This window comes from Acinetobacter sp. C26M (assembly GCF_023702675.1).
Classification (GTDB): domain Bacteria; phylum Pseudomonadota; class Gammaproteobacteria; order Pseudomonadales; family Moraxellaceae; genus Acinetobacter.
Window position 1 is genome coordinate 3,861,832 of sequence record NZ_CP098478.1, and the last position, 57,671, is coordinate 3,919,502.

Here is a 57,671-nt window from a genome sequence, read left to right on the forward strand (position 1 = left end):
AGCCTTTAAAAACGAGGAAAAAATAAAGAAGCTATCTTATGTATTAAGCTCGCCCTATGCATACACGAATGGACGAAAGATCAAAAACACTTGCATTTAGCAATGGACGAAGACTAAAAAGTTTCTGTTTTTTTTGCTAGACTCTGTTGTACGGTTTTAAGGGATCTTATTCATGTCGATTAGAGATGAACGAAAACAACAGAGTCGGCAGGCTCTACTGGATGCAGCACTTCATCTCAGCACTGCTGGGCGCTCATTTAGTAGTATTAGTTTGCGTGAAGTTGCTCGCGAGGTGGGTTTAGTCCCAACAGCGTTTTATCGTCATTTCCAAGATATGGATACACTGGGCCAAGAATTGGTTGATCAAGTCTCTTTACATTTAAAAAGCCTGATCCATCAATTAGGACAAAGTTATTTGAAACATAGTGGCAGTGCCAAAACCCGTACCAGTATTGAGTTGTTTGTGCAGGCCGTGAATCATAGCCCACAACAGTGGCAATTTATGATTGCAGAACGTTGGGGTGGATCAGAAACAGTACGCATTGCAATTGCACGTGAAATTGAGTTTCTGATTGAAGATCTCGCCATTGATCTATGCAAGCTCGAAACCTTCAAACACATTAAAGAAGCCAAAGACTTGCAAGTCTTGTCTACAATTTTGATTAATATGTCGTTTACATGGGCAATGACGTGGATCAATTTACCCAAACAATTCACAATTGATCATCTACTCGAACAACAAAACTTATTTATCGACAATGCAGCGACTCAAGTCCGTTTACTCTTCAGTGGCATTTCTAACTGGGAACCACAAAACGCTTGACCTGATCCAAACCAAAGTTTGATATATAAAAGCATTGCTTAGCGTTATGATGCATTAGACACTAATGCAAACGCAGTCTAGAACACTATGAGGAGCTTATAAGCATCATGAATCCTGATCGTCATACTCAGTTCTTAATTCGTAAAGAAAAAATTTTGCAGGTTGCGGAAAAGCTATTATTAGAAAACAACCAAGAAATGACCCTAGATGAACTGGTTGCTGAACTGGATATTGCCAAGGGCACCTTATATAAACATTTCCGTAGCAAGAATGAACTGTTGCTGGAACTGATTATTCAAAATGAAAAAGAAATTTTAAAAATTTCAGACAAATACAACACCGATGTCAAAGAATACGCACCGCGTTATATGCTTTATCATCTAACCTCACCTAGTCGTACCATTCTGCTGCATCAGCTAGAAGAGCATCTGACCATGACTGAGTCGAAGTTAAAACATTTGTTTGATGAGCTTTATGCGATTCGTCAGCAGCGTATTGTTTCTTTGAAAGATATGACTGAAAAATATTTAAAATCACAGAATTACGATATGTCGATTCGTGATTACCTGTCTTATATCTGGTCTTTGACCTATGGTGCAGCATTATTATTAAACTCAAGCTATTACCAGCGCTCGATTGGTTCGCGTGAGAAGTTGATTAATCTTTATGTGAACCAAGCTTTGTCTCTACCGACACAGAAAGTGCAGATCGATTTAAAAGATCTTCAGATTGACCAAAGCTAAATGAAAAAAAGGACTGTCACTACAGTCCTTTTTTATTGCAGGTCGACGTAAATTATTTGGCTTTACGCTCTTTTTCCAATAGGTAATCAACTACTTGGGTTACTTTACCATCTTCACCCTGTACCACATATTTACCATTCACAACTACAGCAGGGACACCCGTCAACTGATACTGCTGCGCCAATTTATTCGACTCGGCAATTTTTGCGGTAATTGGGAATGAGTTAAACATGCTGTTAAATTTCTGCTCAGGTACACCATAACGCGCAAAGAATTTTGCTTGAGAGGCTTGGTCAAAGATTTGCTGACCGCCTTCATGAATCGCATGGAACAATGGAATATGGGTTTTCTTGCGTACACCCAGTGCTTCTGAAACGTAATAACCACGTGCACCTTGTTCCCAGACTTTATTCATCGCCGCAGGGGTACGTAAGAAATAAACATCTTTTGGAATTTGCTTTAACCATGTTTGCATATGTGGTTCAAGCTTGAAGCAGTGCGGGCAGCCATACCAGAAGAATTCACGTACTTCGAGTTGTCCAGCAGGTGCTGAAGTTTTGCCTGGGTTGGCAATCACGGTATAGTCTTTACCGGCCACAAAATCTGCTGCCATCGCATTCATTGAGAATGCCAACGCAACTGCACTTAAACCACCTAATACTAACTTTTTCATTGGCTTTGCTTTTCCTCTAAGCATTTTTCGTAAGTTTATATGCTAAATATAAAACAAACACGAGCAATTCGTTTTGCTTCTGTGAAGTTTTTTATTGGATTTATCGCTTTTTTTGCCAGAATCGCTACACTACCAACAGATTAAACCGAAATAATCATCCTAATATAGAGGTGACACCATGTCGCAATTGAATGTTGACCCACAAGAAATCGCAAAATTTGAAGCATTGGCTGCCAAATGGTGGGATCAACATTCAGAATTCCGCCCGCTGCATCAAATCAATCCCTTACGTCTAAATTGGGTCGATGAACGTGTCGGTGGCTTGGCTGGCAAAAAAGTACTGGATGTCGGCTGTGGTGGTGGCATCTTGGCTGAAAGCATGGCACGTCGCGGAGCAGATGTCCTTGGCATCGATATGGGCGAAGCACCCCTTGCTGTAGGGCGTTTGCACGCAGAACAAGACAATGTACAAAACATTGAATATCGTCAAATTCCCGTTGAACAATTGGCACTAGAACAAGCAGGTCAATACGATGTAGTGACCTGTATGGAAATGATGGAACACGTGCCTGATCCAGCCTCAATCGTGAAAGCCTGCCAAACCTTAGTGAAGCCAGGCGGTCATGTGTTCTTCTCGACCATTAACCGTAATCCTAAATCGTATTTATTTGCGATTATTGGCGCGGAATACATCCTGCGTTTATTGCCTAAAGGCACGCATGATTATCATAAATTCATCCGCCCTTCAGAAATGGCGCATGATATCCGCAATGCGGGTTTAACGCTGAAAGAAATGATTGGCCTACATTATAATCCAATCACCAAACACTATTGGTTAGCACCCAATGTTGAAGTGAATTACATGGTGCATACCACCAATACAGGTGCCTAATGAAAGCGGTTTTATTTGATCTCGATGGCACATTAATTGACACTGCCGCAGACTTCATTCGTATCATTCAACAAATGTGTCGCGATGAACAACGACCTGTAGTCGATGCGGATACCATTCGTACTCAAGTATCGGAAGGTGCTCGTGCCATGGTGAAGCTGGTTTATCCAGAATTAGACGTCACAGACCCCGTGTTTTTGGCACATCGCCAACGTTTTTTAGATGTATATGGTGAGAATATTGTGGTCGATACCGACCTGTTTGTCGGCATGTACCCATTACTTGAAGAACTGGAAGCACATCAAATTCCATGGGGCATTGTCACCAACAAACCTCGTGGTTTAAGTGAGTCTCTATTGGCAAAACTGGATCTGACTGAGCGTTGTGCAGTCTTAGTTTGTCCAGAAGATGTCAGCAAAACTAAACCTGATCCAGAACCGATGTATTTGGCTGCAAAGCAACTCGAGCTTGATGCGAAAGAGATTATCTATGTCGGTGATCATCCACGCGATATTGACGCAGGTCGTCATGCCGATATGTATACCATTTTGGCTGCTTACGGTTATTTGCCTGTCGAATCGCGCGATGATCTTGCAGCTTGGCAAGCCGATGCCATTATTCAAACCATTCCTGAACTGCATCAGCTGATCAAACAGAAAATCACTGTATTGTCAGAAAATCAGGGTATGATGAATTAAACTTTTAAGATAAGAATAGGAGGCATAACAATGAAATACTCAGAATATCAACCTCGTCCAGATTTATTGAAAGATCGTATTATCCTGATCACAGGCGCTGGTGATGGGATTGGTCGTGCTGCTGCGATGAGTTATGCCCTGCATGGTGCAACCGTAGTATTACATGGTCGCACCTTAAATAAACTTGAAGTCATTTATGATGAAATTGAAGGCTTAGGCGCACCACAACCTGCAATTTTGCCGCTACAACTGTCAACAGCATCAACACATGATTATGAGTTGCTCGTCAGTACGCTAGAGCAACAATTTGGTCGTTTGGATGGTATCTTGCATAACGCAGGCATGCTCGGTGATCGAGTGGAACTGGCACATTATCCTGTCGATGTTTGGGATGATGTACTCGCAGTGAATTTGCGTGCACCGTTTGCCCTCACTCAAGCCCTGTTGCCTTTACTGGAAAAATCTGAACATGCCTCAGTGGTGTTTACCAGTTCAAGCGTAGGTCGTGAAGCACGTGCACTTTGGGGTGCTTATTCAGTGTCTAAAGTGGCAACCGAAGCCATGAGCAAAATTTTTGCGGCAGAAAACACCTATCCAAACATTCGTTTTAACTGCATTAATCCAGGTGGTACGCGTACAGCCATGCGTGCGAAAGCCTATCCAGAGGAAGATCCAAAAGTCTTACCGACACCTGACAGCATTATGCCTGCCTATCTTTATCTGATGGGTGATGATAGTTTAGATATGAATGGCCAAAGTATTGATGCTCAAGCTTAATTCAACCCTTACAATAATTCTAAATAACATTGAACACTGACCTTAAAGCTGATTTTTTGAGAGAAATGTGTGGTGTATCTTCATTTTTTTAATGGAAGAATGAATCGATCTTCACAGTTTCTCTGCATTTTTAAGGTACAGTTTTCACATGAGAGACATCCGAAGTCAATAAGGTGCATCATGAAAAATTTTTTCATTATCTTGGTTTTAGGTTCGACAGTCCTGTTTAGTAGTATGGGGAGTTTTGCGGGCCCGCATGATCGTGACGATGATTCGCGCGGTGGCGGCTGGCAAGGTGGTCGTAACTTTGATCGCCCAGATGGTGAGAATCGTCAACGTGAACGCCGTATGCGCGAAGAACGTGGTGTAGAACGCCTTAAACAACATCGTTGGCAGGAAGGCTACGTCATGCCACAACACTATCGTGGTAACGGCTATAAAGTCGATTATAAAGACAGCAACCTGCCTCGCCCAGGTCGTAACGAACAGTGGTACAAGATCAATAATGACTATATTTTAGTCAACTCCGATGACAACAGTATTATCCGAATCATGGGCTTCTAAGTCCTTTTTGCTGGTTTGTCAGAATTAAAGTTGAATCGTTGCTTTAGGAATTGATTTATCTTTTGATTTTTTTCGTTAGAATCAGAGCAAGTGCTGCATATCTGAGATCAACATGGCGAAGCAAATGACTGAAAATTCACATAGTACAACAAAAGATTATGTGCATTGGTTTCGCCACTCCGCACCCTATATCAATGCACACCGTGATAAAACCTTTGTTTTGATGTTCTCTGGTGAAGCAGTCCAACACGAAAATTTCCAACACATCATCCATGATATTGCCCTATTACATTCTTTAGGGATTCGTTTAATTTTAGTTTACGGCGCACGTCCGCAAATTAATCAAAATCTGCTTGAACGCAATATCGAAACGCCCTTCCATCAAAGTCGTCGCATTACCACACGCGAATCCTTACGCGGTGTCATGAATGCAGTAGGTTCTATTCGTCTAGAAATTGAAGCTCTCCTCTCCATGGGTTTGGCAAATTCACCGATGTATGGTGCTCGCATTGATGTCGTCTCTGGCAATTTTGTCACAGCAAAACCCTATGGGATTCGCGATGGGATCGACTTCCAACTGACAGGTGAAGTCCGTTCCATTGATACCGATGCCATTCAACGTCATTTAGACAATCACAATATTGTTTTACTTGGACCAACAGGTTATTCAACCACAGGCGAAGTATTTAATTTACTGGCTGAAGACGTCGCCACTAAAACAGCGACTGCCTTAAAAGCAGATAAACTGATCTTCTTGGGTGAAAAACAAGGTTTGATGAATGAACAACAACAGTTATTACGCGAGTTAAGTCCGCACCAGCTAGAACCGTATATTCAGCAAAACCAACAACAATATCCAGAATTTGCCTTACACCTCAAACAAGCGCAACAGGCCTCTTTATCTGGCGTACATCGTGTACATTTGATTTCATATGCTTATGACGGCGCACTGATTGAAGAACTATTCACTCGCGATGGTATTGGTACCTTGATCACAGATGCTCACTATGAAGAAGTTCGAATTGCCAATATTCACGATGTTGGTGGTTTGATTAGTCTTCTGCGTCCGCTGGAACAGGAAGGAATTCTGGTTTATCGCTCTCGCGAACGCCTTGAAAGTGAAATTGAGCATTTTGCAGTGATTGAACGCGACGGTATGATTTTAGCGTGTGCAGCACTGTACCCAATTCCCGCAGGATCAGATGAAATTCGCTCTGCTGAAATTGCCTGCGTCGCAGTGGACTCAAGTTATCGAAAATCCAATCGTGGTAGCCAAATTTTGCAATTTTTGGAAAGTAGAGCCAAACAGCAAGGGATTCAGCGACTGTTTGTGCTGACCACTAGAACTGCTCACTGGTTTTTAGAGCAAGGCTTTAGCCCTGCCAGCGTAGATGATTTACCCAATGCCCGCCAAGCACTGTATAACTATCAACGTAATTCTCTCGTTTTTAAAAAAGCATTGTAGTCATCACAACGCATACTGAAGGAGATATTTTTATTTTTGATAAAGATATCTCTACTTCATCATTATCTCTGCTTAAGTGAATATGAAGAATAAATACACCAATCGACAAAATAAAAAATAATCTAATTAAAAACAATATTTTATTCAAAAGAAGCTATTCAACACTTATTCAATCTATCGATAAGATTATGCAATTTTCTACTTTGCACTTTTCAGCATAAGCAAAGCCCGATTACTTATTTTTTATGCAATAAAAAAAGTTTTAGTTTAGTTGCTCATCTTATTTAAATCTTTTGATTTGTCGGGGAGCACAACCAACATGGCCATTTCAATCAATCGTTCATGGGCAACATATAGCATCATCGCAGCAAGTCTTGCTAGCCTGATGGGTGTTGCAGGTTGTGCAAAAAAACCAGAGCAGCAAGAGACAAAAAAACAAGAAACCACAACATTAAATATCGGCTTTCAAAAGTATGGCATCTTGCCGATTCTCAAAGCAAAGGGTGAATTAGAAAAAAATCTTGCTGCTCAAGGCGTAAATGTTAAGTGGGTTGAATTTCCTGCAGGTCCACAGCTGTTAGAAGGCTTAAATGTCGGCAGTGTGGTTTTTGGTGAGGCAGGTGAAGCACCGCCGATCTTTGCACAAGCAGCTAACCCCAATTTAGTTTATGTCGCCAACCAACCTGCGGCACCAAATGCGGAAGCTTTAATTGTACAAAAAGATTCACCAATCCAATCAATCCAAGATCTGAAAGGTAAACGTGTCGCGCTGAATAAAGGCTCGAATGTTCATTACCTGTTGCTCAAACTATTAGAAGCGAACAATCTCAGCTTGAAAGATATTCAACCTGTTTATCTACCGCCTGCGGACGCACGCGCAGCTTTTGAGAAAGGTGCAGTAGATGCTTGGGTGATTTGGGATCCATTCTTCGCAGCAGCAGAACATCAGATTCATGCGCGCGTAATCGCAACGGGTGAACACTTAGTCAGTAATCACCAATTTTATTTAGCCGATCGCCAATTTGCCGAAAGTCATCCTGAAGCACTAAAAACGCTGGTCAGTACACTCAATCAAACAACGGATTGGGTCAAAACACATCCGGACGATGCAGCCAAATTACTCGAAAAACCAACTGCACTTGAGTTTGATGTCCTAAAAAGTTCAATTTCGCGTATGGGCTTTGGGGTTCAACCAATTTCTGAGAAAGTCGCAAAAGAGCAGCAATACGTAGCCGATGCTTTCTTTGCGCAGAAACTGATTCCGAAGCAGCTTGTGATCCAAGATGCCGTATTAAAGAACGATGTTAAATAATTGAGGATCACCATGAAGTTGTTATCTAAAGTTTCTGTTTTGGGCCTACTGATCTCTACATTTTCACTGAGTGGTTGCCAGAAGCCAGAGCAAACGACGGAGAAAGCGGCTTCAGCAACTGAAAATACGGCTGTCAAAATCCTATCCATTGGCTTCCAGAAGTCCTCCCTCAATTTGTTAGTTGCCAAACAACAAAAGCTATTTGAGCAAGCATTTCCGAATGCCAAAATTGAATGGCGAGAATTTCCAGCAGGTCCACAAATGCTTGAAGCACTTGCAGTGGGTGCTGTAGATTTCGGTTATGTCGGCAATACACCACCGATTTTTGCTCAGGCTGCGGCTAAACCGCTGAGCTATGTGGCATATGAAGTCGTTGCGCCAACAGGACAGGCTGTTTTGGTACATGGCAACGATAAAATAGACAGCCTTCAAGATTTAAAAGGCAAACGTATCGCAGTACAAAAAGGCTCCAGTGCTCATGAACTTTTGGCAAAAACCTTGCAGAAAGCGGGTCTATCTTGGCAAGACATTCAACCAATCTGGTTACCTCCTGCCGATGCACGTGCAGCTTTTGACAAACAGGCCGTTGATGCATGGGCAATTTGGGAACCCTACTTAGGGACAGCAGAACTGCAAGGTCATACCAAAACCTTGGTCGATGGCTCTGCTTTTCCGACCACTTATTCTTTTTATATTGGTAATCCTGATTTTATTAAAAATCATCCCGATTCAGCGCAGAAATTCATTAACAGCGTTAATAACGCAGATCAATGGATTGTACAACACCAAGATCAAGCCTTACAGATTTATGCACAAAGTACAGGTCTCAGTACCCCTGTAGCGAAGCAAGTACTTAACAAACGTCCTAAACCTTCACCTGTATATGCACTCAACAGTGAAGTGATTAAAAGCCAGCAACAAATTGCCGACTTATTTAAACAAGAGCAGCTCATTCCTGCGCAAATCGATATTCAGCACAGTGTCTGGTCTGCCCAATAAACATTGATTTCATTTTCATAAGGAACATCGACATGAATATTTTCTGGTTTATCCCCACTCATGGTGACAGTCGTTATTTAGGCACCAGCAAGGGTGCTCGTCAGGTCGATCATGCTTATATGAAACAGATTGCAGTTGCCGTGGATAATTTGGGTTATGCAGGCGTACTCATTCCAACAGGACGCTCTTGTGAAGATCCTTGGATTACAGCAGCCAGTTTAATTGATGCAACGACCCAGCTTAAGTTCTTAGTCGCACTTCGTCCAGGGCTTACCACACCAGCACTTGCTGCACGTATGGCAGCAACTTTTGATCGTCTTTCTAATGGCCGTATCCTGCTCAACCTTGTCACTGGTGGCGATGAACAGGAATTAAAAGGTGATGGACTATATGAAGATCACAGTACCCGTTATCAAACGGCCTCTGAATATGTCAAAATTTGGCGCGAAATTCTCACTCGCTCACATACGGGTGAATCGTTTAGCTTTCACGGCGAACGTCTCAGTGTGGATGATGCCAAACTGCTCTATCCACCCGTACAAAAACCTTATCCACCGCTTTGGTTCGGTGGCTCATCAGAAGCTGCAACCGAGCTTGCTGCTGAGCAGGTCGATACCTATTTGACTTGGGGTGAACCTCCTGCTGCCGTGAAAGAAAAGATTGAATATTTACGTGCCAAAGCCGCAGCCAAAGGCCGTACCCTAAATTATGGCATTCGCTTACATGTGATTGTGCGCGAGACCAATGAACAGGCTTGGGCCGCTGCAGATGAGCTAATTCAATACCTAGATGATGCAACCATTGCCGCAGCACAGAAGAAATTTGCACAAATGGATTCAGTGGGTCAGCAACGTATGGCTGCTTTACATGGCGGTCGTAAAGATCAACTTGAAGTATCACCGAACCTATGGGCGGGCATCGGCTTAGTCCGCGGTGGTGCAGGGACAGCTCTCGTGGGTGACCCAGAAACTGTTGCTGCACGAATTCAAGAATATGCGGATTTGGGCATTGATACCTTTATTTTCTCAGGTTACCCACATTTGGAAGAGTCAATTCGCTTTGCCGAATTGGTGTTCCCTTTACTGCCACTCAAAACCCGTGAAAAACTGGCGCAACCACATTTAACTGGACCTTTCGGAGAAATTATTGCCAATAACTATGTCCCTGAAACAAAGCAAGCTAAAACCTTGATCAAGGAGGATGCATGAGTGCAAAACCTTTTTTGAATGATGTTTCACGTGGAACAAAAAAAATAGGCAAAGGGCTGCTGCCTTGGCTATTTCCAATTCTGCTGATTCTGATCTGGCAAGCAGCTTCAAGCTCTGGCTTATTGCAAAGCAGAGTATTGCCAGCTCCAACTGCTGTCGTGAGTGCCTTCTGGCACTTACTCATCAGTGGTGAACTTTGGCAGCATGTCAAAGTCAGTGCTGGTCGCGCCTTACTCGGCTTATTGATTGGTGGTGGCTTAGGATTAGTTTTGGGACTATTAAATGGTTCATCCCGTATTGCCTCAACCTTGCTCGATACCACCTTGCAAATGATCCGTAACATCCCTGCACTAGCACTGATTCCACTGGTGATTTTATGGTTTGGGATTGATGAAACTGCCAAGTTATTTTTAGTGGCCGTCGGTGTGTTTTTTCCAATGTATATCAATACCTATCATGGTATCCGCTCGGTCGACCCACAATTGATTGAAATGGGAAAAAGTTACGGACTGAATCGTTGGCAGTTATATAGAGATATTATTTTACCCGGTGCAATGCCCTCAATTTTAGTTGGGCTACGTTTCTCTTTAGGTCTGGTTTGGGTATTGTTGATCGTAGCAGAAACAATCTCTGCACAAGCGGGGATTGGCTATATGACCATGAATGCACGTGAGTTTTTGCAAACAGATATCGTTTTGGTGGGTATTTTACTGTATGCCTTGCTCGGAAAACTAGCAGATGTATTGGCTCAAGTGTTGGAACGTTATCTACTGCGTTGGCATGCAGGTTATCAAAAATAATAAGGACATCAAGATGAGTAACTTAAATTTAAACTTCTACGATAACAACCTGATTCAGCCAGTTGCCGAACCAGAAGCCGTAACCACATCAGACAATGGCGCTCATATTCTGATTGAGCAGCTGTATAAATTTTATGGTGAGGTCAAAGTCCTTGAAGACCTTGATCTGAATATCCAAGCGGGTGAATTTGTGGCGATTGTTGGCCGTAGTGGTTGTGGTAAAAGTACCCTGCTCCGTTTGATTGCCCAACTCGAAAAAGCCAGTTATGGCGAAATCAAATTCCAGTCTGCCCGCAATTTTCGTGAAGGGATTACCAACGATGATATCCGTGTCATGTTTCAAGATCCACGTTTATTGCCTTGGAAAAGTGTTTTACACAATGTTCAGCTTGGTTTGCCTAAAAACCAGCATCTGCTTGCAGAAGCGTTGCTGGAGAAAGTCGGTTTAAAAGACAAGGCGACACAATGGCCTGCTCAGCTTTCTGGCGGTCAACGCCAACGCGCAGCGCTTGCGCGGGCGCTTTCCCATACACCCCGTATTTTGTTGTTAGATGAACCGCTCGGTGCTTTAGATGCATTGACCCGTTTAGAAATGCAGAGCTTGATTGAACGGCTTTGGAAAGAGCAAGGCTTTACCGCGATTCTGGTCACACATGATGTCAGTGAAGCGGTGCAATTGGCTGATCGGATTATTCTTTTAGATCAAGGGCATATCGCCCATAGTTTTCAGGTGAATCTGCCACGTCCACGTAAAAAAAGTATTGCTTTCGCTCAACTTGAGCAACAAGTCCTCGATGCGGTTTTAGCCACCTAAAGCCGCTTGAGCAAGTATTGAAAAAACATAAAACTAAGCAAAAATTACCTGTCTGATTTAATCAATTGAAAATGAATTATTTACAAAATATGTATAAGCTTTTTTAGATTTCAATAATTATCAAATACATCCTCAACACTGGCCCAAAAAGTCTATTTTTTTCGATAAAAAAAATTTGTTATTGTGCACAAATCCGACAATTTATCTTACAATGTCAATGACATTTTTTGAATCAAGCTCGCAGATGGAACAGAAAAAAAGTACACAAAAGCGCAATCAACTGCTGAATGCTGCCCTAGATGTTTTTTCCGTCTATGGGTTTAGTGGTGCCAGTCTGGATGAGATTGCGCAACTGGCAAATATGCATAAATCGAATATTTTCTACTACTATGAAAATAAAGAGTCGCTTTATGTCGAAGTGCTCACCACGGTATTACAAAAGTGGCTTGCACCCTTGCAAACCCTAGAGTCTGAGCTTGAGCCTACTGAAGCCCTGACCCACTATTTAATTCAAAAAATTGAAAGCTCTCGTGATCAACCTAAAGCATCACGTTTATTTGCTCTTGAGATTATTCAAGGTGCGCCGCATATTTTACCAATCTTAAAAGGCCCTTTGAAAAAGCTATTTAAGCGCAAAACCAAGGTGATTCAAACTTGGCAAGAACAAGGTAAATTATCAGCAGAAATTGATCCTGAATTGTTGATTCTCAATATTTGGGCGATCACCCAAAATTACGCTGATTTTTCGACACAAATGGAAATGGTCACAGGCAAAACTTTGCGTAACCGTAGCATGTTTCAACGCACGGTTGAGCATACTGTGCATATGATGTTATACGGCGTATTGCCACGCTAAATTTTCTTCTAAAAGCCTTAATTTTAGCGATTGAAATACACGGAAAAGCGACTTTGTTGGTCGCTTTTTTCTTGCCAAATGGTTAAGGTGATTATTCAACTGAACTAATCAAAAATGTGGAACATTGATTAAGAAACATATGTGAAACGTGAAAAATCGTTGCAGTGCGTAGAACACAGAAACGGTTTTTCAATAAGATATTGATATTAAATACAAAATCCTAATAATTTCGTATAAGGTGTATATATTAATTTTAGAAAATCTATAAAATCATTCAATTATATAAGTAATTAAACTAATTATTTGTTTCTTAGTATTTTTTTTATAAGATAGCTCTATAAATTATATAAGTTGCTTATGTATGAATACACACACAAACGTATTAGCTATAGAAGATATGGACTCAATCGAAAATAACAAGAAATTTGTTACTCATGATTTATGTATCTGCTTTTATGAATTAACTTTTAAATCAAAAAGACTACCAAAAGAGAAATTGGCAGGCCCTCCATCTACAAAGCCTTTAGTCCTTGATATATTCAATGCTATTAAAGAATATTCTGATATAAAAAAAATTAAAGTCTTTACAGCTAAAGAACGTTATTCACATCATCTAGATCACATTCATATTTCTGATGATAAATCTTATATTGAATGTGTTTTTGCTTGTTTAGATAAAGAAGCTGAGGATTTAAGAAAGTATAATGAATTAAAAGATGAAGAATCTGTTATTAACTTCAATCAAAATGAAAGCCATATCAAACGAACTCATGTATTAATTCAATTAACAGAAGATAAGACAAAAGCAAACTTATTCTTTGAAGCAAATCGAGGGACGTCTTTAGGGGCAATTCGAGAATTGTTTAACTTTATTCTTGATACAATCCGTTTAAAAGCAACAAATCCTGAATTATTTGAAGAAATCTATGTAGGTAGTTTAGATGAAATTATGAATTTCAGCATCGTTACATCTATTGATCCAGTAGAAGATAAAGATATCGTTGAAAGGATAAAAAGTGGTGATTTTTTAAGAGTTGAAATTACAAAAACCAATGAGCTTAAATTTTATGAAGAGTTATCAAACTTATATGAATCTAAACAATCATTTGAGTTAAAACCATCTTTCAGCCAAAAAGAATCCTTAGCAAAATTCTCGGAAGGTTTAAAGAAATTTACTGATAAACATGTTTTAGGGAAAAAAACTCAAGAAAAAGTCAAGATCAGTCATAAATTAGTTTTTAGACAAGGAGACCATGAAAGAAAAGTTGAGTTGGATATTCTAAATGAGTCTATTTCTACTATAGCTGTTAAAAAGCATTGGATTGATAACTTTGAGAGACATTCCCTGCCAAAAGATATAAAGTTCGATTCAAATGTATTTGATACATTGAAGCGAATTAGTAAACAGAAAAATAGTTCATAAGGTCAAACTCTGTGGACGAACTCAAGGAATTACCTTTCAAGTATTTAAAAATTAGATGGCATAATGGAGATAATCAACCTTTCTATGGCTTCAAAAAAGACATTGATTGGATTTGGCCTATAAAGTTCGCCACTTACGCTACTCTCATTCATGCTATTTTTTTAATACTCGGTGCTACTCCATTTTTTCTAAACGAAAAATTCAGCATCATCATTAGTAGCTTACAAATTTTGCCAGGATTCTATATAGCCTCACTGGCTGCTTTAGGGGCTCTACAAAAAACAAATTTTTTGGATTGTTCATCAGATACAGCGGGTGATAAAGATAAAGATATCCCTCCAGGGGGGCCCATAGCAAAGATTGCTGGAAATTGGCGTAATATGAGTAGGCGAAGATTTTTAGCAAATGCCTTAACACATATTTCTTTATTATGTTTTCTTGCAATCTTTTTTATATTTTTAATTCAATATCTATATGCAAGTAATATTTTATTAGTTACATCAGTTTTTTACTACATAGGTATATTGATTGTTGGATGGATAATAATTTTTTTAATATCTCAAATGTTAACTATAACATTGATGATTTTATATTATTTAGGAGATAGAGCTTACAGAAAATGAAATTATCAATATTTGTTCAACCTAGTTTTATAAAAAACTAGGTTGTATTTCACTGTTCTTAATTAACTCAATTGATTGAAATATATTAATTTTTTTATCAGCATTCTTCAGGGATAATTCTGACATTTTCTGAGTAATTAGTAAAAACTCATCAACATTATAAACACGTTGGAATTTCTTTTCCTGCTGAAGAAAAACTGTAACCTTTTTCTTTTGTTTAATAAGCTCAATAATATTTTTTAATGTTCCTGTACTCTTTTTATCCCAAAGCATGACACCAATATCAGCGTCATTTGCTAAAGCTAGATCCTTAGCAGTGAAGAAATCCCTTGTACCAAATCTATATTTTGTAACTACTGATTTTGTAGGCCAATTACCTAAATTATTTCTGACTGTAGTGCCACTATGATAAACAGTAACCTTATTATACCCTTGAATATTAAGATATTTTTGTACAGCTTTATCAATTCCATCAGCATCCCCAAGGATAATTTCATATCCTTGGTTCATCATCTTATCAATACGTTTAGTTACGGATTCATCTAGTTTTTTAATACTAATAGAACCCGCAATAAAAATTTTTTCCACTGTTATTTCCAAGTTAATGCTGCTGTATAGATATCTTTAACTTTAGAATATGAGCTTAACACTTTACAAGCAGACTCCATAGTAGCCCCTGTATCAAATAGGTCATCTATAAGAAGAACATTCCAAGGTCCATCATTCCTAATGCCATCATAAAGAGAAAAGCTATTAGCTAATACTGACTCTTTCTCTTCTCTTGTTTGTAAATCTTTAAGAGACGTTCCATTTTTTGTCTTATGTAAAATATTATTAAACACAGGTATATTTAAAGCTTGTCCAAGTCCTTCAGCTAAACCATACACTGGCTGACGATCACGATTATTAGATGCAGGCATAGGAACAATGAATCCTATCTTTTCACTAAAGTTTTGAGTTATTGCTGAAGATAGAGCCTCAACTAAAGTAGGAATTTGGTCCCAATCATTTCTATATTTTAATAAAAATAATGCTTGGCCTATGTCTGATCTTTTAGTGTCGAACATAGGACGACCATACTCATTTTCACCAAGGTATTCACTCTTTAGAACATGTTTATCTAAAACTATTCCTTTTTTCCAAGGACCATTAATTCCCTTAATATTCATATTACGATTAATCTCTAATTAAATTTTGATTGATAATTTTTTAAATAGATTAAAAACAAAAACTTACTGGGAATAATTTAACATAAAATCTCTTATGAGAACTCCAAACACGATAGAATTTTCCACCTATTTTACATAATGATCGTTACACGAATTAAATAAAAATTTAATTTCAATAACTTAATAAATAAAGTTTAGCAGTACACAACACTCTCCTACATTAAATCCTTGCACCTAAAAATGCGCTTGATACAGCGCCAATAATTTTTGTGCGCCAAGCAACAAGTTCTCTTCCCAATCCAGATGCGCCGTATCATTGGCACCATCTGTAATATATTTAACTGAAATCAAACGCACCCCAAGCTTTTGGCACACTTTAGCTAAGGCATAGGCTTCCATATCCACGAGATTACAACTGACCTTTGGAACGCCTGTTTCAAAAGAATCACCTGTGCCACATATCCCTTTAGGTAAAATCTCAAAATGTGGCTGAGTATGGATCTCCGCAGGAATCTCATCATCCATTGGGGTCACGCCTACGGCAAAACCTAAAGGCGATACATCCATATCACGCTGCACAAAAGTAATCACCTCAACCAAACTATGCGCATCAAAGTGCGAACTGCCTGCACTGCCTAAATTTATGAGGGTTTTACAGCCCGTCTTTTGAATCACCTCAAATGCCTTGAATGCCGCATTAATTTTGCCGATGCCACTGTAATGAACGTCAATACCAGCTTGCTCAAATAAACCTTTGGATTCATTCGGCAAAGCCATAATCAGAGCAACATCAGCATTCATAAAAAAGACTCGTTCAAATCAAAATAGAGACACAAAAAAGGTGTGCTTCGGCACACCTCGATATTATTGCATCTTCTGCTGTAAGGCGACCAAACAAGGAGAGAAAAATAATTGACCGCTATACGCCCCTGCCAACGTTTTCTTCATCACCAATGCCCATAGGCCAACCAACAACAGACTTAGAACCACAGCCGCATACTGTAAGAAATCGATATGTAATTGATGCGCTAAATTAAAGATCGCCAAGATAAACACACCGAATGGGAAAGTCAGTCCCCACCAACCTAAGTTAAATGGAATACCAGTACGCATATGGCGCAGTGTGGTCAAGATCGCAATCCCAAACCACCATAAACCAAAACCTAATAGCACCAAACTTGCCACAATACCCAAGGCTGGAAGTAATGTCGCTAAGCCTTCAAAGCCCATCGCCTGCATAATGCGTGGCGCTTGCTCACCCAGTAATAATAACGCTAATGCCCCTGTTCCAATCGGTCCTAAACATAACCAGCTAGAAATCGCGACTTCTTTCTCTGGCAATTGATGCAAGGCCAAACGTAGCATCAAAATGGTTAAGATCGCAAAAGCAGGTAATACAGAAATACCCCACAACACATAGCCTGTGATCAAAATCGTCAATGCATGTTGATCGGCTGCTAAATGCTGTAATAGCAGCCCCGCAGAGCTGGCAGCGACTTCACACGCTACGATCGGGAGTAACCATACCGCAGTCATCCGTTGTAATTGATGATCTTGGCAACTAAACATACAAAATGGCACCACCCACGCAATCACCACCGCAAGAGCAACATCGATATACCAAAGGTAAGTGGCAATCTGAACGGCAATATCGCCATATAAATGAGTACCGAAACTGAGAAAACCATTGGCAATTGTGGCTAAGCCCATTGGAATCGCACCGAGGAATAAGCTCATGTTGGGGTGAGTAAAAATCTGCTTGGCTTCGGTTGGAAATAAAATCCAGCGTAAGATATACAGCACACTAAAAGTACTAAATAACAGAATATTAAATTGCCATAATTTGGTCGCAAGCATAAATAAGACAGATGAGGCAAAAGGCAGCTGTGCTAAAATCATCGCTACGACACCTGTTCCCATGGTTGCAGTAAACCAGTTCGGGGTAAAATGACGAATCACATCGGTGCTCTGCTCTAGCTGGTAAAACGGCTTTTTCATCTCTTTCTCAATATCAAGCGACTATGCAGCTATTTTAGGTCAATCTTTAAATAAGAAAAATTGATTTATTTTTATTTAATGAATCAGTTTAATTGATATAAAGACTTTAAATATTGAAATTTTTCTGTGTAAAAACACAACAACAAGACGAAACGCTGAGAATATGGCAATATATAGCCTTTGCAAAATCACTGTATTTAACGCCCATGAAGTTGCTTCGTCTCAACGCATTATCGCCAGATTTTCAGTTACCCCCAACTGCGGTAACGATTGGCAATTTTGATGGTGTCCATCTCGGCCATCAAGCGATGATTGCTCAACTCAAAACGTTGGCTGAAGCGCAAGACTTAAAAACATTGGTGATGATTTTTGAGCCACAACCACTTGAATTCTTTAAAGGTTATGATGCACCTCCTCGCATCAGCTCGCTCAGAGAAAAAGTAGAATATTTAACTGAGCTCGGTGTGGACTATATTGCAGTTGCGAAATTTGACCAATATTTTAGAAGTTTAAATGCCACTGAATTTGCCGACCTACTCAAATTAAAACTCAATGCGCAAAGCTTGGTGCTGGGTGATGATTTTCATTTTGGTAAAGACCGCCAAGGCAACAGTGAATTCTTACGCGACTACGGTTTTGATGTCATCAATTTAAATACGGTAGCTTTAAATGGTGAACGTGTCAGTTCAACTCGTATTCGTCAGGTCCTTCAACAGGGTGATCTGGCATTAGCGGCCAAACTATTGGGTCGTCCTTATAGCATCACAGGCCGAGTGCAATATGGCGATCAAATTGGTCGCACCCTTGATTTTCCAACCATTAATGTGCGTTTAAACCGTCACAAACCGTGTTTAAACGGGATTTATGCGGTAGATGTGGTCTGTGAAAATGCATCATTGATTGCCAAAGTAAAACATTCAAATCCTGCCCTCAACGGGATTACAGGCTATCAAGCTGACAGTTTGTTTGGTGCAGGTCATGTGGGGACACGCCCAGCCATCAAACAAGACCAGCCAGAATGGCGATTAGAGGTACATTTCCCTGATGTTTCTGCTAATCTGTATGGCTTATTGATGCGGGTAACCTTTCTTCACTATTTGCATGGTGAACTGAATTACCCTTCGCTTGAAGCCCTCAAAGCCGGAATTGATGATGATGTGCAAAAGTTACGAGACTATCGTACTAGCACAGCTGAATTTCCTTTTTAAATTTAAAATGTAAAACATGTCAGTTTACAAACTGATCAAACTGGAAGAAAACTTGCATGAGCGATAAGCAAACTCCTGAAAATGCAGTGGATTATAAAGCCACACTCAATTTGCCAGCGACTGACTTTGCCATGAAGGCAAACTTGGCTGTGCGTGAAGCCAAATGGTTAGAAGAGTGGTATGCCGACAACATTTATCAGCAGATTCGTGAATCGCGTATTGGCAAGAAAAAATATGTACTGCATGACGGCCCTCCATATGCCAATGGTCAAATCCATTTAGGTCATGCCGTCAATAAAGTCTTAAAAGACATCATTATTAAAAGCCGCGTTTTAGATGGCTTCGATGCACCATATGTGCCTGGTTGGGACTGTCACGGTCTACCAATCGAACTGAAAGTCGAAGAAAAAGTTGGTAAAGTGGGCGTTAAAGTCGATGCTTCAACTTTCCGTAAGGCTTGCCGTGAATATGCGTATACGCAAGTCGAATTACAGAAGAAAGACTTTGTGCGTATGGGCGTTTTTGGTGATTGGGATAATCCATACCTCACCATGAACTTCAAGCAAGAAGCAGATATCGTGCGTGCCTTGGGTGCCATTGCCAAAGCAGGTCATATTGAGCCGGGTCTAAAACCAGTGAACTGGTGTATGGACTGTGGTTCATCACTAGCTGAAGCAGAAGTTGAATACGAAGACAAAAAATCAGATGCGATTGATGTTGGCTTCACGGTTGTTGACCTTAAAGATCTCAGCACACGTTTGAATGTTGATGTTCAAGATGCCACGGATATCGTGATCTGGACCACTACACCATGGACTTTGCCTGCTAACCAAGCGGTCGCGCTCCACGCTGATATCGACTATCAATTGGTTCAAGTGACTACCGAGCGTGGTACGCAAAACTTTATTCTGGCCAAAGATTTGGTTGAATCAGCGATCGAACGTTACAAACTGGAAAACCCAGTTGTACTCGCTGATTTCAAAGGTGCTGCAATTGAGAATCTTCTTTTGCAACATCCGCTGTTGGCAGACCGTCAAGTCCCTGTGATTTTAGGCGAGCACGTGATTGCAACCAGCGGTACAGGTGCAGTGCATACCGCACCCGGCCATGGTGTAGACGATTATAAAGTCGGTTTGCTGTACCAATTAAAAGTTGAAAACCCTGTCGGTGGCAATGGTGTTTATTTACCAACATCACCAATTTTTGCAGGGGAACATATTTATAAAGCCAACCCTCAAATCATTGAGGCATTGGGTGCAGTTGGTCGTTTATGGGCACATCAGCCAATTAAACATAGCTATCCGCACTGCTGGCGCCATAAGACCCCGATTATCTTCCGTGCGACACCTCAGTGGTTTATCAGCATGGATGCCAATGGTCTGCGCCAAAATGCATTAAATGCGATTGAAAATGATATCGAATTTGTGCCTGATTGGGGACAAAGCCGTATTCAGTCGATGATTGAAGGTCGTCCAGATTGGTGTATCTCGCGTCAACGTACTTGGGGTGTCCCAATTCCATTTTTCGTGCACAAAGATACCAATGCATTGCACCCACGTACGCCTGAATTGATCGAAGAAGTGGCTAAACTGATCGAACAAGAAGGTATCGATGGTTGGTATAACCGTGAAGCGAGTGAGTTCATCGGTGCCGATGCAGAACAATATAATGCGGTACGCGATACCTTAGACGTTTGGTTTGACTCTGGAACGACACACTACGCTGTGCTTCGTGAACGTGATGATCTACAAGATCCAGCAGACTTATATCTTGAAGGTTCAGATCAGCACCGTGGCTGGTTCCAATCGTCGTTGTTAACCTCGATCGCGATCAATGAACGTGCGCCATATAAAGGCCTACTCACCCACGGTTTCGTGGTTGATGAGAAAGGCCGTAAGATGTCTAAATCATTAGGCAACATCATTACCCCACAAGACATTATCAAAGATATGGGTGCTGATGGCTTACGTTTCTGGATCGCATCTGCTGACTATCGTTACGAGATGACGGCTGGTAAAGAAATCTTTAGCCGCGCATCAGATGGTTATCGTCGTATTCGTAATACCTTACGTTTCTTGTTGGCAAACTTGAATGGCTTCAAACCATCTACAGATGCGTTACCAGTCGACCAATTGATTGCATTGGATCAATACATCTTGCAACGCGCTGCTGAGGTTCAAAAAACCATTCAGCAAGCTTATGAAGAGATGAACTTCCATATCGTCACTAATGCGCTAACCAGCTTCTGTATTAATGACTTGGGTGGTTTCTACCTTGACATCATCAAAGATCGCCAGTACACCACTAAAGCAGATTCACAGGCACGTCATTCTGCGCAAACTGCGCTATATCATATCGTGCAAGCTTTTGTTCGCTGGATGTCACCTATCCTCAGCTTTACCGCACAAGAAGCTTGGCCATTGATTCCAGAACAAACTGGAAAATATGTATTTACCGCTGAATGGTATGATATCCCAACGGCATCAACAGCAAACTTACTGTCTGAAGCAGATTGGCAAACATTGATTAGCGTAAAATCAGCAGTAAATAAACAGATTGAAGCAGCACGTAACGCTAAACTCATTGGTAGTAACCTATCTGCTAAAGTTGAACTTTGGGCAGATGAAGCATTACAAACATTGTTAAACCAATTGGCTGATGAATTACGTTTTGTCTTGATTACCTCTCAAGTCATCGTTCACCCTTATGCTGAACAAGGCGAAAGCACAGACCTCGAAGGTCTGCGTGTGCAAGTTTCGGCGGCAGACGGTGAAAAGTGTGTACGTTGCTGGCATGTATTGCCTGATGTAAATACACACGTTGGTCATGCTGGTTTATGCGCTCGTTGTATTATCAATGTCACTGGCAGTGGCGAAGTGAGAAAATATGCATAATTCTGTGCAAACAAGCCCAACAAAAAAAGGCTTATTCCAATTTTACCCGCACAACTTAATGTGGCTTGGACTTTCAGCCCTTGCCATTGTGCTGGACCAATGGACCAAATGGATTGCCAGTTCACATTTAAATTATGCAGATCCTGTTCCTGTACTGCCCTTTTTAAATTGGACGCTGTTGCATAACTATGGTGCAGCATTCAGCTTTTTGTCTGATGCAGGTGGCTGGCAACGCTACTTCTTTACCTCATTAGCAGGCTTTGTTTCGGTGATTTTTGTTTTCTGGCTAATGCGTATGCCTAAGAAAATGATTGTATTACCAATGGCAATTGCGTTGATTCTTGGCGGAGCAATTGGCAATCTGATTGACCGTGTTAGCTTAGGCTATGTGGTCGACTTTATTCATGTTTATTATCAAAACAGCCATTTTCCAGCCTTCAATCTTGCTGATAGCGCCATTACCTTAGGGACTATTTTGCTGCTGATCGATACTTTCTTCCTTGAGAAGAAACGTAACCAAAACGCGGATGCATAACATGACTGAAATTATTCAACCAAACGAAGAAATTCGTATTCAGGATGGCTCAAAAGTCGAATTGCACTTTTCTGTCTCTATTGAAAATGGTGTTGAAATTGATAACACCCGTGGTCGTGAAGAACCCGTTAGCCTTGTGATTGGCGATGGTAACTTACTACCACATTTTGAGAAGGCATTATTTGGTTTACGTGCAGGCGATCGTCGCACCGTACATTTACCACCTGAAGATGCTTTTGGTCCGTGGAATCCTGAAAATATTCAGACCTTCGACACCGTCAAATTTGAACAACGCCCAATTGTTGGTCATATGATTGAATTTGAAGATAAGGCCAAAGCAACTTTGTTCGGCATCGTAAAATCGGTCAATGATGACATTACCGAGATTGATTTTAATCATCCTCTGGCAGGCAAAAATATCACCTTTGAAGTGGAAATCTTCAAAGTCACCCCAGCTGGTCAGCAAGGCATCAAATTGATGTAACAAAAAAGCTCTCAAATGAGAGCTTTTTTTATATCCGAAAAAAAGTATAAGATCATTTAAAAGCATTCATTTTTAAAATCAAAGCAATAACACACAGGAATTTAAATATGCTGATTTATATTATTGTTGGTAGTGTTCGGGAAGGTCGCACAGCGATCAAAGTCGCTAATTGGGTACAGCAAGCGACAACTGAACTCGCATTAAAAGATATTCAAACCGAAGTTGTTGATCTTAAGGAATGGGACTTACCGCTATTTGCAGGTTCTCATCCACCTGCGACAGGCATTTATGATCAGCCGAAACAACAACAATGGGCAGATAAAATTGCACAGGCACAAGCCTTTATCTTCATTAGCCCTGAATATAACCATGGCTATAGTCCAGCGCTGAAGAATGCCTTGGATTATGTCGGGAAAGAATGGCAAGGCAAACCAGCAGCTTTTATCGGTTATGGCTCTACCAATGGCTCCCGTTCAATCAGTCAAATCCGCCAAGTAACTTCAAGTTTAGGGCTGGTTGATCCCAATGCCGTAATTGAAATTCGCGACATCTTTAAACGTAATAAAGACGAGAACTTTGAAGCCAATGAGTTTGAAGTGAAAGGATTAGCGGCTCTCGTTGCTAAATTACAGAAATATCATATCGCTTAGTTGTACGCCTAAGCGTACATTGATCAGGTCGATTTACGTCTGTTCCATTTCTGGCTTGATCGCTAATATATGAAGCATAGAGAGACAGGAAGTCTCATTGAGAATAAGAACAGACACAGGATGTGGTCGTTAATAGGATATCAACGACATAAACTGAATATGAAGAAGCCCCGTCAGGATGATGGGGCTTCTTTTTGTCTATTCTTTCTCTAACAACTGCTCGATTCGCTTTTGATAATTATTTAAAAAATCCTTTGTTACCCGAAAATGCTCTGTTTCTTCATAAGATATTTCTTTAATCCCTGAATCGGAAAACTGATAAATTTTGGCATTTGGATAAGCCAATAAAATAGGAGAATGGGTGGCAATAATAAATTGAGATTGCTCCTGACATAAACGATCCACAACCGACAAAGTTGTCATCAACATTGTTGGAGACAAAGCTGCTTCTGGTTCATCTAAAAGATATAAACCTTTACCTTTTAATTTCATTGTTAATAATTTTAAGAAAGCCTCTCCATGCGAGCGTAAGTGTATATCTCCCCCATACTCCACCAAATAGTCCACTTGCTTCATATAGGTTGCAACGTTATAGAAGCTCTCTGCACGCAAAAAGTAATAATCTTGAGGCTTCTTATAACTTTTTATCGTTCGAATCGCCTGATGCAAATCAGAAGCCGTTGTTGCAGTATTTAATTGTACATTCCGCGTTCCGCCTTCTTCTGAAAAACCCAAAGCAAGTGCTAAAGCTTCAAGAATGGTCGACTTTCCTGAACCATTTTCTCCAACAAAGAAGGTTACCTCTGGATGGAACTCAATACTTTCTAGATCATTAACCGCAGGAACGACATAAGGATAACTTGCCCAATCCAAGGACTCAGGTGCTTTAAACTTCACAGCTCGAATATAGGGTCTTTCTTGCATAAAATATTGGCAAAACGATTTGTTATAGCATGCTAGATTTTGTCTTTGAAAAATACCTTAATTCATTGATAAACGTCTTAGGCTGTCGTATTTTAAATCTATCAGAACTATCCTAAATTTTGCTGCTTTAGGCATTCGATCATTTCATCCAATACTTTCTGCCCCATCGTTGTTCGCACAAGTTCATTTAAATCACCTGCTAAAAAGCCAGACCAAGTCGTACTCGTTGAACCAGAAGAATGCGCATAACGTCCACAAGCAGACCACACCTTTTGGTCTGATGTAATAGAAGCTAAATACAGCTCCCCTTCAGGATCATCCAATATCCATTCGCGAATAACTCTAGGTGCTTGATATTGTTGCTTAGGTTTTTCCAACCACTTCCATACTAAAAAACCTAAATAGACAATTCCAATAGCTGATAAAAGTGTATGGAAAATCATGTCAGTCCTAATATCATTTCTTATTTACATTTAATCAGGATAAAAATAGCACGACTCTTTCAATATTGACTCGTATTTTAATTCCACGCAATAAAAAACACCCCAACCTCTCTCGAGATTGGGGTGTTTAGATTTAAAAGCTGGCGATGACTTACTCTCACATGGCAAGTGCCACACTACCATCAGCGCTAAGAGGTTTCACTTCTGAGTTCGGGAAGGGATCAGGTGGTTCACTCTTGCTATTGTCGCCAGCAAACTGTTTTGGTTTTGGGTGGTCTTACGTTTTTTGCCACTTAGTACCGAAAGAGTTATTAACGGATTAGTTAATTGAGTCGGTATTGTAACTAGATTTCACACTAAATCAAGTTATGTATTGAATTTATCTTGAATACAACAACTGTTTGGGTGTTGTATAGTCAAGCCTCACGAGCAATTAGTATTGGTCAGCTTCACACGTCACCGTGCTTCCACACCCAACCTATCAACGTCCTAGTCTCGAACGGCTCTTTAGAGGAATAAATTCCTAGGGAAATCTTATCTTGAGGTAGGCTTCCCGCTTAGATGCTTTCAGCGGTTATCCCTTCCGAACATAGCTACCCGGCGATGCGACTGGCGTCACAACCGGTACACCAGAGGTTCGTCCACTCTGGTCCTCTCGTACTAGGAGCAGATCCTCTCAAATTTCCAGCGCCCACGGTAGATAGGGACCGAACTGTCTCACGACGTTCTAAACCCAGCTCGCGTACCTCTTTAAATGGCGAACAGCCATACCCTTGGGACCTGCTTCAGCCCCAGGATGAGATGAGCCGACATCGAGGTGCCAAACACCGCCGTCGATATGAACTCTTGGGCGGTATCAGCCTGTTATCCCCAGAGTACCTTTTATCCGTTGAGCGATGGCCCTTCCATACAGAACCACCGGATCACTAAGACCTACTTTCGTACCTGCTCGACTTGTGGGTCTCGCAGTTAAGCGCGCTTTTGCCTTTATACTCTACGCGTGATTTCCGACCACGCTGAGCGCACCTTCGTACTCCTCCGTTACTCTTTAGGAGGAGACCGCCCCAGTCAAACTACCCACCAGACATGGTCCTCGCCCCGGATTACGGGGCAGAGTTAGAACCTCAACATTACCAGGGTGGTATTTCAAGGACGGCTCCATTGGAACTAGCGTTCCAACTTCAAAGCCTCCCACCTATCCTACACAAGTAAGGTCAAAGTTCAATGTCAAGCTGCAGTAAAGGTTCACGGGGTCTTTCCGTCTAGCCGCGGGTACACTGCATCTTCACAGCGATTTCGATTTCACTGAGCCTCTGCTGGAGACAGCGCCGCCATCATTATGCCATTCGTGCAGGTCGGAACTTACCCGACAAGGAATTTCGCTACCTTAGGACCGTTATAGTTACGGCCGCCGTTTACTGGGGCTTCGATCAAGAGCTTCGCTTACGCTAACCCCATCAATTAACCTTCCAGCACCGGGCAGGCATCACACCCTATACGTCCACTTTCGTGTTTGCAGAGTGCTATGTTTTTAATAAACAGTTGCAGCGGCCTGGTTTCTGTGGCTGCCAATAGCTCAGGGAGCAAGTCCCATCACCGTCAGCAGCGTACCTTCTCCCGAAGTTACGGTACCATTTTGCCTAGTTCCTTCAGCAGAGTTCTCTCAAGCGCTTTGGTCTACTCGACCTGACCACCTGTGTCGGTTTCGGGTACGATTCCTGTGTAACTGAAGCTTAGAGACTTTTCCTGGAAGCATGGTATCAGCCACTTCACTGTACAAGTACAGCTTGCTATCAGTTCTCAGCATAGAGTACCCCGGATTTGCCTAAGATACATGCCTACAACCTTCCACCTGGACAACCAACGCCAGGCTGACTTAACCTTCTCCGTCCTCTCATCGCATTACACAGAAGTATTGGAATATTAACCAATTTCCCATCGACTACGCCTCTCGGCCTCGCCTTAGGGGTCGACTCACCCAGCCCCGATTAACGTTGGACTGGAACCCTTGGTCTTTCAGCGAACGGGTTTTTCACCCGTTTTGTCGTTACTCACGTCAGCATTCGCACTTCTGATACCTCCAGCATACTTCTCAATACACCTTCATCGGCTTACAGAACGCTCCCCTACCACTTGACTAATGTCAAATCCGCAGCTTCGGCACATAGTTTTAGCCCCGTTACATCTTCCGCGCAGGCCGACTCGACTAGTGAGCTATTACGCTTTCTTTAAAGGGTGGCTGCTTCTAAGCCAACCTCCTAGCTGTCTATGCCTTCCCACATCGTTTCCCACTTAACTATGATTTTGGGGCCTTAGCTGGCGGTCTGGATTGTTTTCCTCTTGACTACGGACGTTAGCACCCGCAGTCTGTCTCCCGGATAGTACTCATTGGTATTCGGAGTTTGCATCGGTTTGGTAAGTCGGGATGACCCCCTAGCCGAAACAGTGCTCTACCCCCAATGGTATTCGTCCGAGGCGCTACCTAAATAGCTTTCGGGGAGAACCAGCTATCACCAGGCTTGATTAGCCTTTCACCCCTATCCACAAGTCATCCCCTGGCTTTTCAACGACAGTGGGTTCGGTCCTCCAGTTAGTGTTACCCAACCTTCAACCTGCTCATGGATAGATCGCCTGGTTTCGGGTCTATACCCAGCAACTAAACGCCCTATTAAGACTCGATTTCTCTACGGCTCCCCTATGCGGTTAACCTTGCTACTGAATATAAGTCGCTGACCCATTATACAAAAGGTACGCAGTCACCGAACAAGTCGGCTCCCACTGCTTGTATGCATGCGGTTTCAGGATCTATTTCACTCCCCTCACAGGGGTTCTTTTCGCCTTTCCCTCACGGTACTGGTTCACTATCGGTCAGTCAGGAGTATTTAGCCTTGGAGGATGGTCCCCCCATATTCAGACAAGGTTTCACGTGCCTCGCCCTACTCGTCATCATTGTGTGTGCCCTTTCGTGTACGGGAATATCACCCTCTACGTTCGCACTTCCCAGAGCGTTCCACTAGAACACACACAACTTAATGGGCTGCTCCCCGTTCGCTCGCCGCTACTAAGGGAATCTCAATTGATTTCTTTTCCTAAGGGTACTGAGATGTTTCACTTCCCCTCGTTCGCTTCATAAGCCTATGTATTCAGCTTATGATACCCGCCTTATAGCGGGTGGGTTCCCCCATTCAGAAATCTCCGGATCAAAGGATATTTGCCGCCTCCCCGGAGCTTTTCGCAGGCTATCACGTCTTTCATCGCCTCTGACTGCCAAGGCATCCACCACATGCACTTAATTACTTGACTATACAACCCCAAACAGTCGTTAACACATACAAGTGAGTGTTATCGTTGCAAACTTAATTGCTACTGGTTTGTTGTCTGTGAACTTAATCACCATACAGCTTCAATCTAAATTCATATACCAAAACGCTTGATTCAGTGTTTTTGCTAGTTCTCAATTTCATTCTTTCGAATGAATTGAGTGAACAATTTATTTCAGACTCAATTTTCTAATCTGTTAATGATTAACTACCACCTCGTCGGTGAGTAGTAAACTGTGATAAATCACAGAAGTTAATAAACTAAGATCTTTCGATCTTCTTATTTATTAATTTCTATAAGCTATCTTGGAATTTAACTTTCGTTTTCTACATTACTTCGTAATGTATGGTGGAGACTAGGAGAGTCGAACTCCTGACCTCCTGCGTGCAAAGCAGGCGCTCTACCAACTAAGCTAAGTCCCCAGCTTATCATTTAATGAACGACATATCTTTCAATCTAAGCTACTGCAATCAGATTTGGTGGGTCTGACAAGACTTGAACTTGTGACCCCACGCTTATCAAGCGTGTGCTCTAACCAACTGAGCTACAGACCCTCAGATACATCTTCGAAGAACAACTTGTTGTGGATTCTTACCGATCGTCAATCTTTCGTTAAGGAGGTGATCCAGCCGCAGGTTCCCCTACGGCTACCTTGTTACGACTTCACCCCAGTCATCGGCCACACCGTGGTAAGCGTCCTCCTTGCGGTTAGACTACCTACTTCTGGTGCAACAAACTCCCATGGTGTGACGGGCGGTGTGTACAAGGCCCGGGAACGTATTCACCGCGGCATTCTGATCCGCGATTACTAGCGATTCCGACTTCATGGAGTCGAGTTGCAGACTCCAATCCGGACTACGATCGGCTTTTTGAGATTAGCATCCTATCGCTAGGTAGCAACCCTTTGTACCGACCATTGTAGCACGTGTGTAGCCCTGGTCGTAAGGGCCATGATGACTTGACGTCGTCCCCGCCTTCCTCCAGTTTGTCACTGGCAGTATCCTTAAAGTTCCCGGCTTAACCCGCTGGCAAATAAGGAAAAGGGTTGCGCTCGTTGCGGGACTTAACCCAACATCTCACGACACGAGCTGACGACAGCCATGCAGCACCTGTATGTAAGTTCCCGAAGGCACCAATCCATCTCTGGAAAGTTCTTACTATGTCAAGACCAGGTAAGGTTCTTCGCGTTGCATCGAATTAAACCACATGCTCCACCGCTTGTGCGGGCCCCCGTCAATTCATTTGAGTTTTAGTCTTGCGACCGTACTCCCCAGGCGGTCTACTTATCGCGTTAGCTGCGCCACTAAAGCCTCAAAGGCCCCAACGGCTAGTAGACATCGTTTACGGCATGGACTACCAGGGTATCTAATCCTGTTTGCTCCCCATGCTTTCGTACCTCAGCGTCAGTATTAGGCCAGATGGCTGCCTTCGCCATCGGTATTCCTCCAGATCTCTACGCATTTCACCGCTACACCTGGAATTCTACCATCCTCTCCCATACTCTAGCTTCCCAGTATCGAATGCAATTCCCAAGTTAAGCTCGGGGATTTCACATCCGACTTAAAAAGCCGCCTACGCACGCTTTACGCCCAGTAAATCCGATTAACGCTCGCACCCTCTGTATTACCGCGGCTGCTGGCACAGAGTTAGCCGGTGCTTATTCTGCGAGTAACGTCCACTCATCCTAGGTATTAACTAGAAGAGCCTCCTCCTCGCTTAAAGTGCTTTACAACCAAAAGGCCTTCTTCACACACGCGGCATGGCTGGATCAGGCTTCCGCCCATTGTCCAATATTCCCCACTGCTGCCTCCCGTAGGAGTCTGGGCCGTGTCTCAGTCCCAGTGTGGCGGATCATCCTCTCAGACCCGCTACAGATCGTCGCCTTGGTAGGCCTTTACCCCACCAACTAGCTAATCCGACTTAGGCTCATCATTTAGCGCAAGGTCCGAAGATCCCCTGCTTTCTCCCGTAGGACGTATGCGGTATTAGCATTCCTTTCGGAATGTTGTCCCCCACTAAATGGCAGATTCCTAAGCATTACTCACCCGTCCGCCGCTAGGTTAGGTAGCAAGCTACCCTTCCCCGCTCGACTTGCATGTGTTAAGCCTGCCGCCAGCGTTCAATCTGAGCCATGATCAAACTCTTCAGTTTAAAATCATTAGTAGCTTATGGCTACAAATCTTGGCTCATCAATTTTCTGACTAAAAATTCGCTCAAATAAACTTCGAGAAATTTCTACCATTCAATCAATGAAATATTTTCGATCGATCAATCAGTAAAAATCCACACAAGTTGTTCTTCTATTCTCTTAATGATCATTTCACCACCTCGTCAGTGGCAAATCAACGCAATAAATTTTAACAACTTAACCAGTAAAGCTAAGTTATTTTTGCTTCATCGCGTCGGGATGTGTGCATTATAGGAGATTTTTTTTGGTACGCAAGTCTTTTTAAACCCTTGTTTTATTGAATGTTCTTTTTTTACACACCAACCTGTTTAACAAAGCAGCGTAATTGTCGTAAGCATATAAAATTAAAGCAGAAATATTTTAAACATATTTCTGCTTTGTTTTTTACTTACTGTTCTTTATCTGTACACTGATAATTTTAATCGGCTGTTTCGGTACATTTTGATGCATTCCGTAGTTTGCCGTTGGTACATTTACGATCTTATCGACAATATCCATACCTTTAGTCACTTTACCAAATACAGCGTAACCCGCATCCATTGGTGACTTATTTAAAAAGTTATTGTCAGCAACATTAATAAAGAATTGACTACTTGCAGAGTTTGGGTTTTGCGTACGTGCCATCGCCAAAGTACCGCGAGTATTTTTCAAGCCGTTGCTTGCTTCATTTACAATTGGAGCTTTAGTTGTCTTCTCAATCATATTTGCATCTAGACCACCACCCTGCACCATAAAACCTGGAATAACACGATGGAAAATTGTGCCTGTATAAAAGTTGCTTTTTACATAGCTTTCAAAGTTCTTTGCAGATACAGGTGCTTTATCATCAAAAAGTTCAATTTCAATGTTCCCCATACTGGTTTTCATATCAACCATGGTATTTGCAAATAAATGGCTGCTTGCCAGAATTAAACCTGTTGTCATGAACAACTTTTTCATCATTGCTTTTCTCGGCTTGAACATAGATTTGTTGTGAATGCTCATCTTAGTTTTGCTCATTCTTTTTTGCTATTTCTATTTGTTATCGTTAAAACAAAAAACCGATGTTTCACGTGAAACATCGGCTCAGACATAATTAACTATGTTTATCCCAGAACTTTCTAAAGTTTTTGGCAACTTCAATGGTATTGCGTTTTGCCTTACTTGAGACGGGTGTGAGGTTGATAAAGCCATGTGTCTGATCTGGGTAATCAACATATTGGACTTTGACACCATTTTGTCTAAGTTTATGACTATAGATCGCCCCCTCATCATGCAGTAAGTCATGTCCAGCAGTAATCACATAAGCAGGTGCCAACTTTCTGAGACTTCCATAGGTTGGTGAGATTAAAGGGTCATCTAATGCGACATCATGCCGTGTCGCATAATAGTCAGTCACATAATCCACATCTTTACTGGTCAACACCAAGCCCTCACCATAAGCATAAAACGATGGATGGCGGCTTTTGAAATCAACGACTGGATAAATCAATAGCTGTGCTTGTGGTGCATAGGCTTTGCCTACAGAATGCTGTGCAACCACGGTACTAATATTACCACCAGCACTATCCCCTGCAACAGCGATACGATTTTTATAGATTTTTAACTGACGGCGATTTTGATAAACCCATGCCAATGCATCTTCACATGATTTGATCAACAGTTGTGGTGATGCTTCTGGTGCTAGTGGATAATCAATACTGAGTACTTGTACTTTTGCGTACTTGGCAATTATACGACAAGCTTCGTCATGGGTATCCAAACCGCCCACCACAAAACCACCACCATGATAAAACACGATGATCGGCAATTTCTTATTGGGCGCAGGATGATAATGTCTAGCAAAGACTGTCCCGCTTTGCAAAGGAAGACGAATATCTTCAACCGATTCAATCGATGTCGGCTTATTAATAATTGCCAACATTTGTGCATCAAACTGACGACGAGACTCTATCGGATCATCACCAATAAAACCAATGCGACCTTGTTTAATTTGAACTGCCATCAGGCATTTGGTAAATGAGTCTAAATCTGGATATTGGTATGGATAAGCCAAAAGCTTAGCGAGAGACTCTTGTACAATTTTGGGGAGCTTATCAAGTGCTCGTGCAGCAGGACCTTGTCCTTTATCTAAAATTGTTTGAATTCTTTGAGGTAATGCTGTCACTTCTGTCCCCTTCTTCGCTCTGTCCATAATTCTTGTTGTCTTCGACTATATGCTTTTCTAAAGTCTTAGATCAAGTTCAAGATTTGAAAAATATGTCGTACGCTAAAGGGCTATTATCAAAAAGTCATTAACCATAGTGCTTATTCATATCCACTTTTTATGTCAATTAAATGATGTTTTAACATTTTTTGTTAAATCAATAAAACTAGAACCAATGAATTCGTTCTAGTTTTATAGCACTTCAAAAGTGTCAGTTTTATGAATTAAGTCAACTTCGCGCAATGTATAGCAGTACATTCGTAAGATTGCATGCGGCATCTAATGTTCAATCTTATACGAAGCCAACTTAAACCTAAAAAATTATTGCGCAGTCGTACCAGCTGAACCGGATGCCGAACCAGAAACATCAGCAGAAACGCCACCAGGTTGAACATCAACTGATGAACCTGCTTGTACACCAACACCACCTTGTACGCCTGTTGGGCTTGCACTGGTTTGAGCAGAGCCTGAAGCATCCAAACCACCTTGAGTCGAGCAACCTACAGCTGTTAATGCAACACCAGATACAACCATAGAGATCAATGCTAACTTTTTCATTGTGTATTTCCTTTCATTTATGACAAAAAGCAAAGTTGTCTTTGCGTTGCCTATAATTCACAATTTTTTTCTTGGACGTGATGCGGATTAGTTGCAGTTTGTTATGTAAGCTGCATTGTTTTGAAACTTTTCTTAAACCAACCATGTTGATGTTTCACATATTTTTTAAATCAAACAAAATGGCTAAGCTGTTCTGGTCTAAGTAATTTCATTTTTATTTTGCCTGTAAAAAAGCGTTTATCTTATTTTTTGATAATTCATAGAAACACTGCATAAGCTTCTCAAAAGATTACAATTGGGTAATTTTAATTAAAAATAAATGTAGCACCCATAAAAAAACCGTGACTGCTCATCACGGTTCTTCATCTTATCTACCCGGCATTAAGGCCATTTCATCTCGCCTTTAACCACTTTAGCACCTAACTCTAAGCTGCTTGATTCACCTAAAGCAGGATACTGTTTTTGCATCATTTGGATTAATTCAGCTGAGTTCTTGGTTACTTTGACTGCTTTCTCATATTGCTTTAAATAGTCAATTGAGAAATTCACCGCATCCAATCCTTCCGCTGCACCCGCTTTCATATGCGCGGGTACCACAACTTGCGGATTGAGTGCTTTGATACTCTCTAAGGTCTGTACCACTTCTGCACGATCTTTGGCTGTTGGGGTATCAGCAGTCCAAAGATGAATACCCGATGACACTGGAATACCACCAACAACAGCTTTGGCACTCGGAATCCATAAATAAGTGAGTTCTTTGTTACCTTTGATTTCGATATTTTCATTTTCTAATTTTAAGGTTTTAGCCGTATACGCTTGGGGAACAATAATCTTGCTCGGTGCATTGGCACCCATTTTTGGTCCCCAATACTGTACTTTCAGCGCTTGTGTATCCTGAATATGCTTCACTGTTTCAGGGGTCGCAATCACCTGCACATTCGGAAAGTATTGCTTAAACACATCTAAACCAAAATAGAAGTCTGGATCGCCATAGCTGACAAAAATCGTTTTTAAGGTTTTACCACTATCTAGAATGTCAGCAGCGATACGCAATGCTTCTGATTTAGAAAATTGGGCATTCACCAATAAGACTTCTTTGTCACCTTCAATTAAGGTTGAGGTCACACCGAAGTGCTCAGGCTGAGCCAAAAAGTTTTGAATTTTTAAGTCTTGTGCAAAAGCCGCAGATGTTGCCGCTAAAGTGGATAAAGCAATGATATAAGGTTTGGTGTTCATCTTATCGTCTCCAATCTGATAAGGAACACTTTAAATTGCAATTATTGCTGAATAAACACTCTAAATTAAGATAAAATGTTGCATATCTTGCAACAATGATAATAAACATGGATACCTTAAAAGCCATTCAAGTCTTCGTATGTATTGCCCATCAGGGCAATCTCAGCAAAGCAGCCGAACATTTAGATTACTCTAAAGCCATGGTGTCTCGCTATTTAGAACACCTTGAACAAACCTTTTCAACTCGTTTGTTTCAACGCAATACCCGTAAAGTTTCACTGACCCCAGCAGGTGAAAAAGCACTGGTCTATTGTGAAAATATTTTACAGCAGCAACACTTGCTCGAAGGATTGGCCGCCCCTGAACAACATAGTGGGACGATTCGCTTTACCTGTGGCTTGTTTCTGTTTCAATTGGGGGTCAATGAATGTATTAAACAGTTTAAGAAACGCTATCCGCAGATTCATTTTGATGTGTATTTAACTGAAAATACCGTCGACTTAATGGATGCGCATGTTGATCTTGCTCTACGCATTACCCAGAAAGTCGCGGATGGGCTGATTGCTCGTCCAGTCTGTCAGATTGAATCTATCTTTTGCGCGCATCCCCACTATTTACAGGATCACACTCCCCTGTTGCATCCTAGTCAACTCATTCAACATGAATGTATTGCTCATCATACCCATAATCAATACTGGACATTGTTTGATACAGATCAGCAACCCCAGAACTATCCTTTAAATGTTACGTTTAAAAGCAATGACGTGATCGCGCTTTATCAAATGTGTCTCAAGGCACAAGGCATTGCCATGTTGCCAACTTTATTGGTACGCAAAGATATTGCTCATCAACGTTTACAACAGGTATTTTCTGATTTTTCCGCACCAGACCTGACCTTGTCTTTAGTCTATGCATCAAGACAGCATTTGCCGAAAATAACTCAAGAATTTATTGCTTTTGTGATCGAAAACTTAAGTTTTTACCTAAATCAACAAAATTAAAAGATTTAAATCGACCTGAACGCTTGAATTTTGTCGCCTTGCCCATACTTCATCCCTATCTATGAATGACCAAGATGTGGCAGTTCGGGTTTAACCCTATGAGCATTCACGCTAAAAGGACTGTACATGTTTAAGAACTTTTTTCAACGGAGATCATCAATGGCTAATGAGCACAATGAGCAAGCTCAAGACATTCAAAATGAGCAACAGGCTGAACAAACTCAAGCTGAAGGTGTAGAGCAAGCAAACGAGCTTAGCGTTGAAGATTTACAAGCGCAAATCACTAAACTCGAAGAAAGCTTGAAACTAGAAAAAGCACGTACAGCCAATGCTGTTTATGAAGCACAAAAAAGCGTTGAACGTATTCAACGTGAATCTGAAAAGCATAAAGAGACTGTGCTGGAAAAATTTGCGAAAGAATTATTGGATTCTGTCGACAACCTAGAACGTGCGATTCAAGCTGCTGGTGAAGAGCAAACCCCTGTGCTTGAAGGGATTAAGCTCACTTTGAAATCACTATTAACGACGCTGGAAAAATTTGGTGTGGTCGAAGCTGATACACAAAATGGCTTCAATGCGGATTTACACCAAGCTGTTGGCATCGATCCAACGGCTCAAGCCAATCAAATTGGTGCTGTTTTACAGAAAGGCTATACCTTAAATGGTCGTCTACTCCGACCAGCAATGGTAATGGTGGGTCAATAATTCAGGCGAGCAACGTATTTATTTGCTCAAAATTGCAAAAATTTGAGAGTTTTTTGATTTTTTTTCATAAAAATGCTTGAAAAAAACCGATTAACTCTCATATCGAATAACAAGAAAATCCTCTTTCAACGTCCCTGTAACAAGGGGGGTAATCTGAGGATTCACAAAATTTTAGAGGAACACAAACAATGGCAAAAATTATTGGTATTGACTTAGGTACTACCAACTCATGTGTTGCTGTACTTGAAGGCGATAAAGTAAAAGTAATTGAAAATGCAGAAGGCGCACGCACAACTCCATCAATCATTGCATACAAAGATGGCGAGATCTTAGTTGGTCAAAGTGCAAAGCGTCAGGCTGTAACTAACCCAAAAAACACATTATTCGCAATCAAGCGTTTAATTGGTCGTCGTTATGAAGATCAAGCGGTACAAAAAGACATCGGTCTTGTACCTTACAAAATCATCAAAGCTGACAATGGCGATGCTTGGGTTGAAGTAAACGATAAAAAATTAGCACCTCAACAAATCTCTGCTGAAATCTTGAAAAAGATGAAAAAAACAGCAGAAGACTATTTAGGTGAAACCGTTACTGAAGCAGTGATTACTGTTCCTGCTTACTTTAACGATGCACAACGTCAAGCAACTAAAGATGCAGGTAAAATTGCAGGTCTTGATGTTAAACGTATCATCAACGAACCAACTGCTGCGGCACTTGCGTTCGGTATGGACAAAAAAGAAGGCGATCGTAAAATCGCGGTTTATGACTTAGGTGGTGGTACATTCGACGTATCAATCATTGAAATCGCTGACCTTGATGGCGACCAACAAATCGAAGTGTTATCAACAAACGGTGATACTTTCCTTGGTGGTGAAGACTTTGATAACGCGTTAATTGAATTCTTGGTTGAAGAATTCAAGAAAGAACAAAGTGTGAACTTGAAAAATGATCCACTTGCGTTACAACGTTTGAAAGAAGCTGCTGAAAAAGCAAAAATCGAGCTTTCTTCGTCAAATGCAACTGAAATCAACCTTCCATACATCACGGCTGATGCGACTGGTCCTAAACACTTAGTGATCAACGTAACACGTGCAAAACTTGAAGGTTTAGTGGCTGACTTAGTTGCTCGTACAATTGAGCCTTGCCGTATTGCACTTAAAGATGCTGGTCTTTCGACTTCTGACATCTCTGACGTGATCTTGGTGGGCGGTCAGTCTCGTATGCCACTTGTACAACAAAAAGTACAAGAATTCTTTGGCAAAGAGCCACGTAAAGACGTGAACCCTGATGAAGCAGTTGCGATTGGTGCAGCGATTCAAGGTGCGGTATTGTCTGGTGACAAAACTGACGTACTTTTATTAGATGTAACACCGTTAACACTTGGTATCGAAACCATGGGTGGCGTATTAACAGCGATCATTGAGAAAAACACCACGATTCCTGCGAAGAAATCTCAAGTGTTCTCGACTGCTGCTGATAACCAGCCTGCTGTAGACATTTCAGTGTTCCAAGGTGAACGTAAAATGGCTCAACAAAACAAATTGTTGGGTAACTTCCAATTAGGCGATATCCCACCTGCTCCACGTGGTGTACCGCAAATTGAAGTATCGTTCGACATCAATGCTGACGGTATCTTAAAAGTATCTGCGAAAGATAAGAGCACTGGTAAAGAGCAATCGATCCAGATCAAAGCAAACTCAGGTTTGTCTGATGCTGAAATCGAAGCAATGATCAAAGATGCTGAAGCGAATGCAGAAGAAGACCGTAAGTTTGAAGAGTTAGCAAAAGCACGCAACGAAGCGGATGCTTTAGTTTCTAGCTCAAACAAAGCAGTAAAAGATCTTGGTGATAAAGTTACTGAAGATGAAAAAACTGCGATCGCGACTGCGGTTTCTGAGCTTGAAGCAGCTACCAAAGAAAATGATGTTGAAGACATCAAAGCGAAAACTGAAGCTTTACAAAACATCTTGATGCCAATTACTCAACGTGCTTATGAACAAGCGCAAGGTGCTGGCGGTGCAGAAGGTTTTGATCCAAATGCATTCCAAGGTGGTGATGCTGGTCAACAACAGAAAGCGGACGATGGCGTTGTAGATGCTGAGTTCACAGAAGTAAAAGATGACAAAAAATAATTTGTCTCTTTAAAAAAGACCGCGCGCAAGCGCGGTTTTTTTATGCCTTAAACTTTTACAGATTGGTCAAAATATAGCTCACCCAAAATCGGCATAAACAAAGGCACGACACCACAAGCTTTTATTTCTTCAATAAACTCAGGAATATTTACCCCTGGCAACAACTGCGGTGGCGCATCAATCGGCGTCACCATCGTATCCCAGTGGCATGGAATAATGTATTTCGGTTTCAATAACCGCACCACATCTTTGACATAGTTTGGACGATATTTACGCCCTATCGCGCAAAGACACACGATATCTGCCTGTCTGCCCTGCAGCTCTTGCTCAATAAAATCCGCAGAATCAATGTGAACAACTCGCAGTTGCCCTGTATCAATCCACCAGTTCAAGACTAAGCCATGTCGCAGCTGATGAAACTTCGGTGGAAAAGGCGGTGGTGTGGTCATATCTCCTGGTAATGGAATACGACCAAACAGTGCTTTACCGTGAATTGAAGGTAAACCGACCACTTGCCACTCGCCACAGTGAATCACCTCCCTTCCCTGCGTGGCTTGCATCTGTTGCTCAAGCAAGCCTGCGGAACGCCCATACATTAAACTCGCTTCCGAACCGATCAAACGAGCCCCTGTTTGTTTGCAAAGCTCTGGTGCATCCAAAATATGGTCATAATGCGCATGCCCAATCAGTACCTCATCTGCATATGGAATATAGTGTTTGACCAAAGCGGGATCGCTACATAACGGCTGGGTCAAAGTCTGCCAGAGATTTGGACGGCTGATAAAAGGATCAAGTACTAAGGTTCGATTGGAATCAGACAAGATAAACCCTGCTGTCCCCAAATATTTGATTTTTAGATTTTCTGCTTTTGCTGCTGCGGGTGAAGCCGCAGCCCATGCAGCCTCAGGCGCTTTGAGTAGATATTTCAGCATGCATATTCCTTTGCATTTTTATTGATATTCAGCAATAAAATTCAATATGGCAGCTGTTCCAATGAATAACAAGTAATTGAACAACACTTCCAAACTAATCGCATCATCAGCAAAGCAGTTTAAATAAGCGAAACTTTTTTCTGTATAATCCAAAGCACTAAAAGAATGATACCTAGATAGAAGATGAAAACAGATCCCGTACTGAGCAAAACCAAATTTAGATTAATGCTTATCTTTTCCCTACTTAGTATTTTGATAAGTGTCATATTTGATGCATACGATGAAACCTCAATTGCAATTAATGAACTATTAACAAAAGACCCTCAACAATGGGAACTTTTCATCTCAGGCATAATTTCGGTTGGTTTTATTATTGTATTGATTGGCTTGCTACTATTTAAAGAATGGGCAAGAAAGATTTATGTCTATAGTTTTTTCCCACTGTTACTTATTTATCTTTTACCGAGCTATTCATGGACATTTATGTCTGGTCTAGGTGCTATTTTTTATGAGCTAGGCAACATTCTCTCTACACTCATCTGGGGAATTTTAGTCATACCCAGTCTGTACCAACCTTTATTTAAAAAAAATACTGAATGAAACTCGCCTTCATTATTGCATTGCTCCTCTTTATACTCTGGTCGGGTTATCAAACCCGCCAACACCCACAACTTAAATTTAATTCGCTCACTGATCGAATTAGCAGCCCACTTGATACACGCCTACGCTATCGTATTGCCGAAGTCGATCCTCGTTTTAAACTCAGTATCGAGCAAGTACAAGCCATTAGCCAACAAGCAACCCAAATCTGGAAAGATGGCACAGGGCAAGATTATTTTGTCTATGACCCCAATGCTCAGCTCGCGATTCACCTGATCTATGATGAGCGTCAAATGGAAAGCGAACAACGTCGCGAACACCTTAGCCAGCTTAAATCGAATCAACAACACTGGGTAGAGAAAAAGCAGCAGCTTGATCAGATTGAACAGGAAATCCTACGTAGTAAGCAGCTTCTCGACTCAAAACAACAGCAACTGAATCAGCAAATCCAACGCTACAATCTAGAACAGCAAAATGCACAACGGCATCCCAGCTCTTTTGCCAATCTTGAATATTTCCAACAACAGCAACATGCCTTATCTCAAAATGTGCAGTTACTACAGCAAGAAATTGATCAATATAATCAGAGAATCATTCAGTTAAATCAACAAGTTGATGAGTTGAATAGTTTAGACCAGCAGCTCAATGCTTCGGTCAGCCAATACAAACAACGCTTTAAGCCACATTTATTTCATAAAGGTCTATTTAATGGCAAACAAATATTAATTTATGAGTTTGAATCTCCAGATGATTTACGTTTAACCATCGCACATGAGCTAGGTCATGCTTTGAGTTTAGAGCATAGTGATGATCCTCAAGCACTGATGTATCCCATTATGAGAGATCAAAATACAACGCATTTCCGTTTGACCCAAGCAGACCTCTCTCTTTTACTCGCAAGATAATCACAGTAAATTGTTATGGTCTTATCCCCCTAAAAATGATTCAAATTGGATGGACTATAAATGTCACAATCCAGCAATTTTTAACTAAAAAGTAAAAAACTTTTCAACTTCGCATTAATTTTACAAAAGTTAACAATTGGCTGATTTTTTGCACTCCACCAACCTAATTTATGCTTTTATAAATTTAATCCCTTGATATTTTTTAACTTACGATCAAAAAACAAACATTTTATTGATTTTTTTATTGTGCAAATCACTCGATCCAATTTTTTATTTATTAGAACAAAATCACATTTTTTAGTTTTATTTATTAAATACATAGCATTTTGACGCCCACAAAATAATGATGAAAAATAAGTTTTATTTGGGGGGTTTCACAATGCGATTTCATTATCTAGCATTCTTTATTGCTTATTTAAGTGTCAGCATACCTCAGTTAGGCAACGCACAAGCAAACATCAATCATATGGATGCTCATCGACACCAAACCACAAAAAAAATAGTGCATTATCGTATAGCTGATATTGATCCACGCTTTAATTTAAGCCAACAACAAGTCCTCGAACTCACCCAACAAGCAGCCAAACTTTGGGAACAAGAAACAGGACAGCAAAACTTTATTTATGATCCACAAGCCGAATTCAGCATCAATTTAATCTTTGACGAGCGTCAACAACGCAGCACGGATCGCCTACAAGGTCTAGATCAACTGAAACAACAACAAAAACAGTGGGAAAATCAAAATCTACAATTACAACAACTTAAAGCGGAAATTCAAAGAACAACGGCTTTAATCGCCAGTAAACAGGCACAGCTCAATCTCCAATTCCAGCAATACAATACCGAAGTTTTGCGTTTCAACCAAACACGTTCTAGTTCTAAAGATTTGGCTCAACAATTTTCACAAAGACAAAGGGTCTTAGAACAACAGTCTTTAATGTTACAACGCGAAGTTCAAGAACATAACCAGCGTACACAGCAGCTCAATCAGCGCATTCAGAATCTAAATCAAACCAATCAACAACTGGTTGCATCAGCAAGCCAATTTAATCAGGTATTTCAACCACATTTATTCCATAAAGGTCACTTTAACGGCAAACAAATCCTGATTTATGAATTTTCTTCTACCAATGATTTGCGTTTGACCTTAGCACATGAATTTGGTCATGCGCTTGGTTTAGAGCATACCAATGACCCAAGCTCACTGATGTACCCTGTGATCCAAAAGCAAAATTTCCAACAGTTTGCGCTAACCGACTCAGATAAAGATTTGGTAAAAGCCATTTATTAATGACCCATACAACATGAATACTTTACAAGAATTAACAACCAATAGACTTTAAGTATAGTTTTTGTACAAATAAATAAATATTTTATGTGAAATGGAATGTATTTTTGGAGATGTAAAAAAATGTTTTTGCAACACACTTTGATCATCTCTTAAAGATTGAGTACATTAAAAATAAAAAATAAACAGTTGTTCTGGCATTGGTTTTAGATCATTTAATAAACAAACCCTGTTTTTTTATCTCGTTTTTTTACCAATATGTCTACAAATGTATTTTTATTCATTTTCCAGAAATATCGTTAAAACTCATAAGTTGAACCTTCTTCCATCAATTTGACTACTGATTTTTTTTGACTAAAATGTGACCTCTTTCAAGCTTTATCTCCTATTATGCGTCTTTTATCTCTCGTTTTGGCTGCATGTTTTACCGTGCTAGCCCCAGTCTCGACTTTTGCTAAAATTAGCGCGACTGCTCCAGCACAGTCACAAGTTCGCTACAGCACAGAACAACCGTTGCGCTATCGCATTGCTGAACTTGACCCTCGCTTGAACATCGATCCACAGCAAATGATCGACTTAAGTAAACAAGCAGCTGCAATTTGGGAAAAGAATACCGGTCAAAAATATTTTGTTTATGACCCTGAAGCAGATTTCGTGATTAATCTCGTTTTTGACCAACGACAAATTCGCAGCATGAAACGTGCTGAAAGTTTGAGCCAACTTGAGCAAGAACAACAGAATTGGTTGAATAAAAATGAGAAGTTGCAGAAAACCAATGCTGATTTAGTAGAAAGCAATGCACAACTTGAGCTACAAAAGAAAGCTTACGAAACTCAGGCGCAACAGTATCAGCAAGGCTTAGCACAATATAAAGCAGACAGTAACAATAAAGCATTGTTCACTGCACTGCAAAAACAGCAACAACAATTGCAGCAACAAGCCCAAAAGTTGCAGGCAAAAATTACGGAATACAACCAAAAAGTCCAGCAAAGTCAGGCAAAAGCTGAAAAATCAAAACAAGTCCATCAACAGTTAAGTGCTTCAGTAAATGATTTTAATGAGACATTTAAACCTGAAGTGCTACACAAAGGTCAATTTGATGGAAAACAGATTTTTATTTATGAATTTTCATCAACTGATGACTTACGTTTAACCTTAGCACACGAATTTGGTCATGCTCTGGGTCTAAAGCATACTCGTGATCCAAGATCTTTGATGTATCCACGTATTAAAGATCAGGATGCGAAAGATTTTCAACTGACTGATACTGATCTAAAGCTACTAGGTTTAGCTGATTAAAAACAGATCAATAAAACATAATAGGTAGATATAAGATGATCTGCTAAGCAATAACAAGAATGGGTCGATTCTTTTGATTTATTCATGTTATTGTGATGATAAAACATCATCTTAGCCTTAATGGAGATCAGCATGAGTTATTATCATATCTTAATTGAAGTGAACGACCACATCAGTACGATTGAACAAACTCGTGATATCGAACTCTTGAATATTCAAGATATTAGCCCTTATCTCCATGCCATCTTAATTCCCTATTTCAATGAGCAAGAGTTAGAGCTTGAAGATGAAAATCTTGCTTATGATGAAGTATTGCACCTTGAGATCAAACAAACACTATTACCGATCGAACACTTGATTGAAGAAGAACAAAAACAATTACCAAGTGATACCGATGTTACCATCACAGCTTACGAAATCTTTAATGATCGTGATTTAAGCCAAGATGTCACCGCTGTGATTTTTGATATTTTAGAAGCAGTTAAACTAGATACTGCGCCTTAATTAAAAAGGTCTGCACTTGGCAGACCTTTTTATTTTATCTGATATAAATTTACCGCATCATTTGCTTCGCTTGTTCCTGACGGAACGCACGAAGAATCTGCTGCCCTGCGCGTCCAGTCGGGTTCAAACCTAAGCGAGTTTGTTCTTGGCGAATTGCTTGTCGGCTTTTATCACCAATCAAACCATCGACTGCACCAATATCATAACCACGTTGCACTAAAAACTTTTGAATTTCACGACGTTCTGCACGGGATGTCCCAGCATCATCGGTTGGCCAAGCAGTTAAAAATGGCGTACCCCCACGTAAACGATCGGATAAATGCGCAATGGCTAAACCATAGCTTTCAGCCGCGTTATAACTATAAATTGCATCGAAATTTTTAAATACTAGGAATAATGGACCATTGGCACCCGCTGGTGAAATCAAACCAGCTGGTGTACTGCCCGATAAATTACCTTGAATCAACGCAGTACCATCAGCCCGGGTGACCCCTTGCGCAATCCAGCTATTCAGTGCTTTCTTATTACGACGACTTTCACCAGAGATCGACATCCCTTGTGGAATTTTGACTTCAAAACCCCACGGCATGCCAGTTTGCCACCCTGCTCGTTTTAAGAAATTAGCTGTCGAAGCCAAGGCATCGGTGGTACTTGAAACCAAATCACGGCGGCCATCTCCATCGAAATCGACGGCTAAACGTTCATAAGTTGATGGCATAAATTGAGTATGGCCAAACGCACCAGCCCATGAACCATAAAGCTGGTCTTGGGTTAAATCACCACGTTGTAAAATACGCATGGTGGCAAAAAACTCGCCACGGAAATAACTTTGACGGCGACCTTCACAGCTCAAAGTACCCAATGCCTGTAATAAAGGATATTTACCCGAAATATCACCATAGTTACTTTCGACGCCCCACACTGCTACGACCGTTTCGGCAGGCACACCATATGCCTGCTCAACTCGGTTCAAGACGGCACGATGTTGACTAAGTTTTTGCTGCCCTGCTTGTACACGCTCGTTATCCACAAGGCCCGACAAATAATCCCAGATCGGTGTCGAAAATTCAGGCTGATAATTTAATTTATCAATCACGGAATAATCTGGGGTTAAATTTTGCGTATAGCGATCATACGTTGCACCTGATACACCCGATGCAATCGCCTGTGAACGTAAATTGGCAATACAACCCTGGAAATTGGAATTTGGCGTATAATTACTGCTGGTAACAGCTGCTGTTGTGGTCGATGTCGAAACTGTTGCACCGTTAATCACAAGCTCGGCATGCGCCTGATTGAAAAAAGTAAATAAGGCAGTGCCTAGAAAAAAAGAAAAATGACGTTTCATGTCTGAACCAAAACTTTTGAATTTAAATTTCCTCTCCACCTTAACACGCTCTATGAAGATGTATAGTTTGGAAACGTAACTTTAAATTCATTTGGCGGCTTTTAAATTTAAAACCCTGTTTTTAAATTCATAATTCAGGCTTTATTTTAAATTTAAAAGTTATCAACAAGGTTTGTTTAAATTCAAAAACATCACCACTGGATAACACGTCGGTTTTAAATTTAAAACTTATCCACTTTTAAATTCATTTTTCCATATAAACGAGTGATTGTTTCAAACAGGATCCCACAAGGATAACAAACCCATATTTTTTATGCAGTTATTATAGAAGAAACAGATACCCACAACCCAACAATTTAAATTTAAAAGTTAACCACTCCCTCAGTTTTAAATTTAAAACAATACCCTCGTTTTGAATTTAAAACCCACAGACACTTATCCACTGTCATTTAAATTCAAACAACCTCCACTATTTTAAATTCAAAATATCAAAAACAAGTTATCCACAATAGACTCTTTCTCTATTTTTAAATTTAAAAAGTATATGAAATAAAAAAAGCGATCCAAAGATCGCTTTTTTAGGTGTTGTGGATAAGTTTAGATGCTCATATCATCGGTTAATGCCAATGGAACAGGTAATATTTTCGCCAATTGACGGCATAAACTTGTTAAATCATCTGAATGATTTGGCATCAAAGTAATATGTCCTAGCTTACGACCCGTACGTTCAGACTTATTATAGAGATGTAAATGCGCGCCATTCAGTGCCAAAACATCTTCTGACTTGGGATGCTGACCAATAATATTGATCATCACACTTGGGCGAATCACTTCAGTTGCACCCAATGGTAAACCTGCAACCGCACGAATATGGTTTTCAAATTGCGAGCAAATCGCGCCTTCAATTGACCAATGTCCTGAATTATGCACACGACAGGCCATTTCATTGGCGCATAAACCTTGTTCTGTGACAAATAGTTCAAGTGTGAGAACACCCACGTAATCTAAGTGCTTCAACAAACGGGTAATATAGTCTTGCGCAACAGGCTGTAAATCAGCGCTATTTGGTGCAGGTACGATTGAGTGTGACAAGATACCATTATGATGGTGATTCTCGGCCAAAGCCCAAGTTTTCACATCACCATTTTGTCCACGTACCGCGATGATCGATACTTCACGGCTAAATTTGACAAAACTTTCTGCGACCAAACTTTTTGCAGGACCTAATTCAGTCCAAGCTGTTTCAATTTGATCTTCAGAGCGTAAAACGAATTGACCCTTACCATCATAGCCACCAGTTACGGTTTTTAAGACGATGGGTAATCCAAGATCAGATACCGCTTGTTTTAAGCTCTCTAAGCTATCCACAGCACGATACGGCGCAACAGGAATACTTAACTCATCAAACAAACGTTTTTCAGCTAAACGATTTTGTGCAGTCGCCAAAGCAAGGCGAGGAGGGTGCAAAGTTTTGCTTTGCGTCAAAACATCAACATCTGTAACAGGCGTATTTTCAAATTCAAGACTAAATACATCTGCACTTGCAATAAAATCTTGTAAGCCCTGTGCCGCTTGACTCGAAAAGACTGGACCCAAAATCGCAGCAGGACAATCTGTTTCTGCTTCAAAGAAGGTGCATTGAATATTAAGTGGTAACGCTGCTTGCGCCATCATCCGGCCTAGCTGCCCACCACCAAAAATGCCAATCGTTTTATTCATATCTGTAACTCTTTTGCTCGGGCAAATCCTTAAAGCAACATTCTTACTCGTCTTCTTGCGGAGCTTACGCTCCTCAGGGCAAAGCCTTAAAGCAATGCTTTAAGTTTGCTTATCCTCTCACTCGGACAAAGTCCTCGTCTTGCATTCGGGCTAAGCGTTGCTTTGCTTGTCCTCATTCATGACCAGGAATGTTATTACTCGATACTTTTTCTGTTTGTGCGGTACGGAAGTCAGCCACATTTTTAGCGATGTCTGGACGGGTTAAACCTAAAATCTGTGCCGCCATAATTGCAGCATTGGTTGCACCTGCCGGACCAATTGCCAAAGTACCGACTGCGATACCTGCTGGCATTTGTACAATCGAAAGCAATGAATCAACACCATTCAAAATTGATGATTTAACCGGTACACCCAATACAGGTAAATCAGTTTTAGCAGCACACATACCTGGTAAATGTGCAGCGCCACCAGCGCCCGCAATAATCACTTGGATACCGCGATCACGTGCTGTTTCAGCATATTCAAATAAACGATCTGGCGTACGATGCGCAGAAACCACTTCAGCTTCAAAAGGAACACCCAACTGTTTGAGCATGTTAGCGGTATGTTCAAGTGTTGCCCAATCTGATTGAGAACCCATGATAATTCCGACTAAAGGTTGGCTATCTGTTGCGACCGCATTCATTGGCTTTTCCAAAACATGATAAAAATAGACAAGTATCTCGACTTACGCCAAGCACAAGGGAATAAATTGGCAAATATTATAGCGGTTTTTTCAAGCATCCCCAACAAAAGAACGCGTTATCTGACACTTCGAAAATTAGCTTTGATTTCTAAAAACAAAGTAGACACAGCCCATTAAACACAACATCGCCCAGATATAATCGAGTTTGAAGGGCTGTTTAAATACAAAAATCATAAATGGCACAAATACCATCAACGTAACTACTTCCTGAGTAATTTTCATTTCACCCAGACTCCAGCCATGTTGGTTAAGCAGTTTGGTGGCAGGAATCATAAAACTGTATTCCAGCAGGGCAATGCACCAGCTAAATAAGATCGCTTGCCAGATTGGCGCATCATGTAAAATTTTGAGATGCCCATACCATGCCAAGGTCATAAAACAGTTGGAAATAATCAACAAACATAGCGCTAAAAGTGTCGGGCTCAACATCGTGTTCTTTTATCCAAATCAGGGTTGAACAATAGGGAATAGCATGCCAGTAAAACCGTTGAAATATTAGCATCTATCTGCATCATTTTAAGTAAACAACAACAACGAATTTTGACTATCTTTTCCATGCAAGCCTTGCTATCGTTGCGTTTGATTTTTATTGATAACGACAATCATACATACGATATCAGTGCTGTATGAAAAGCAGTGGAGAAGGCGCGTTATGCATCTGCATATTTTGGGTATTTGTGGCACATTTATGGGGTCTTTGGCTCTACTCGCACGAGATTTAGGACATAAAGTCACAGGTTCAGATGCCAATGTTTATCCACCAATGTCGACTCAACTTGAAAATGCAGGTATTGAATTGATGCAGGGCTATGACCGTAGCCACTTGCAACCGCATCCTGATCTTGTGATTGTCGGCAATGCCATGAAACGTGGTATTGATGCGATTGAATATATGCTGAATGAAGGCCTTCCTTATATTTCTGGTCCACAATTCTTGGCAGATCATGTACTCCAAGGCAAACATGTACTAGGTGTCGCAGGTACACACGGTAAAACCACCACCACCACTATGCTGGCTTGGGTTCTTGATCAAGCAGGTTTAAATCCAGGTTTCTTGATTGGTGGTGTTCCACTTGGTTTTAGCGAAAGCGCGCGATTAGGTGGTGGAAAATATTTCTGTGTCGAAGCAGACGAATATGATTCTGCATTCTTCGATAAGCGTTCTAAGTTCGTTCACTATCACCCTAAAACAGCGATTTTGAACAACCTTGAATTTGACCATGCAGATATCTTTGATGACCTTGCCGCGATTCAAAAACAGTTCCATCATTTAGTCCGTACCATTCCAAGCGAAGGTCGTATTATTGCGCCAATTACTGAAACCAATATTGATGAAGTGTTGCAACAAGGCTGCTGGACACCAGTGCTTCGTACCAGCCTAGAGCCGAGTGATCAAGCAGCTTTATCTGCTGAGTTAATCAGTGCTGATGGTAGCCACTTTAAAGTACTTGAGCACGGCAAAATAGTTGGTGAAGTAAAATGGAATATGACAGGGCAGCATAGTGTTGCCAATGCTTTGGCAACCATTGCTGCTGCACAGCACGTTGGTGTCAGCCTTGCACAAGCATGTGATGCCTTATCTAACTTCGGTGGTGTTAAACGCCGTATGGAGCTGTTAGGTACGGTTCGCGGCATCGAAGTCTATGATGACTTTGCCCACCACCCAACTGCGATTGAGACCACACTCGACGGCGCACGTAAACGTTTAGGTGAACGCAAATTATGGGCAATCATTGAACCACGCTCTAATACTATGCGTATGGGCAGCCATAAAGATGGTTTAGCGCATTCAGCTCGTTTAGCAGATGAAGTGATTTGGTATCAGCCAGAAGGCTTGGATTGGGATTTACAACCTGTAATCTCGGCATCATCAAACAAGGCAGAAGTCAGCCGTTCTTTAGATGACATCATTGCCCGTGTGGTGAACGAAGCAGGTGAGGGCGATGCTGTGGTGATCATGTCCAATGGTGGTTTTGGTGGTTTACACCAAAAGTTGATTAGGGCTTTGTCTTAGTAAATACAGGCATTGCACGGCCTCATTTATTAGGAAAAAACCTATACCCTTTGTATAGGCATATCTCACTTTTCAGGGATGAAAAGTAAGCAAAAATCCTTTGTTTGGCAGAGGGTACATCCATGTGACCCCTGCCAAACTGGCGGCATCCATGCCGCCGTCACAATAGTAAATATCAGCAAGAAATTAATTTAATCTGAGTTCGACAAGAAAGATGATACGCGTAAACGTCATCCACAACCTGAGCTAACCAAAGTGCTTAAAGCTTTGGGCTAGCGCAAGACAAACAAAGTGCGTAGTTTATTGCTCAAGCAGAGCTTTTACCTTGCGGTACGGCAAAGATTATTAATCTTTACTATTCGTACCTCAGGTTTTGCCTACTTTTCCCGAAAGAAAAGTAGGTCGAACCTGAACGAAGTTGAAATATATTTCAACTGAAGTGCAAGACGTAGTGGCTTAGTCTAAAATTAAAAATGAGACCATAGTAAGACTCCGCTATAACCATTTAAATCAACTCAGTTTATTCACAAGTTTCAACGGCAGAATCTTCATTGCAATCCCCATTGGCAACCACGGCCACTGCGGCACATACGCCTTCACGGGTTCCTTCTCAATCGCCTTCACCAGAGCCTTACTTCCCGTTTTCTCATCCACTTCAAATGGTAATTTCTTGGCACCCTCATTCAACTCGGTACGAATATAACCAGGGAAAATCGTTGAGACTTTAATTGGCGTATCCAATAATTCTGCACGAATACCTTCCGCCAAATGCGCCACTGCTGCTTTACTGGCGGCATAGGTCGACAAATGCTTAGGTAAACCACGCATCGCACTCATCGAAGAAATCACCACCAAATGACCTTTATTTTGCGCTCTAAAGATTTCAACCGCTGCTTCACACTGCGCTAGCGCAGAAATAAAGTTAGTTTCAGCAGTAGCGCGGTTAACTTCAAAATGCCCCTTACCGATACGGCGACCTTCACCCACACCCGCATTGACAATAATACGGTCAATTGTCCCAAACTCTTGCTGGAAGGCTTTAAAAACCGTAAACACATCATCGTAATGGGTCACATCCAGCGTCTTAATACCCACCTGAATCGAAAACTGACCTTGCAACTCTTGTTGTAAGCCTTCTAGACGCTCTAGACGTCTTGCACACAGTGCAAGATTGTAGCCTTTAGCGGCAAATTCACGCGCCATACCTGCGCCCAAACCCGAACTTGCACCTGTAATTAAAATCGTCTTTGCCATGCCTGCCACCTATAATTTTTTAAATCCATGTTAAAAGTTCAGCATCACGCGCTTTTAAATAATGATGCTCATTGAAACTGAGTAGTTGCAAACGGCCATCCGTCCAACGCAACGTGGTAATACTGGCATTGGCAATCGACCAATTCAGTGCAAAAATCTGTTTGGCATTCAGTCCCAAAACCTGACCGACCGCCACCGAGATGACTCCACCTGAACTAAATACTACCGCCTGACGTGGTTGTGTGGCATCAATGTGCTGACATAAACCGTGCAAAGCACTTTCTACACGCGATTGAAAGCCCAACCAGGTCTCATGATATTCATGGTCATATTGCTCTCCAATCCAGCGATCAATCGCGCCATCAAAGATTTTGGCGAGATAAGCACGTGGATTAGCCATCAATTCAGCATCCTGCTTCAATAGTTCAGGTTGATTAAAGCGTGGTTCGTATTGAGCAAACACCTGTTGATGATCAAACTCATTCCATGCTGACTCTGTTTGAATCGATGCATCCTGAAAACTTTGGGCTAAGGCCAGTTGTGCCGTTTGCTGATGACGCTGCATAGAACCCGCCACAATCAGTGGCACTTGCTTCAGGGTTTTTTTAAAAAAATCACCGACGGCCTGTGCCTGCTGTTCACCTTTGGCTGAAAGCTGATCATAACTTGCAGCACCAAATGAGGCTTGCCCATGCCGTACCAAATAAATTGTGGTCATCGTTTTAAAATATCCTGTAGTTTTGCCCCATATTCAGCAATCAATTGTCGTGCTTGTGGATTGTTTTGTGCAATCAGTTTTAAAGCCCGAATATGTAAGGCATGAATCATGATCCAAAAATCTTTAAAGGCTGGATTATCGGTTTGTTGATGGTAATAACGATAATAGATCTGTTGCGCAATCACCGCTAAGCGGAACAAACCAAATACTTCATAAAATGCCCAGTTGTCAGGCTTTAGACCTGTTTTTTCCAGATAATAATCCACTACTTGTTGCCGTGTCAGCATACCTTTTAAATTGGTCGGTTGACGACGGCTGGATTTCATCAAAGCATCATCATCCTCTTGTATCCAGTAGGCGAGTGCACTGCCCAAATCCATCAATGGATCACCCAGTGTTGCCATTTCCCAATCCAGCACCCCAATCACTTTAGTCGGTTGTTGTGGATCTAAAATGACATTATCAAAACGCCAGTCATTATGAATCACGCAAGTTTTAGCATCGGCAGGGATATGTTGCAGCAACCATTCACGCACAAAAGCAAAATCAGGCACATTTGGCGTCAGTGCTTTAGTGTAGCGCGCATCCCAGCCCTCAACCTGACGGCGGCAGTAGCCGTCGCCTTTGCCCAACTTTTCCAGTGCTGTACCTTGATAAGGCACCTGATGTAGTTCTATCAATTTATCCAAAACATTTAGACACAGTTGCTGTACTTGCTGCTCATCCAGTTGTAATTCTTTGGGTAAATTGGCACGCGGAATAATCCCTTCGATCCGCTTCATCACATAGAAATCACAACCAATTACACTCTCGTCCTGACACAGCGCAATCATTTCAGGCAGGACCGGGTAGAACGGTGCAAGATGCTTCTGCACATTGTATTCACGCGCCATATCATGCGCTGATTTGGCTTTGGTACCTTTGGGTGGACGACGCAAGATAAGGTCTGTATTTTCATACTGCAAACGATAGGTCCAATTCGATGCCCCCCCTGAATATTGGGTCACTTGTGCCTGTCCTTGCAGATCCACACCTTGTTTTTTTAACCAAGTTTCAACCGCTGCAATATCCAGTTCTTCACCGTGACGAACCTGACCACCAATATCAATTACTGCCATTTGCTTTTATCCTTATTAACGACCATAGCCACGTTTTTTCAGTTCTAATTTGGCAATCATGCCTTTGTGAACCTCATCTGGTCCATCGGCCAAACGTAAACTACGCGCTTGATTGAAAAATGCAGTCAGTGGCGTATCCCGTGAAACACCTTCACCACCATGAATCTGAATCGCCATATCCACCACGTTTTGTAATACCGTCGGTGCAACCACTTTAATTGCAGAAATCTCTGTGAGTGCAGCCATATTGCCTAAGGTATCCATCTTATAAGCGGCATATAGCGTTAATAAGCGAGCTTGATCGATCTGCACACGTGCATCAGCCACACGTTCTAAATTACCGCCCAATTTAAGAATTTCTTTACCAAAAGCTTTGCGTGACATGCCACGATCAATCATCAGCTCCAAGGCTTTTTCAGCAGCACCGATACAACGCATGCAATGATGAATACGCCCAGGTCCTAAACGACCTTGAGCAATTTCAAAACCCTGTCCAGCACCACCAATAAAATTGCTGACTGGGACACGTACATTGTCAAAACTGACCTGTCCATGCCCATGCGGTGCATCGTAATCGCCAAACACAGGCAACATTCTTTCTATCGTCAAACCTTGCGTTTCAATCGGCACCAGTACCATTGAATGTTGATGATGACGGTCTTTGTTAGGATCAGGGGTATAGGCCATGAAAATAATCACTTTGGCATTCGGATCACCTAAGCCTGATGACCACCATTTACGGCCATTCAAGACGATCTCATCACCCTCAATCACGGCAGTGGCTTGCATATTGGTGGCATCACTGGACGCCACTGCAGGTTCAGTCATACAGAATACTGAACGGATTTCACCAGCGAGTAGGGGCTGTAGCCACTGCTGTTTTTGCGCCTCACTGCCATAGCGCCACAATACTTCCATATTGCCGCTATCTGGTGCATTACAATTAAATACGGTTGGCGCAAGTAAGCTACGTCCGGTGAGTTCGGCAATATGTGCATATTCCTGAACCGATAAACCTGCACCAAGCTCAGCATCAGGCAAGAACATGTTCCATAAGCCAGCCGCTTTTGCCTTATCTTTCAATTGTTGTAATTGTTCAGGCCATTGCCATTTGGTCCAGTCACCATCAACATTGAGATGATGCACTTCATCCCAAAATGCTTTTTCAATCGGTTCAATTTCTTGTTGGATAAAGGCTTTTGTTCGTGTAATAAAATCCTGTGCGCGCTCAGATAATGCAAACATCATCAGTTCCCTCAATGTAAAATATGGCGAATATTGATTCGCAGCTTTACATCACCATAAGTGAAAATTTATTATGAATGAAATGATTTTATTTTATTCAAAACTATGAATCAGATTCATAATACCAATCCACTCGAAGTGGGTAATTTCCATCGCATTGATATTAATCTGTATCCGCTTTTTATTGCTATTTTTGAGCAAAACAGTATTTCAAAAGCAGCTCAATTACTCTGTATCAGCCAGTCTGCTGTCAGCCATGCCTTACAGCGCTTAAGAACTCAATTAGGCGATGAGCTATTTGTCCGCAGCGGACAAAAGATGTTACCCACACCTTATGCTGAACAGATTTATCAGCCGATTCAAACTGCATTACTAACGATTCAGCGAATTGCAGTCCCTCAGCACGATTTTGTTCCGAATATGCTGCAAAATCTGAAAATTGCTATTCACGATGAAATTGAGCCGATTATTTTTCCTGAATTGGTCAATCATTTTGCCCAGCTGAACCTAAATATCCAGTTTTTGAGTTCTAAATTGGATCGTAAAAATATGCTGGCAGATCTCTCTGCGCAGCAAATTGATTTTGTGATTGATCTGGTACAACCACATCAAGATCATTTACAGTTTGAAAATCTGATTGAAGACCATTTTGTGGTCTGTACCCAACAACAAGACATGGATTTATCTCTGTATTTATCATCACCCCATATTGGGGTGTCATCACGGCGTACAGGCCTATTATTAGAAGATATTTATCTCAATCGACAACAACTGTCTCGACAAATTTTCCTACGTTGCCAGCATTATTCAACTGCATTACAAGTTTTGGCTCAATATCCAAATGCGATATTGACCATTCCGCAAAGTATCCTCAAACACCTACACTATGCTGAAAATCTGAATATTCACGCATTGCCCATCGAATTACCAAAAATCAATATGGGCATGTATTGGCATGAACACGTCAAACACAATCCTCGCCATCAATTTTTACGTGCTGAAATTCTAAAGATTTTTGCTTAAAACAAGCGAGTTTATCTTGTTTCTCGCTTGTTCTCGCAATCCCGTGCTTTGATTATTTACTGGATGCCATCTGCTCATCACTCCATTTCATCAAATATATTTTTGAAATGAGAAGACGCAGGATATAAATCACTGCCATCGCAAAAACGATATAACCAATATCGGCAAACAACAATGGAATCAAGAAGAGGATCAGAACTGTGACTGGATAAAGCCAACGTCGCCATCCTGATAAATAAAATGCCTCATAAAACAACCAAATATAGGTACTATAAATCACCAAACAGGCAGCAATCAACCATCCCATCATTTGACTGGAAATATGGGCATGTTGGGTTGAAACATCGACAGCGGCGGCTAAAGCTGCGCCTAATATCGCAATACTAATAAAGATAAAAAAATGACCATAGCCCCATAAAAAAGGCTGCACCCCACGACGTTGATGGTGATGATGGCTGCGGTCAAAGTAGACCCACCACATTGCAAACATCATCAAAAGACCACCAATGACTAAAAAGATTTCCTTAAAATTCACGTCATGATTGGAAAAAGCTTCCTGCGTTGCCGCAAAACTGCCAATGATGGATTCGCCCAATACGATGATGGTGAGTAATGCATAACGCTCAACAATATGATGTGGATGCCAAGGCGTTACTGCATGTTTTTCGGCATACAGGGGCACTACTAACTCAGCAACAACTAAAATGAGGAACAGCAAAGGGGTCATATGAATGGCGCTGAAATTTCCAATCAACCATCCCAGCTGCACCATGACAATCCCGATTGCATATCGATACGCTGTCACCTTTCGTACGGGATCATGTTTTGCGACACGTATCCATTGTGTCACTAAAGCCAAACGCATAATCACATAACCAATGATAATCACATCGAAATTATGTTCTTGGAAAACCGCGGGGATACCTGCCGCCATCACCAATGATCCAACAATTTGCGCAAAGGTCAAACAGCGATACAGTGTGTCATCATTGTCATAGGCTGAAGCAAACCATGTGAAATTCATCCACGCCCACCACAAGGCAAAAAACACCATAAAATAGGTCGGCATAGCGTGCCATAAATGACCTTCAATGATTGCGTGATGAAGTTGCTGTCCTGCGGTTGCAATTGCCACTACAAAAATCAGGTCAAATAACAGTTCTAAAGGTGTAGCTGCACGATGAGCTTCTTCAGGATCACGGGGAGCAAATAATTTTCGTGTTTTATTTTGATTTTTTTCAGCACTCATCTCTTATTCTCGGAATAATACCTTAAAGGTTAACTTAATCGATCTTCATGAATTTACCTATCACCTCGATCATAAAAATGCTTAAAATTTATGCATTGAAAATTTGCTTAAATCGATTATTTATGTAATTCTATGCTCATCTTTGGATAGCATTATCCATACAGAATTTGACAAGGGGAGTAGCCTCCTCCAAACCTAAGTCACAAACAGCTTAGGTGTCAGAGTTTCGTCATTACACTTTGCAAAAAGTCGGACTCTGAGCATCACGATCAATCGTGATGTAGGCAAGACCTTGATCATGTTGAAACAGGTGTATTAATTCATCTGGCAACTGGTCAAGGTTTTTTTATGTCCATTTGCCAGATAGGGAGTTGTGATGGAAACTATCGGTAATTTATGGCTATATGTCGTGTTCTTCGGCCTTGTCACAGTCATGCTGCTGATCGACTTTTTAGGCTTTAAACAAAAACAAGACCAAGATGTTCCTATTCGACAAGCAGCTTACTGGAGCATTGCATGGGTGACAGTCGCAACGATCTTTGGTGGTGGCTTATGGTTCTACCTACAACAAACCGTAGGAGCAACCATTGCAAACCAAAAAACCATGGAATACTTTGCAGGTTATCTACTGGAAAAATCGCTGGCAATTGATAACGTCTTTGTCTGGCTGATGATTTTCGCAGCGTTTGCGATTCCACCTGCATTTCAACGTAAAATCCTGCTTTATGGTGTATTGGGCGCGATCATCCTAAGAACCATCTTTATCTTTATTGGTGCTTGGTTCGTACAAGAGTTCTCTTGGGTGCTGTATATCTTCGGTGCGTTCTTGGTCTACACGGGCTTTAAGTTCCTGAAAGGACAAGATGAAGAAGACACCAATATCGAAGATATCAAGCTGTTGAAATGGTTACGCAAACACATGCGTATCACACCACAACTACATGGTAATAACTTCTTCGTTCGTCAGAACGGCGTGTTGTGGGCAACGCCATTATTCTTAGTCTTGATATTGGTTGAAGCATCTGATGTTATTTTCGCGGTGGATTCTATTCCTGCGATTTTCGCTGTCACCAGTGACCCGTTCATTGTCTTAACCGCAAACTTAATGGCAATTTTAGGCTTACGTGCAATGTTCTTCTTGTTGGCAGGTGCTGCAAGTAAAATGCATTACTTACCATATGGCTTAGGCATTATCTTATTGTTCATCGGTGCGAAAATGTTATTGCTCGATGTATTCCATATGCCAATCTGGATCTCATTAGGCTTTATCGTATTGGTATTAAGCATCACCGCTTATCTATCTTTACGTCATAATAAAAATCAAGTTCAATAAGCAACTTAATATAAAAAAGGGTCTTCAATTGAAGACCCTTTTTTATGCAGACCGGTTCAGATTTTGGGCTTGATGG

Annotated in this window: 53 protein-coding genes, 2 tRNA genes and 3 rRNA genes (1 of these 58 running past the window's edge); 31 read left to right on the forward strand and 27 right to left on the reverse strand. The window is 41.3% G+C overall.

Translation table 11 applies throughout. From position 1 onward, the window contains the following. The first annotated feature begins 172 nt into the window (after window positions 1-172). Both NDN11_RS17810 and NDN11_RS17815 read left to right on the forward strand, forming a co-directional pair. Entirely contained in the window at window positions 173-823 is a 651-nt protein-coding gene (locus tag NDN11_RS17810; protein ID WP_004801762.1) for a TetR family transcriptional regulator, read from the forward strand. A 107-nt stretch (window positions 824-930) separates the two neighbouring features. Further along, a complete protein-coding gene (locus tag NDN11_RS17815) occupies window positions 931-1,566 on the forward strand; it encodes a TetR/AcrR family transcriptional regulator (protein ID WP_167251083.1) in 636 nt (211 codons plus the stop codon). A gap of 52 nt (window positions 1,567-1,618) precedes the next feature. On the opposite strand, the gene NDN11_RS17820 is transcribed toward NDN11_RS17815, so the two are convergent. After that, window positions 1,619-2,239 (reverse strand): thiol:disulfide interchange protein DsbA/DsbL, encoded by a 621-nt coding sequence (locus NDN11_RS17820; protein WP_005186400.1) that lies wholly within the window; start codon window positions 2,237-2,239, stop codon window positions 1,619-1,621. Window positions 2,240-2,417: 178 nt separating this feature from the next. On the opposite strand from NDN11_RS17820, the gene ubiG reads away from it, so the two are divergent. The 13 genes from ubiG to NDN11_RS17885 all read left to right on the forward strand — a co-directional run bounded on the left by ubiG (window position 2,418) and on the right by NDN11_RS17885 (window position 14,670). Further along, window positions 2,418-3,131, forward strand: coding sequence for a bifunctional 2-polyprenyl-6-hydroxyphenol methylase/3-demethylubiquinol 3-O-methyltransferase UbiG (gene ubiG, locus NDN11_RS17825; RefSeq protein WP_167251085.1), 714 nt, complete (start codon window positions 2,418-2,420; stop codon window positions 3,129-3,131). Next, window positions 3,131-3,829 (forward strand): HAD family hydrolase, encoded by a 699-nt coding sequence (locus NDN11_RS17830; protein ID WP_251110374.1) that lies wholly within the window; start codon window positions 3,131-3,133, stop codon window positions 3,827-3,829. Before ubiG ends, NDN11_RS17830 begins: the two co-directional genes overlap by 1 nt. A 30-nt stretch (window positions 3,830-3,859) precedes the next feature. Then, entirely contained in the window at window positions 3,860-4,606 is a 747-nt protein-coding gene (locus tag NDN11_RS17835) for a YciK family oxidoreductase (protein WP_004656765.1), read from the forward strand. 180 nt (window positions 4,607-4,786) lie between these two features. Then, on the forward strand, window positions 4,787-5,170 hold the full coding sequence (locus tag NDN11_RS17840) for an RcnB family protein (RefSeq protein ID WP_005209775.1): 384 nt from the start codon (window positions 4,787-4,789) through the stop codon (window positions 5,168-5,170). A gap of 112 nt (window positions 5,171-5,282) precedes the next feature. Beyond that, window positions 5,283-6,635 (forward strand): amino-acid N-acetyltransferase, encoded by a 1,353-nt coding sequence (argA, locus tag NDN11_RS17845; RefSeq protein WP_251110375.1) that lies wholly within the window; start codon window positions 5,283-5,285, stop codon window positions 6,633-6,635. A 319-nt stretch (window positions 6,636-6,954) separates the two neighbouring features. Continuing rightward, on the forward strand, window positions 6,955-7,947 hold the full coding sequence (locus NDN11_RS17850) for a sulfonate ABC transporter substrate-binding protein (protein WP_251110376.1): 993 nt from the start codon (window positions 6,955-6,957) through the stop codon (window positions 7,945-7,947). Window positions 7,948-7,959: 12 nt separating this feature from the next. Next, window positions 7,960-8,946, forward strand: a complete 987-nt coding sequence (locus NDN11_RS17855; RefSeq protein ID WP_251110377.1) for an aliphatic sulfonate ABC transporter substrate-binding protein — start codon at window positions 7,960-7,962, stop codon at window positions 8,944-8,946. A gap of 32 nt (window positions 8,947-8,978) precedes the next feature. Further along, window positions 8,979-10,154, forward strand: a complete 1,176-nt coding sequence (gene ssuD, locus NDN11_RS17860; protein WP_251110378.1) for an FMNH2-dependent alkanesulfonate monooxygenase — start codon at window positions 8,979-8,981, stop codon at window positions 10,152-10,154. Beyond that, on the forward strand, window positions 10,151-10,954 hold the full coding sequence (ssuC, locus tag NDN11_RS17865; protein ID WP_167251094.1) for an aliphatic sulfonate ABC transporter permease SsuC: 804 nt from the start codon (window positions 10,151-10,153) through the stop codon (window positions 10,952-10,954). The genes ssuD and ssuC overlap by 4 nt, the downstream gene beginning before the upstream one ends. A gap of 13 nt (window positions 10,955-10,967) precedes the next feature. After that, window positions 10,968-11,768, forward strand: coding sequence for an ABC transporter ATP-binding protein (locus NDN11_RS17870; protein ID WP_251110379.1), 801 nt, complete (start codon window positions 10,968-10,970; stop codon window positions 11,766-11,768). 244 nt (window positions 11,769-12,012) lie between these two features. After that, the gene (locus tag NDN11_RS17875) at window positions 12,013-12,624 is read left to right on the forward strand and encodes a TetR/AcrR family transcriptional regulator (protein ID WP_004907340.1); all 612 of its coding nucleotides are present in this window, start codon (window positions 12,013-12,015) and stop codon (window positions 12,622-12,624) included. A gap of 361 nt (window positions 12,625-12,985) precedes the next feature. After that, the gene (locus NDN11_RS17880; protein ID WP_251110380.1) at window positions 12,986-14,047 is read left to right on the forward strand and encodes a hypothetical protein; all 1,062 of its coding nucleotides are present in this window, start codon (window positions 12,986-12,988) and stop codon (window positions 14,045-14,047) included. Between the two features lie 11 nt (window positions 14,048-14,058). Next, window positions 14,059-14,670: a hypothetical protein gene (locus NDN11_RS17885; RefSeq protein ID WP_251110381.1), complete on the forward strand. Its 612-nt coding sequence runs from the start codon at window positions 14,059-14,061 to the stop codon at window positions 14,668-14,670. Window positions 14,671-14,697: 27 nt separating this feature from the next. Here NDN11_RS17885 and NDN11_RS17890 read toward each other — a convergent pair whose 3' ends face one another. From NDN11_RS17890 to NDN11_RS17905, 4 genes are all read right to left on the reverse strand, one after another. Next, entirely contained in the window at window positions 14,698-15,258 is a 561-nt protein-coding gene (locus tag NDN11_RS17890; RefSeq protein ID WP_251110382.1) for a hypothetical protein, read from the reverse strand. Between the two features lie 2 nt (window positions 15,259-15,260). Next, window positions 15,261-15,839: a ComF family protein gene (locus NDN11_RS17895; protein WP_251110383.1), complete on the reverse strand. Its 579-nt coding sequence runs from the start codon at window positions 15,837-15,839 to the stop codon at window positions 15,261-15,263. A 234-nt stretch (window positions 15,840-16,073) separates the two neighbouring features. Then, entirely contained in the window at window positions 16,074-16,640 is a 567-nt protein-coding gene (locus tag NDN11_RS17900; protein WP_251110384.1) for a phosphorylase family protein, read from the reverse strand. A gap of 63 nt (window positions 16,641-16,703) precedes the next feature. After that, complete coding sequence (locus NDN11_RS17905; protein WP_251110385.1) at window positions 16,704-17,837, reverse strand: TDT family transporter; 1,134 nt, start codon at window positions 17,835-17,837, stop codon at window positions 16,704-16,706. A gap of 206 nt (window positions 17,838-18,043) precedes the next feature. Between NDN11_RS17905 and ribF the strand changes: the two genes are divergently transcribed. The 5 genes from ribF to NDN11_RS17930 all read left to right on the forward strand — a co-directional run bounded on the left by ribF (window position 18,044) and on the right by NDN11_RS17930 (window position 23,608). After that, complete coding sequence (ribF, locus tag NDN11_RS17910; protein WP_251110386.1) at window positions 18,044-19,045, forward strand: riboflavin biosynthesis protein RibF; 1,002 nt, start codon at window positions 18,044-18,046, stop codon at window positions 19,043-19,045. A 56-nt stretch (window positions 19,046-19,101) separates the two neighbouring features. Continuing rightward, window positions 19,102-21,939, forward strand: a complete 2,838-nt coding sequence (gene ileS, locus NDN11_RS17915; protein WP_251110387.1) for an isoleucine--tRNA ligase — start codon at window positions 19,102-19,104, stop codon at window positions 21,937-21,939. Next, the gene (lspA, locus tag NDN11_RS17920; protein ID WP_251110388.1) at window positions 21,932-22,474 is read left to right on the forward strand and encodes a signal peptidase II; all 543 of its coding nucleotides are present in this window, start codon (window positions 21,932-21,934) and stop codon (window positions 22,472-22,474) included. Before ileS ends, lspA begins: the two co-directional genes overlap by 8 nt. 1 nt (window position 22,475) lies before the next feature. Further along, the gene (locus NDN11_RS17925; protein ID WP_167251110.1) at window positions 22,476-22,958 is read left to right on the forward strand and encodes an FKBP-type peptidyl-prolyl cis-trans isomerase; all 483 of its coding nucleotides are present in this window, start codon (window positions 22,476-22,478) and stop codon (window positions 22,956-22,958) included. Window positions 22,959-23,065: 107 nt separating this feature from the next. Beyond that, a complete protein-coding gene (locus tag NDN11_RS17930) occupies window positions 23,066-23,608 on the forward strand; it encodes an NADPH-dependent FMN reductase (RefSeq protein ID WP_005320015.1) in 543 nt (180 codons plus the stop codon). 198 nt (window positions 23,609-23,806) lie between these two features. On the opposite strand, the gene NDN11_RS17935 is transcribed toward NDN11_RS17930, so the two are convergent. From NDN11_RS17935 to NDN11_RS17985, 11 genes are all read right to left on the reverse strand, one after another. Then, window positions 23,807-24,532: an AAA family ATPase gene (locus NDN11_RS17935; RefSeq protein ID WP_251110389.1), complete on the reverse strand. Its 726-nt coding sequence runs from the start codon at window positions 24,530-24,532 to the stop codon at window positions 23,807-23,809. A 107-nt stretch (window positions 24,533-24,639) separates the two neighbouring features. Then, window positions 24,640-24,975, reverse strand: coding sequence for a hypothetical protein (locus tag NDN11_RS17940; RefSeq protein ID WP_251110390.1), 336 nt, complete (start codon window positions 24,973-24,975; stop codon window positions 24,640-24,642). Window positions 24,976-25,113: 138 nt separating this feature from the next. After that, window positions 25,114-25,228, reverse strand: a 5S ribosomal RNA gene (gene rrf / locus NDN11_RS17945). A gap of 159 nt (window positions 25,229-25,387) precedes the next feature. After that, window positions 25,388-28,278, reverse strand: a 23S ribosomal RNA gene (locus NDN11_RS17950). A gap of 364 nt (window positions 28,279-28,642) precedes the next feature. After that, a tRNA-Ala gene (locus NDN11_RS17955) sits at window positions 28,643-28,718 on the reverse strand. Window positions 28,719-28,773: 55 nt separating this feature from the next. After that, window positions 28,774-28,850, reverse strand: a tRNA-Ile gene (locus tag NDN11_RS17960). Between the two features lie 59 nt (window positions 28,851-28,909). After that, window positions 28,910-30,447: ribosomal RNA gene (locus NDN11_RS17965) — 16S ribosomal RNA — on the reverse strand. Together the 16S, 23S and 5S rRNA genes with 2 tRNA genes alongside form the textbook arrangement of a ribosomal RNA operon. A 421-nt stretch (window positions 30,448-30,868) precedes the next feature. Then, window positions 30,869-31,426, reverse strand: coding sequence for a peptidylprolyl isomerase (locus NDN11_RS17970; protein WP_216076290.1), 558 nt, complete (start codon window positions 31,424-31,426; stop codon window positions 30,869-30,871). Between the two features lie 133 nt (window positions 31,427-31,559). Further along, window positions 31,560-32,630: an alpha/beta hydrolase gene (locus NDN11_RS17975; RefSeq protein ID WP_251110391.1), complete on the reverse strand. Its 1,071-nt coding sequence runs from the start codon at window positions 32,628-32,630 to the stop codon at window positions 31,560-31,562. Window positions 32,631-32,990: 360 nt separating this feature from the next. Next, window positions 32,991-33,227 carry a hypothetical protein gene (locus tag NDN11_RS17980; protein WP_167251515.1) on the reverse strand — a complete coding sequence of 79 codons (237 nt, stop codon included), beginning with the start codon at window positions 33,225-33,227 and terminating at the stop codon, window positions 32,991-32,993. A gap of 381 nt (window positions 33,228-33,608) precedes the next feature. Further along, entirely contained in the window at window positions 33,609-34,463 is an 855-nt protein-coding gene (locus NDN11_RS17985; protein WP_251110392.1) for an MBL fold metallo-hydrolase, read from the reverse strand. A 107-nt stretch (window positions 34,464-34,570) separates the two neighbouring features. Between NDN11_RS17985 and NDN11_RS17990 the strand changes: the two genes are divergently transcribed. The 3 genes from NDN11_RS17990 (at window position 34,571) to dnaK (ending at window position 38,301) form a co-directional block, all read left to right on the forward strand. Then, entirely contained in the window at window positions 34,571-35,464 is an 894-nt protein-coding gene (locus NDN11_RS17990) for a LysR family transcriptional regulator (protein WP_167251519.1), read from the forward strand. A 159-nt stretch (window positions 35,465-35,623) separates the two neighbouring features. After that, window positions 35,624-36,169, forward strand: coding sequence for a nucleotide exchange factor GrpE (gene grpE, locus NDN11_RS17995; RefSeq protein WP_251110393.1), 546 nt, complete (start codon window positions 35,624-35,626; stop codon window positions 36,167-36,169). A 188-nt stretch (window positions 36,170-36,357) separates the two neighbouring features. After that, window positions 36,358-38,301: a molecular chaperone DnaK gene (gene dnaK / locus NDN11_RS18000; protein WP_167251523.1), complete on the forward strand. Its 1,944-nt coding sequence runs from the start codon at window positions 36,358-36,360 to the stop codon at window positions 38,299-38,301. A gap of 47 nt (window positions 38,302-38,348) precedes the next feature. On the opposite strand, the gene NDN11_RS18005 is transcribed toward dnaK, so the two are convergent. Next, window positions 38,349-39,233, reverse strand: a complete 885-nt coding sequence (locus NDN11_RS18005; RefSeq protein ID WP_251110394.1) for an MBL fold metallo-hydrolase — start codon at window positions 39,231-39,233, stop codon at window positions 38,349-38,351. 183 nt (window positions 39,234-39,416) lie between these two features. Between NDN11_RS18005 and NDN11_RS18010 the strand changes: the two genes are divergently transcribed. The 5 genes from NDN11_RS18010 (at window position 39,417) to NDN11_RS18030 (ending at window position 43,829) form a co-directional block, all read left to right on the forward strand. Beyond that, window positions 39,417-39,833: a hypothetical protein gene (locus NDN11_RS18010; protein WP_167251527.1), complete on the forward strand. Its 417-nt coding sequence runs from the start codon at window positions 39,417-39,419 to the stop codon at window positions 39,831-39,833. Next, the gene (locus NDN11_RS18015) at window positions 39,830-40,738 is read left to right on the forward strand and encodes a matrixin family metalloprotease (protein ID WP_251110395.1); all 909 of its coding nucleotides are present in this window, start codon (window positions 39,830-39,832) and stop codon (window positions 40,736-40,738) included. Before NDN11_RS18010 ends, NDN11_RS18015 begins: the two co-directional genes overlap by 4 nt. A gap of 379 nt (window positions 40,739-41,117) precedes the next feature. Next, window positions 41,118-42,029: a matrixin family metalloprotease gene (locus NDN11_RS18020; protein ID WP_251110396.1), complete on the forward strand. Its 912-nt coding sequence runs from the start codon at window positions 41,118-41,120 to the stop codon at window positions 42,027-42,029. Between the two features lie 387 nt (window positions 42,030-42,416). Then, window positions 42,417-43,325 (forward strand): matrixin family metalloprotease, encoded by a 909-nt coding sequence (locus NDN11_RS18025; RefSeq protein WP_251110397.1) that lies wholly within the window; start codon window positions 42,417-42,419, stop codon window positions 43,323-43,325. Between the two features lie 120 nt (window positions 43,326-43,445). Next, window positions 43,446-43,829 (forward strand): hypothetical protein, encoded by a 384-nt coding sequence (locus tag NDN11_RS18030; protein WP_167251535.1) that lies wholly within the window; start codon window positions 43,446-43,448, stop codon window positions 43,827-43,829. 49 nt (window positions 43,830-43,878) lie between these two features. On the opposite strand, the gene NDN11_RS18035 is transcribed toward NDN11_RS18030, so the two are convergent. From NDN11_RS18035 to NDN11_RS18050, 4 genes are all read right to left on the reverse strand, one after another. Continuing rightward, window positions 43,879-45,177, reverse strand: a complete 1,299-nt coding sequence (locus NDN11_RS18035; RefSeq protein ID WP_251110398.1) for a lytic murein transglycosylase — start codon at window positions 45,175-45,177, stop codon at window positions 43,879-43,881. A 597-nt stretch (window positions 45,178-45,774) separates the two neighbouring features. Further along, window positions 45,775-46,896: a 5-(carboxyamino)imidazole ribonucleotide synthase gene (locus tag NDN11_RS18040; RefSeq protein WP_251110399.1), complete on the reverse strand. Its 1,122-nt coding sequence runs from the start codon at window positions 46,894-46,896 to the stop codon at window positions 45,775-45,777. A gap of 172 nt (window positions 46,897-47,068) precedes the next feature. Beyond that, window positions 47,069-47,581 (reverse strand): 5-(carboxyamino)imidazole ribonucleotide mutase, encoded by a 513-nt coding sequence (gene purE / locus NDN11_RS18045; protein ID WP_167251541.1) that lies wholly within the window; start codon window positions 47,579-47,581, stop codon window positions 47,069-47,071. A 135-nt stretch (window positions 47,582-47,716) separates the two neighbouring features. Next, window positions 47,717-48,070 carry a DMT family protein gene (locus NDN11_RS18050; RefSeq protein WP_005186310.1) on the reverse strand — a complete coding sequence of 118 codons (354 nt, stop codon included), beginning with the start codon at window positions 48,068-48,070 and terminating at the stop codon, window positions 47,717-47,719. A 223-nt stretch (window positions 48,071-48,293) separates the two neighbouring features. Between NDN11_RS18050 and mpl the strand changes: the two genes are divergently transcribed. Next, complete coding sequence (mpl, locus tag NDN11_RS18055) at window positions 48,294-49,655, forward strand: UDP-N-acetylmuramate:L-alanyl-gamma-D-glutamyl-meso-diaminopimelate ligase (protein WP_251110400.1); 1,362 nt, start codon at window positions 48,294-48,296, stop codon at window positions 49,653-49,655. A gap of 510 nt (window positions 49,656-50,165) precedes the next feature. Here the strand turns inward: mpl and NDN11_RS18060 are convergent. Genes NDN11_RS18060 through NDN11_RS18075 form a run of 4 tightly spaced genes read right to left on the reverse strand, consistent with a single transcriptional unit; the run spans window position 50,166 to window position 53,990 of the window. Continuing rightward, window positions 50,166-50,909, reverse strand: a complete 744-nt coding sequence (locus NDN11_RS18060; RefSeq protein WP_251110401.1) for an SDR family oxidoreductase — start codon at window positions 50,907-50,909, stop codon at window positions 50,166-50,168. 19 nt (window positions 50,910-50,928) lie between these two features. Next, complete coding sequence (locus NDN11_RS18065) at window positions 50,929-51,627, reverse strand: histidine phosphatase family protein (protein WP_251110402.1); 699 nt, start codon at window positions 51,625-51,627, stop codon at window positions 50,929-50,931. Further along, complete coding sequence (locus NDN11_RS18070; RefSeq protein WP_251110403.1) at window positions 51,624-52,745, reverse strand: phosphotransferase family protein; 1,122 nt, start codon at window positions 52,743-52,745, stop codon at window positions 51,624-51,626. Before NDN11_RS18070 ends, NDN11_RS18065 begins: the two co-directional genes overlap by 4 nt. A gap of 15 nt (window positions 52,746-52,760) precedes the next feature. Further along, window positions 52,761-53,990, reverse strand: a complete 1,230-nt coding sequence (locus NDN11_RS18075; RefSeq protein WP_167251551.1) for an acyl-CoA dehydrogenase family protein — start codon at window positions 53,988-53,990, stop codon at window positions 52,761-52,763. Window positions 53,991-54,095: 105 nt separating this feature from the next. Here NDN11_RS18075 and NDN11_RS18080 point away from each other — a divergent pair, with 105 nt between their 5' ends. Then, on the forward strand, window positions 54,096-55,013 hold the full coding sequence (locus tag NDN11_RS18080) for a LysR family transcriptional regulator (protein ID WP_167251553.1): 918 nt from the start codon (window positions 54,096-54,098) through the stop codon (window positions 55,011-55,013). Window positions 55,014-55,065: 52 nt separating this feature from the next. Here the strand turns inward: NDN11_RS18080 and NDN11_RS18085 are convergent, their stop codons facing one another. Beyond that, window positions 55,066-56,262, reverse strand: a complete 1,197-nt coding sequence (locus tag NDN11_RS18085) for a low temperature requirement protein A (protein ID WP_251110404.1) — start codon at window positions 56,260-56,262, stop codon at window positions 55,066-55,068. Window positions 56,263-56,638: 376 nt separating this feature from the next. Here NDN11_RS18085 and NDN11_RS18090 point away from each other — a divergent pair, with 376 nt between their 5' ends. Next, window positions 56,639-57,595: a TerC family protein gene (locus tag NDN11_RS18090; protein ID WP_167251557.1), complete on the forward strand. Its 957-nt coding sequence runs from the start codon at window positions 56,639-56,641 to the stop codon at window positions 57,593-57,595. A 56-nt stretch (window positions 57,596-57,651) separates the two neighbouring features. On the opposite strand, the gene NDN11_RS18095 is transcribed toward NDN11_RS18090, so the two are convergent. Continuing rightward, window positions 57,652-57,671, reverse strand: partial view of a nucleotidyltransferase family protein gene (locus tag NDN11_RS18095; RefSeq protein WP_251110405.1) — the final stretch only. It continues 583 nt past the right edge of the window; only the last 20 of its 603 coding nucleotides appear in the window; the start codon falls outside the window, past its right edge; the stop codon is at window positions 57,652-57,654.

Coding starts and splice junctions, on each gene's coding strand:
- NDN11_RS18035 (WP_251110398.1), bottom strand. CDS start 45,177: ATGAAACGTCATTTTTCTTTTTTTCTAGGCACTGCCTTATTTACTTTT.
- purE (WP_167251541.1), bottom strand. CDS start 47,581: ATGAATGCGGTCGCAACAGATAGCCAACCTTTAGTCGGAATTATCATG.
- NDN11_RS17875 (WP_004907340.1), top strand. CDS start 12,013: ATGGAACAGAAAAAAAGTACACAAAAGCGCAATCAACTGCTGAATGCT.
- NDN11_RS18015 (WP_251110395.1), top strand. CDS start 39,830: ATGAAACTCGCCTTCATTATTGCATTGCTCCTCTTTATACTCTGGTCG.
- NDN11_RS18060 (WP_251110401.1), bottom strand. CDS start 50,909: ATGGCAAAGACGATTTTAATTACAGGTGCAAGTTCGGGTTTGGGCGCA.
- NDN11_RS18080 (WP_167251553.1), top strand. CDS start 54,096: ATGAATCAGATTCATAATACCAATCCACTCGAAGTGGGTAATTTCCAT.
- NDN11_RS17820 (WP_005186400.1), bottom strand. CDS start 2,239: ATGAAAAAGTTAGTATTAGGTGGTTTAAGTGCAGTTGCGTTGGCATTC.
- ileS (WP_251110387.1), top strand. CDS start 19,102: ATGAGCGATAAGCAAACTCCTGAAAATGCAGTGGATTATAAAGCCACA.
- NDN11_RS17840 (WP_005209775.1), top strand. CDS start 4,787: ATGAAAAATTTTTTCATTATCTTGGTTTTAGGTTCGACAGTCCTGTTT.
- NDN11_RS17935 (WP_251110389.1), bottom strand. CDS start 24,532: ATGCAAGAAAGACCCTATATTCGAGCTGTGAAGTTTAAAGCACCTGAG.
- mpl (WP_251110400.1), top strand. CDS start 48,294: ATGCATCTGCATATTTTGGGTATTTGTGGCACATTTATGGGGTCTTTG.
- NDN11_RS17970 (WP_216076290.1), bottom strand. CDS start 31,426: ATGATGAAAAAGTTGTTCATGACAACAGGTTTAATTCTGGCAAGCAGC.
- NDN11_RS18020 (WP_251110396.1), top strand. CDS start 41,118: ATGCGATTTCATTATCTAGCATTCTTTATTGCTTATTTAAGTGTCAGC.
- NDN11_RS17925 (WP_167251110.1), top strand. CDS start 22,476: ATGACTGAAATTATTCAACCAAACGAAGAAATTCGTATTCAGGATGGC.
- NDN11_RS17905 (WP_251110385.1), bottom strand. CDS start 17,837: ATGAAAAAGCCGTTTTACCAGCTAGAGCAGAGCACCGATGTGATTCGT.
- NDN11_RS17900 (WP_251110384.1), bottom strand. CDS start 16,640: ATGAATGCTGATGTTGCTCTGATTATGGCTTTGCCGAATGAATCCAAA.
- NDN11_RS18075 (WP_167251551.1), bottom strand. CDS start 53,990: ATGTTTGCATTATCTGAGCGCGCACAGGATTTTATTACACGAACAAAA.
- NDN11_RS17850 (WP_251110376.1), top strand. CDS start 6,955: ATGGCCATTTCAATCAATCGTTCATGGGCAACATATAGCATCATCGCA.
- NDN11_RS17985 (WP_251110392.1), bottom strand. CDS start 34,463: ATGAACACCAAACCTTATATCATTGCTTTATCCACTTTAGCGGCAACA.
- NDN11_RS17815 (WP_167251083.1), top strand. CDS start 931: ATGAATCCTGATCGTCATACTCAGTTCTTAATTCGTAAAGAAAAAATT.
- NDN11_RS17810 (WP_004801762.1), top strand. CDS start 173: ATGTCGATTAGAGATGAACGAAAACAACAGAGTCGGCAGGCTCTACTG.
- lspA (WP_251110388.1), top strand. CDS start 21,932: ATGCATAATTCTGTGCAAACAAGCCCAACAAAAAAAGGCTTATTCCAA.
- NDN11_RS17895 (WP_251110383.1), bottom strand. CDS start 15,839: ATGAATATTAAGGGAATTAATGGTCCTTGGAAAAAAGGAATAGTTTTA.
- ubiG (WP_167251085.1), top strand. CDS start 2,418: ATGTCGCAATTGAATGTTGACCCACAAGAAATCGCAAAATTTGAAGCA.
- NDN11_RS18030 (WP_167251535.1), top strand. CDS start 43,446: ATGGAGATCAGCATGAGTTATTATCATATCTTAATTGAAGTGAACGAC.
- ribF (WP_251110386.1), top strand. CDS start 18,044: ATGAAGTTGCTTCGTCTCAACGCATTATCGCCAGATTTTCAGTTACCC.
- NDN11_RS18025 (WP_251110397.1), top strand. CDS start 42,417: ATGCGTCTTTTATCTCTCGTTTTGGCTGCATGTTTTACCGTGCTAGCC.
- NDN11_RS18005 (WP_251110394.1), bottom strand. CDS start 39,233: ATGCTGAAATATCTACTCAAAGCGCCTGAGGCTGCATGGGCTGCGGCT.
- NDN11_RS17940 (WP_251110390.1), bottom strand. CDS start 24,975: ATGATTTTCCATACACTTTTATCAGCTATTGGAATTGTCTATTTAGGT.
- NDN11_RS18050 (WP_005186310.1), bottom strand. CDS start 48,070: ATGTTGAGCCCGACACTTTTAGCGCTATGTTTGTTGATTATTTCCAAC.
- NDN11_RS17990 (WP_167251519.1), top strand. CDS start 34,571: ATGGATACCTTAAAAGCCATTCAAGTCTTCGTATGTATTGCCCATCAG.
- NDN11_RS17880 (WP_251110380.1), top strand. CDS start 12,986: ATGAATACACACACAAACGTATTAGCTATAGAAGATATGGACTCAATC.
- NDN11_RS18070 (WP_251110403.1), bottom strand. CDS start 52,745: ATGGCAGTAATTGATATTGGTGGTCAGGTTCGTCACGGTGAAGAACTG.
- NDN11_RS17870 (WP_251110379.1), top strand. CDS start 10,968: ATGAGTAACTTAAATTTAAACTTCTACGATAACAACCTGATTCAGCCA.
- NDN11_RS17980 (WP_167251515.1), bottom strand. CDS start 33,227: ATGAAAAAGTTAGCATTGATCTCTATGGTTGTATCTGGTGTTGCATTA.
- NDN11_RS17835 (WP_004656765.1), top strand. CDS start 3,860: ATGAAATACTCAGAATATCAACCTCGTCCAGATTTATTGAAAGATCGT.
- NDN11_RS17930 (WP_005320015.1), top strand. CDS start 23,066: ATGCTGATTTATATTATTGTTGGTAGTGTTCGGGAAGGTCGCACAGCG.
- NDN11_RS18010 (WP_167251527.1), top strand. CDS start 39,417: ATGAAAACAGATCCCGTACTGAGCAAAACCAAATTTAGATTAATGCTT.
- argA (WP_251110375.1), top strand. CDS start 5,283: ATGGCGAAGCAAATGACTGAAAATTCACATAGTACAACAAAAGATTAT.
- NDN11_RS17855 (WP_251110377.1), top strand. CDS start 7,960: ATGAAGTTGTTATCTAAAGTTTCTGTTTTGGGCCTACTGATCTCTACA.
- NDN11_RS18065 (WP_251110402.1), bottom strand. CDS start 51,627: ATGACCACAATTTATTTGGTACGGCATGGGCAAGCCTCATTTGGTGCT.
- NDN11_RS18090 (WP_167251557.1), top strand. CDS start 56,639: ATGGAAACTATCGGTAATTTATGGCTATATGTCGTGTTCTTCGGCCTT.
- NDN11_RS17830 (WP_251110374.1), top strand. CDS start 3,131: ATGAAAGCGGTTTTATTTGATCTCGATGGCACATTAATTGACACTGCC.
- grpE (WP_251110393.1), top strand. CDS start 35,624: ATGGCTAATGAGCACAATGAGCAAGCTCAAGACATTCAAAATGAGCAA.
- ssuD (WP_251110378.1), top strand. CDS start 8,979: ATGAATATTTTCTGGTTTATCCCCACTCATGGTGACAGTCGTTATTTA.
- ssuC (WP_167251094.1), top strand. CDS start 10,151: ATGAGTGCAAAACCTTTTTTGAATGATGTTTCACGTGGAACAAAAAAA.
- NDN11_RS18040 (WP_251110399.1), bottom strand. CDS start 46,896: ATGAATAAAACGATTGGCATTTTTGGTGGTGGGCAGCTAGGCCGGATG.
- dnaK (WP_167251523.1), top strand. CDS start 36,358: ATGGCAAAAATTATTGGTATTGACTTAGGTACTACCAACTCATGTGTT.
- NDN11_RS18085 (WP_251110404.1), bottom strand. CDS start 56,262: ATGAGTGCTGAAAAAAATCAAAATAAAACACGAAAATTATTTGCTCCC.